Source organism: Mycoplana sp. 10N416, assembly GCF_056394765.1.
In genome coordinates, this window is sequence record NZ_JBFTIM010000006.1 from 1 (window position 1) to 55,901 (window position 55,901).

The following is a 55,901-nucleotide window of genomic DNA, read 5'->3' on the forward strand; positions in this document are numbered from 1 at the left end:
GGAGCGGCGTCGATCTGGTCATACGCCTTGAACTCGCCGAAGTACTTCGTGATCGCCGCCGTCGTCGACGTCTTGCCATGGTCGACGTGGCCGATCGTGCCGATGTTTACGTGAGGCTTGTTGCGCTCAAACTTACCTTTTGCCATTTCATTCTTCCTGTAAACGAAACTTGGGCTTAACCGGCCCTTCCGGTTTGGCAGCCGTTTAAGGCTTTCGCAAGGAATGCGCAAGCCTTAAATAGAGAGTTGTGCGGCCGCGGACGTAGCGGACGGTTGCGTAATTTAGGTTGGACCACTGGAAGATTATTCCACAACCTACATTCAGTACTTGCTGCATTTATTCATGGGCTTGCCGATTTCCTTTGATCAACCGAATGAATATCGAGACAAGTTCGATATCATAAGCCGTGGCAAGCCGTAGACCATGTCCTCAACTTAATCGGCCGCCAGTTCATGAGGTCCTGGTGATTCCCTGTAAAACCTGCTCCTCGGATCGCCGGACTGACGCGCCCGCGGGTTCAAGTTCGCCACGCTGCCTTCATCGCGCCGCCAACCCGTGCGACCCGAAAAGCCAATTCCTTGTGCGCAAAGCCCGATCTTTACTTGTCTTCCGTTGTCCCAGCGTACGCTTCTAGTGCATGCTGCGTGTAGAACAAATCCCGTTACATGCGCTTGATGACCTTGGAATTAATTTCTGGAAAAAGGGCATTGCAGCAATGATAAGCAACGCTATTTCTGCTTTCCACTGGCGTATGGCCAAGCTCTACCGGGGAAAGGCAAAGGCCAAATTCGCATACCACCTTGTGAAATCGGCCAGCAAGAGGCCGCAGGACTGCACAAAACTTCGCCGTGCCGTCGCGCTTCTTGTCAAAGAAGAGATGTATGACGATGCACTGGCCATATGTGAGCGGATTCTGGATCGCGATGTCTCGCAATACTGGGCAACCTACAAGAGTTTTGTCCAGGAAATGACCCGGAGCCGTAAAACCGAAGGCCGCATCAATGTCGCGTTGTTCAATGATACGGATTTCAGGGTCAACATTGGCTGCCGCCTGACAAGCCAGGGGCTTAAGCACACGATACGGCGGGCGCTCCCCGATGCGGCAATTACCTCAATCGGTTTTGATTTTGCCGCTTTTCGTAAGGCGTTCAGATCGAGCGTTGCCCGGACGCCCGAGGCGACGTTGCTGCAAGAACGGCTGCTGGATGCTTACGGTCAAAGCGCGTTCGACACCATCGTCGCTTCGGATTTCATCCTTCTTCAGCCCGAGGGTTCGCTTGACGACGAGACCTCACTGGAAGGGCTCGCCACGTTCTTCACGCCCGTCATGGTCGCACAGCGGCTCGCGAAACCGTATGCGGTCCTCAACGGAACGATACCCGTCTATCGGGACGAGCGGGACGACTATTTGCAGCAGTTGTTCAAATCGCTGCGGTTCGTGGCGGCCCGAGACGAGGTCTCGGCCAAGCATCACGACATAACGTTCTTGCCCGATGCCGCTTTCCTTCGGATCGCACCGGCGGATGGCAGCGACCGTGACGGATGCCTGATCACAACGGGCGCGCGAAACAACGAAGGAGACGATGTTCGGATTTTCAAGTCGGCGCTGCGCGCCTGTGATTCCCTCTCCCTGCGCCCCGTTGTCCTCACGCGCGCCGCCGATCGTTTTGCCGCTTTTGAACGTGAGGTGATTGCAAGAGGCGGGATCTTTGCCGAAACAGCCAGCATTGAAATGGCCGCCGACGTCGTGTCGCAGTGCCGCCTGCATATTGGCGGCCGCTATCACATGGCGATCTTAAGCGCGTTGTGTCGCGTGCCCAGTGTGCTATTCGATGTCAGGACCCACAAGAACCAGTGGTTGGCGCAGTACTCCCCTCTTGTTCGCCTTGCGCATCCGGAATCAGACATCACCAGCCTAGCGGAGACCTTGCTGCACGGCTGCAGCCCAGCTCGTCCTCACCAATCGCATGACTACGAAGCCTTTCTCAGGCACGCCTACAGCACGGGCACAAAATCGTAAGCACGCGGAAATAGAATGATGGAACTGGAGCGGGTAGCGGGAATCGAACCCGCGTATTCAGCTTGGAAGGCTGCTGCTCTACCATTGAGCTATACCCGCGGCGTTCGATCCATACCAACAGAATGGTGGAGGGAGCTGGATTTGAACCAGCGTAGGCATAGCCAACGGATTTACAGTCCGTCCCCTTTAACCACTCGGGCATCCCTCCATTTTTCTGTCGGGATCAAGCGACCAAGCATCTGAGATCTAAGAGCGGTTCCGGCCGAAGCAAGGCGCCTCTTCGATCTGCGCCGCGTATATGACCGGCCCGTTTCCTCCTGTCAACACGATGTTTTGGAAAAAGTTGGGAAAAACAAATTCGCAACGACGATACCAAAGCGATCATTGGATTTGCGGATTCTGCGCCGGCGGTTATAAGGCGGCATGAGCAAAGATGACGCAGGCGGCGGCCGCAGCGGCCGGGACACCCATTACGCCAATCTTCGACGCGCGCACCGCGACCAACGGCGCGAGCGCGGCGAGATCCCGACGCCGAAGGACGATCGCCGCCGCAAGCAGGCGGAAGGCTGGAAAGCGCCGGCGCTCGCCGCCGATCAGGTCTTCCTCTATGGCCTGCACACCGTGCGCGCCGCCCTCGACAATCCCGAGCGCCACATCATCAAGCTGTCGGTCACACAGAATGCCGCCCAGCGCCTTGAGCTGCCCGATCCGGCCACCCTTCCCTATCCGGTCGAATCCGTGCTGCCGTCCGATATCGACAAGGTGCTCGGCCCAGAGGCGATCCACCAGGGGGTGATGCTGGAAACCCGCCCGCTGCCCGTCCGCAGGCTGGGTGCGCTAAAGGAGAGTCCGCTGATCCTGGTGCTCGATCAGGTCACCGATCCCCACAATGTCGGCGCGATCCTGCGAACCGCCGTCGCCTTCGGCGCCGGAGCGGTGATCACCACCATGCGCCATTCGCCGACCGAATCGGGCGTGCTTGCCAAATCGGCATCAGGCGCGCTCGAACTCATCCCTTACATCCAGATCACCAATCTGGCCGAGGCGATGGAGGAACTGCACGCGCTCGGTTTCTACTCCGTCGGGCTCGATTCCGAGGGGCCGCAGCCGTTCGAGGCGACGCTTTCGGGCAACAAGATCGCGCTGGTGCTCGGCTCGGAGGGCAAAGGTTTGCGGCAAAAGACCCGGGCGACCTGCAAGGCGCTGGCCCGCCTCGATATGCCGGGCGCCATCAAATCGCTGAACGTCTCCAACGCCGCGGCGATCGCCCTCTACGCATCCCGGCAATATCTGGTGAAGTAACGGGCTGCCGGCCCTTACCGAGAGCCGCCGGTCGTCCTTGATTTGGTCGAATCTAGTTAGCCGATCACAGCGCAGCTGGAAGGCTCTGCAAAAGACGACCGCCAGCCGCGACGGGACAGCTGTCCTGCACCCTCTTCCAGTTGGGCACGTTCAGTGCCATCTCGCACCGGGCGAGATAGCGGCGTCCGTCGACATTCAGGCACACGAGCGAGCCGAGCTGGTGCCGGCTGCCGTCTCGGTTGCGGCAGGTGCAGAGGGTGCCGCCCAATCCGCCCGCCGCCGCAATGTCGATCGGCAGCGCCAACAAGGCCAACAGGATCGTCAAGAACGCAACGGGCCGCATCGGTCACCTCCGCTGCCCTCTCCAATTCCCAAGTCTATGCCCTTTTTCGCCGCTGTCGAGACGGCTCGGGTCGCCCCTCCATGGCCAAGCAGCTCAGGCGAAAATACCCGCGCGCCTCGCACGATGAAAAACCCGCCGGTAATACCGCTCCGGCGGGTCGACGGGTTTTCGACTGCGTTGCCCTAGCTCGCAAGCTTCAGACTGCCGAAGCCGGCAATGGTCCGCTCGGCCTTGGCGATGGCGGTTGCCTTGGAATCGGCGCTGAGGTTGAGGCCCTCGGCGCGGACGATCTCCACATCCGTTATTCCGATGAAGCTCAGGACCGTCCCGAGATAGCTTTCCTGGTGGTCCATGGCCGCCGCCGGACCGGTGCTGTAGAGGCCACCGCGGGTGGACGCGATGATCACCTTCTTGCCCTTCGCCAGCCCCTCCGGACCGTTTTCAGTGTACCGAAACGTCTTGCCGGAGACGGCGATGCGATCAATCCAGGCCTTCAACTGGCTCGGAAGGGCGAAATTGTACATCGGCGCGCCGATGATGACCGTGTCGGCGGCTAAAAATTCCTCGAGCACGGCAGCGCTTGCGGCCACGTCGGCGGAAATCTGGCTGTCGAGGTCTTCCGGCTTTGCGTTGGCGGCCATCAGATGCGCGCCGGTCAGGTGTGGCAGCGGATCGGCGACAAGGTCGCGATAGGTGATCGTGGCAGTTGGATGGTTGGCGACGACCTCTGCCGCGATCGCTGCGGTGAGGCGACGGGACACGGAATGGTCTCCGAGAATTCCGGAATCGATATGAAGGACATTCATGGGCGTAGCACCTTTGATTGAAGATTGGGTGCTTCTGATATGCGCCGAGCACAATCGCCAGATTAGAGGCCGGAAAACCGATTGACTGTTTCCCGGGGGAAACAATAATGAAGGCTCTAGCGTCGAACCGGACCTTTCCATGCAGGACCTCAACGATCTCGCGCTGTTTGCCGCGGTCGTGAAGCACAAGGGCTTCACGGCGGCAGCGAACGCGCTTGGCATGCCAAAATCGAAGATTAGCAAACGCGTCGCCCATCTGGAGGAGCAGCTGGGCGTGCGGCTGCTCGAGCGTTCGACCCGCAAGCTGCGCGTGACCGATATCGGCGAAGCTTTCTACGAACGCTGCGAAACGATCCTCGCCGGCGTGGAGGAGGCCGAATCCATCGTCGCCGCAGCCATGTCCGAACCGGCCGGCCCGATCCGTCTCGCCATGCCGCTCGGATTTGCGCCGATGCTGGCCGATATTCTCCCGCTGTTCCTGAAACGATATCCGCGCGTGCGGCTGTCGATCCTGACGACGAACCGGCCGATCGACCTGATCGAGGAACGGATCGACGTGGCGCTGAGGGTGCGGGCAAGCTACGAGGGTGACCAATCGATCGTCGTCCGGAAATTCGGCGACGCGCGCCAGTATCTGGCCGCCAGTCCGGCCTTCGTTGCCCGGCACGGGCCGATCACGCTCGAAAGCCTCTCCCGACTGCCGACCATCGCCATGCAGGAGCAACCGACCCGGGCGGTCTGGACGCTTGTCGACGCAGACGGCGGCTTCCGTGACATCGCGCACAATCCGGTCCTGTCGTGCGTCGATTTCGGCATTCTCGAAAGGGCGGTGATCGAAGGCATCGGCGTGGGCCTGCTTCCCGACCGGATTGCCGAGCGCGGCTTCAACAGCGGCGTCCTCGAGCCGGTGCTGCCGGAATGGGCCTCGCCGGAATCGTCGATCCATGCGGCCTTCACCTCCCGCCACGGCATGCTGCCGGCCGTGCGGGCGCTCATCGACTTCCTCGCGGAAAACCTGCCGCGTTCAATGGCGGGCTGCAAGTACGTCATCCCGCGCCCGGCCGAAACGGCCGACTGGACGATCTGACGTTTTTTTCCTTTACAGCCGGGCCAAATATGCTAACTCCCTCCCGGTGTGCCCTTATAGCTCAGTTGGTAGAGCACCTGATTTGTAATCAGGGGGTCGGGAGTTCGAGTCTCTCTGGGGGCACCATTTTTCTTCAAAAATCACTGGCGATTCAGAGAGACGATTCAGAAATCGGCAACGCGACGTTTTGACTCATTCTTTGGTATTTCCGCTGATTCTGGCTCAGTTCGCGCGCAAATTCAGGGGTCGCGGGGGCTTCTGGCATTCGTTACACACCGCTCAGATCATATTCTGCAGATGCAACCAAGCGTCATGCAGCTTCTCGACAGCTCCAGCGATCACCGCGGTGTCGGACGCGAGTTGCTTTAGCCTCTCGAAGAGGGTTGTAGCGACGATATCGCTCGGATTTTTGCTGACTGCTTGGTCCGATATTGCCTGGACCACCTCAACCATCTGCTGCCTTAACTGGGCATCAAGAACGGCGTCGTTGACGATCGCGTCGGTTAGATCCTTGAGGCGCGCTCCGAATTCCTCTGCTTCGGTCCCTTTCGAGATCGTGATCGCGGCGTCGATCCTCGCCAGGTGTCCCGTGTTCACGACACCAACATTCGAGTTCGCGATGTGAATGTTGTTATAGGTTCTGGAGCGTGAAGCTGCCCTGGCAATATCAGTCACAGGTATTCTCCCTCTCATCGGCCCAATCGGCATGTACGCGTCCATGTCGTCTTGGACTTGATTCAACATCGCAGCGCTTTGCAACCACTTTCTGAAGTGTATGTCTTCGATGATCGCCCAGCACGTCAGGCAAACTGGGAGGCCATTGTCCACCTGATAAAGCGCTGGTCGCGAGCACTGGACGCACTTCATTTTCACTCCTTCTATAACGTTGCTTCAGAAAGATGATAAATCAGGCACTTCAAAGCAATGGTTGCCTGCTGCTTGTACCCACGAATCTGTGCGCACGCCTTGGTGCTATTGAATTTCTGTCAGGGCGTCACAGCCGCACCTGATCAACGCGGCAAATTGGTCGGCCGGAAACCTGCGCGGCTTGGACGCGAACGACATGTCAGTGGTTCTGCAGAAGGCCGAGCCCCATCCAATGCGCGCGCTGATGATCCCGGGGGGATTGTCTCCAGCACACCAGGAGAGGACAATCGCCTCGCCGCTAGCCGCGGCGCTGGAGGCTTCGATGACCCACCGCGTTCTGACTGCCGCCGTTGCACTGGTCCTGTTGTCGCTTGCCGGTTGCGCGAGCGAACGGGCCAATACATACAGCACCAACCCGTCCCAAGGGCATGAGAGCGGATCCGCAGGCGGCGGTGGCGGCATGGGCGGGGGCTACTAGGCTCAGGGTCCTGTATTCGCCTGGTGCCTTGACATCGGGCGGATCGCCGGGCGAGCCGCAGCCCTTCCATTCGCCGGCACCACGAATTGACGAACCTGGCTCACCCGAAGGCGCCTTGCCCACGGCTTCCCGCCTACCGGGCACGCATGCTATCCTCAAGCAAGGGAGGAGCATGTCATGGAAAATTTTCTCGCACTGTTTGCTGTCGTTCTCGGTTCCGCCACGCTGGGTGTCCTGATCGCCTACGGGATGCGGCGCCAGCGTGAGCAGCATCGTCCGCAGCACCATGACGAAGCCTCGCCGCGCTTTTAGTGTTTTTTGTTCGGACCGCCGGATCGCATTGCAGCAGCCCGCACTCGGAGAGGATACGCTGTGGTTGACCATTGCCGTCAACCGGGCGACCCAGCCGCTGTGAAGGGGCATGGCATCGCAGCGACCCCGATCGCTCTTTCATTGGAGGCGGCATGGCTCATAGCGACGGACCGGAAGGCGAGCGCAATATCGATGTCCTCTTCCGAAACGGCAACATCACCGTTTTCGGCATCGTGCTCGCCTTCTCGCTCGGTTTCCTGAACTCCTGGACAAACAACCCCAACGAATGGAGCATCGATGATTTGCCGACGCTGGCCCTCATCTCGGCCGGCATCGTCTTTCAGGGATTGGCGCTCTGGCAATTGCTTCGTCTCAATTCGCTGAAGCGAAACGTGTTCGAGTCCGGCACCCGGAAGTTCGCAATCGGACTGGTTTTGACGGCTTCGGGCATGTTTCTGTCGATCGTCATCGATGTCGCCCGGAGCCTGGCCTGACGCTCGGTGGCGGCCGCGCCGCGATCTCCCCGGCGAAGACATGCGCTCGACAGGCTGTCGAGCCTGTGCAAGACTGCATCCATGATCGAAAGCAGCGATGTCGAACTCGAAGACGAACGCGTGAAGCTGGTGACCGAACTGGCGCGGGTCAAGCAATCAACCTCGGCCGAGCTCCTCTTCCGCAACGCGCCGGGCACCACCGGCTTCCATGAGGCGACCCATACGGCTTCGATCGTGCTCGACCTTCTGGACCAGCACCTCCTGCACCATCCCGCCATCGCCGGAAACGCGGAGTGGTTCCGCTATGCCTCGCGCGCCAGCGAAGCACTGTTCAACCTCTATCAGTCGATGGGGGCGGCGCAGGTCGAGCACCACGCCGAGGACGGCCTGCGACCTGAGGACCTGAATGCCAGCAACGACGATTGAGCGGCGCTGAGCGCAGATCCATCCGGCCGGCGTGTGAGCGGGTTGCGCAGAACAACTCACCTACTCCAGTTTTCGCCCCTGCCAAAGCCGCTTTCATTGCGTCTGCGGCTGACTGCGCTCGGTCAGTGCATCGACGACGCGTTCACGGCCGACGCGAATGACATTCTCCATTGCCCGACGGGCGCCCGTTTCGTCGCGGCGGCGGATTTCCTCGACAATACGGATATGAGAGGCGGCGACATCGTCGATCTTGCCACGATCCCTGGCCGGCGAACTGAGCCGGAAGACGCCGACGAGCGCTGCCTCGATCAGGCTGCCGATCGTGCGAAAGAAGGGATTGCGGGAAGCCTCGAGCACGCTGAGGTGAAATTTCAGGTCGGCCATGGCCAGCGTTTCCGCCGTATGCTCGGGATCGCCCATCGCCATGGCAAGGCGCATCATGTGGCTGATGTCGGCATCGGTGGCAAATCGCGCAGCGAGAGCGGCGGCGTGCGGCTCGAACGCCAGCCGGACCTCGCTGAGATCCAGCAGGAAAGCCTCGTCGACGCCTTTCGCAAGCTGCCAGGTCAGGATGTCGCTGTCGAAAAGGTTCCACTGCGCTCGCGGCGTGACACGGGTGCCGATCCGCGCCCGGGGCACGATCAGTCCCTTGGCAGCCAGCGTCTTCATCGCTTCGCGCAGCACCGTCCGCGAAACCTTGAAGCGGGCGGCAAGTTCGGCGTCTCCCGGCAACGTCGATCCAACCGGAAATTCGCCAGCGACGATGGCACGCCCCAGTTCGTTGACGACCTGCGCATGACTGGTACGCGTACTTGCCCCTGTGATGACGGTTTCGAGCAACCCCTTGCGCAATCGGTCCTATCCTCTCCCTGCCGCCAACACTCCCTCGATGCACTGGCCGCAATGTTCAAATCAGGTCAGGCAGTCCCCTTAAGACCAGAGGTCGGGTTCCACTACCCTCAGGCTAACCGCCTGCCGTTCTTCGCACGAGGGCTAAAAGCCCCGTCTACACAAGCATAGACCCGAAAAGCAGAAGGCCAATCAATATCTTCGCACATCATCCGGATGAGCAGGTCTGCCCGGCGATGCAGATGCCAATCAGCGTCCCCCACGAAGCCGGATCTGATTGTCGGAAGCGCTCCTCCAATCACCACTGCCATGCCACGATCGAACCCGTTACACCAACCGGCATCGAGCGGGCAAAACGTGTCGACGCCCAGAGCGTAAGATGATTCCCGAATGACGGGCAAGGAACCGGACAACGCTTAGATGAAATTGATCGTCCGGCCAACCTAACCTGCGCAATCGACACACTGGCGCCAAGCGCGTCGGCGTCTTCCTGAAACGGGTGCGAGGGCCCACCAGCATACCGATGAGCATGCGGCGTCGACCAGCGTGCTACGCACTCCTGCGGCTGCGTGTACCGACCGTGTAGCGCGAAGGTCGCTCAAAAGTACCGACGCAAATGACCCCGGCAGCCTGCCGGCTCCCGGGGTCATTCCAAGTCGATAGAGCGAGAACTGGCCGACCGTTGGAGCGGCCGGCCCGTTCCGCTTACTGCGGCAGCTTGTCGTCCACGCCGGCGATGTAGAAGTTCATGCCGAGCAGCGTGCCGTCGTCGGCCTTCTCGCCTTCCTTCAGCCAGTCCGAACCGTCCTGCTTCTTGATCGGGCCGGTGTAGGGATGAAGCTCACCCGACTTGATCTTGGCTTCGGTTTCCTCGGCCATCTTCTTCACGTCATCAGGCATGTTGGTGTAGGGCGCCATCGTCAGGATGCCGTCCTTCAGGCCATCCCAGATCTGCTCGGACTTCCAGGTGCCGTCCATCAGCTGCTTGGTGCGCTTGATGTAGTAGTTGCCCCAGGTGTCGACGATCGCGGTCAGCTGCGTCTCCGGACCGGCCTTGATCATGTCGGAGGCCTGACCGAAGGCCTTGATGCCGCGCTCGGCGGCGACCTGCATCGGCGCGGTGGTGTCGGTGTGCTGCGTCAGGATATCGACGCCCTGGTCGATCAGCGCCTTGGCCGCATCGGCTTCCTTGCCCGGATCGAACCAGGTGTTGGCCCAGATCACCTTGACCTTGAAGTCCGGGTTAACCGACTGCGCGCCGTGGACGAAGGCGTTGATGCCCATGACGACTTCGGGGATCGGGAACGAGGCGATGTAGCCGGCGACGCCCTTCTGCGACATCTTCGCGGCGATCTGGCCCTGGATGTAGCGGCCTTCATAGAAGCGCGAATTGTAGGTGGCGACGTTCGGAGCGGACTTGAAGCCGGTGGCGTGCTCGAACTTCACGTCCGGGAACTTCTCGGCGACCTTCATCGTGGCGTCCATGAAGCCGAACGAGGTGGTGAAGACCAGGGCACAGCCAGAACGGGCCATGCGCTCGATGGCGCGCTCGGCATCCGGGCCTTCCGGAACGTTCTCGAGGAAGGGCGTCTCGATCTTGTCGCCGAACTCGGCCTGCAGCGCCTGGCGGCCGATATCGTGTGCCTGCGTCCAGCCGCCGTCGGTCTTCGAGCCGACATAGATGAAGCAGATCTTGGTCTTGTCCTGGGCGCTGGCGCCGGCGGCAAAGCCGAGCACGGCGGCCGAGGTTGCGAGTGCGAGTAAAAGCTTTTTCATTTCGACCTCAATGGTTAGAGACTTGATGTGCGGTATTTTCTTCATCGATCCGGCACGAAGGGTTTTCCCAGCGATGCAGGTGTGTTGATCAGCGTCATCCGCCGATTGTGCGATATCAGAACGAGCACGACAACCGTCGCCGCATAGGGCAGTGCCGACAGGAACTGTGAGGGGATGCCAAGGCCGAGCGCCTGCGCGTGCAACTGGCTGATGGAGACAGCCCCGAAGAGATAGCCGCCGGCAAGCACGCGCCACGGGCGCCAGGACGCGAAGACGACGAGCGCAAGCGCGATCCAGCCCCGGCCCGCCGTCATGTTCTCCACCCATTGCGGCGTATAGACGAGCGACAGCTGCGCACCGGCGAGACCGGCGCAGGCGCCGCCAAACAGGACAGCGAGATAGCGGGTACGAATAACGCCGATGCCGAGCGCGTGCGCCGAGGCATGGTTGTCACCGATCGCCCGGATTTTTAGACCCGAACGGCTCTTGAACAGGTACCAGCTCACGCCGGCGACGAGTGCAATCGAGATGTAGAAGATCAGGTCCTGCTTGAAGAGCAGACGACCGAAAAACGGTATCTCGGAAAGCAGCGGGATGGTGATTTCGGGAAGCTTGATCCCGGACATGCCGACATAGGCTTCACCGATCTGACCGGAAACACCAAGGCCGAGAATCGTCAGTGCCAGGCCGGTCGCCACCTGGTTGGCGACGAGCGTCAGCGTCAGGAACCCGAAAAGCAGCGAGAACAACGCTCCGCCGGCAATCCCGGCAAGAATCCCGATGTAGGGAGAGCCCGTGGCGTCGGTCGCGGCAAAGGCGAGCACGGCGCCCATGATCATCATGCCCTCGACGCCGAGATTGAGGACGCCGGAGCGCTCGGCCACCAGTTCGCCGAGCGCTGCCAGCACCAGCGGCGTCGCCGCGGTGATGACGGTCAGCAGGATCGCTTCGACAATTCCCATTATTCGGTCCCGCTTTGCGCCGCCGCGGCCATCCTGCCTGAGAAGACGAGCCGGATCTTGTATCGAATGAGCGTGTCGCACGACAGCACGAAGAACAGCAACAGTCCCTGGAACACGCGGGTTACCTTGTCGGAGACGCTGAGGGTCAGTTGCACCGCTTCCCCGCCCACATAGGTCAAGGCCAGGACCAGGCCGGCGATAATGACGCCGATCGGATTGAGGCGGCCAAGGAAGGCGACGATGATCGCAGTGAAGCCATAGCCGGGCGAAATGATCGGCTGCAGCTTGTTGATATTGCCGCTGACCTCCGAGATGCCGGCGAGCCCCGCAAGCGCCCCCGACAGCAGCATCGAGAACCAGATCATCCGGCGCGACGAGAAGCCGGCGAAGCGCCCTGCCCGTTCCGACTGGCCGAGCACGGTGATCTCGAAGCCCTTCAGCGTGTAACGCATCATGAACCAGACAAGGAGGGCCGCAACGATGGCGAAGACGAAGCCGAGATTGGTGCGGCCGGAAGCGAGGATCTCCGGCAGCACGGCTTCCGGAGCGAAGTCGCGCGTGATCGGGAAGTTGTAGGCTTCCGGGCTGCGCCAGGGGCCGCGCACGATCCAGTCGAGAAAGAGCTGGGCGATATAGACCAGCATCAGGCTCGAAAGGATCTCGTTGGTGTTCAGGTTCGCCTTGAGGAAGGCTGGGATCGCGGCATAGAGCGCTCCGCCGATCATGCCGAAGATCAGCATCAGCGGCAGCACCAGCGGTGAGTGCCAGTCGTGGAAGACCACCGGGACGATCGCACCGGCGATGGCGCCCATGATGAACTGCCCCTCCGCGCCGATGTTCCAGTTGTTGGAGCGATAGCAAACGGAAAGACCGACGCCAATCAGGATCAGGGGAGCGGCCTTGATCGCGATCTCATGCAGCGACCAGACGTCGAGCAGCGGCTCGACGAAGAAGCTGTAGAGCGCGCTCATCGGATCCTTGCCAAGCAGGGCAAACATGATGCCGCCGGTGATCACCGTCAGCACCAGCGCGACGAACGGGGAAAGAACCGCGTAGAGAACCGATGGAGTGGGCCGCTTTTCGAGTTCAATGCGCATGGGCAGCCTCCGCGCCTTCTGTCTTGTCGTGCATCCCGCCCATGAGAAGGCCAATCTTTTCGCGCGTCATGTCGCGTGCCGGATAGGACGCCGACAGCCGCCCCTCGCTGATGACGGCGATTTCCGTCGCCACCTCGAAGATCTCGTCGAGGTCCTGGCTGATGACGAGCACGGCTGACCCCGCCTTGGCGAGATCGACGAGCGCCTGACGGATGCGGCTGGCGGCACCGGCATCGACGCCCCAGGTCGGCTGGTTGACGACGAGGACAGCGGGCCGGCGGTCCAGTTCACGCCCCACGATGTATTTCTGCAGGTTGCCGCCGGAAAGAGAACCGGCCAGCGGATCTTCACCGCTCTTGCGCACGTCCATCGTTTCCGAAATTCGCCGGGAGGCCAGACGGACGGCCACGGACTTGATGATGCCAAGCACGCCGCCCCCCAGGAACGCCGCGCGATCGGACTGGCTGCGGGCGAGCACAAGGTTATCGGAAAGCGACATGCCGATGACGGCCGCATGACCGTGACGTTCTTCCGGAACAAAGCTCGCTCCCATCAGGCGCCGTGGGGTGATGCCATGCCTGCCGACCGGCCGCTGGCGGATCCGGACGGCGTTAGCATCGCGGACGGGGAACTCGCCCGAGAGGGCATCGAACAGTTCGCCCTGCCCATTGCCAGCAACACCCGCGATCGCAAGCACCTCGCCGCCATGCACCTTCAGCGAGATGTCCTTCAGTGCGACAGCGAAGGGCGTGCGGGCCCCGACGCTGAGATGAGCAACCTCGAGCAGCACGTCGCCCTTGGTGTTCGTGCCTTCCGCCGTAACGGTTGCCACGTCGCTTCCGACCATCATGCGGGCGAGCGAGGCCGGCGTTTCCTTCCGCGGGTCGCAATCGCCGGTCACCTTGCCATGGCGAAGAACGGTGGCGCGGTCGCAAATGCGCTGCACCTCCTCCAGCCGGTGGCTGATGTAGAGAACCGAACGTCCCTCCGCCTTCAGCTTGGCAAGCGTTTCGAAAAGCCGGTCGGCCTCCTGCGGCGTCAGCACCGAGGTCGGTTCGTCGAGGATGATCAGTTGCGGGTTCTGTAGCAGCGCGCGGACAATCTCGATGCGCTGGCGTTCGCCGACGGAGAGGTCGGCCACGTGCGCGTTCGGGTCGAGCGGCAGGCCATAGTCGCGCGACAGACGCGCAGCCTCCTCGGCGACCTTGGCCAGCGAGATTTTTGGGGGCAGCGACAGCGCGATGTTCTCGGCGACCGTCAACGCCTCGAACAGCGAGAAGTGCTGGAAGACCATGCCGACGCCGAGGTTGCGCGCCGCACTCGGACTTCCGATCGAGACCGCCTCGCCCTTCCAGAAGATCTGCCCGTCCGTCGGCTCGAGCACGCCGAACAGCATCTTCACCAGCGTCGACTTGCCGGCGCCGTTCTCACCGAGAAGCGCATGAATCTCGCCCGGCTGAATTTCCAGATCGATCCCGTTGCAGGCGGCAAACGTGCCGAAAAGCTTCGTCAGGTTGCGCACGGCCAGCAACGGCCTGTCCGCGGACGCTCCAGCGACTGACACTATGCCCCTCTTTCCTCGCAACTCTTCCCGTCCGCTGCAGCGTCAGGGAACAAGCAGCGTCGTTCCACTTGTTTTTCTTGTTTCCAGATCCGAGTGGGCGCGCCCCGCTTCCGCCAACGGATAAGTCTGATTGATATTGATACGCACTTTGTTACTGCGCACAACATCAAAGAGGGAATTTGCACATGCGTCTAGCTCGGGGCGGGTCGCGACGTAGTGGAAGAGCGTCGGTCGGGTGGCAAACAGCGAGCCCTTCTGCGCCAGCAAACCGATGCTGAAGGCGTCCACCGGGCCGGAGGAGTTTCCGAAACTGACCCACATGCCGCGCGGCTTCAGGCAGTCCAAGGACTTCGGGAAGGTGTCCTTTCCAACGGAATCATAGACCACGTCGCACTTCTCGCCGCCGGTCAGGTCCAGCACGCGCGCGGCGAAGTCTTCCCTGGTGTAGTCGATGACATGGTCGTAACCGTGCGCGAGCGCGAGATCGATCTTCGCCTTCGATCCGGCCGTACCGATGACGGTCGCTCCCAGCGCCTTCGCCCATTGGCCGGCGATCAGGCCGACACCGCCGGCCGCCGCATGGAACAGGATCACATGGCCGGGCTTTATCGGAAAGGTTTGCAGCAGCAGGTATTGCGCCGTCATGCCCTTCAGCATCATCGCAGCCGCCGTCTCCAGCGAGATCTCGTCCGGGACCTTGACCAGATGCTTCGTCGCAACATTACGCTCGACCGCGTAGGCGCCATCGGCCGAGGCATAGGCGACGCGGTCTCCGATCGCAAAATCGCTCACGCCCTCGCCAAGGGCGGTGACGGTTCCCGCCCCCTCCTTGCCCGGGATGAACGGCAGATCGGTCTTGTAGAGGCCGGTTCGGAAATAGACGTCGATAAAGTTCAGCCCGATTGCCGCCTGCCGGATACGGACCTCGCCCGGGCCGGGCGCCGACAACTCGACCTCTTCGACCTTCAGCACCTCGGGGCCGCCGAGCGACCGGATGACGATAGCCTGTGTCACCTGACTTCTCCCCAGGGATCAGTGTTTTCCGAGACGCGGGAACAACTGCAGCACCGCGCCGATAATGTAAAGATAGAGCCCGGTTCCAACAACGCCGAGCACCACCCATTGCGGCGTTTCGAAATGCAGCAGCAGCGCGTAGCCGCCAAACGCCGCCCAGGCGAAGAAGACGATCAGATTGAGCGGCCGCAGGCGTTGCACCCGCACCGGATGCAGGAAGTTGATGGGCATGAAGGTGAGGAAGACGGACACGAAGACGATGATCGATGCCGTCACCTCGCTCGCCTTGATGACGAACAGCGTGAAGACGATCATGTTCCAGACGACCGGAAAACCGGAGAAGAAGTTCTCATCCGTTTTCATGCCCATGTCGGCATAGTAGATGGCGCTGGAAACGACGATCGCGCCGGCGGCGACGAACGACCATGGTTCACCGATCATCCCGCTCTGGTAGAGCGCGAAGGCGGGCAACAGCACGTAGGTCACGTAGTCGATGACGTTGTCGAGCGTGTCGCCCGACCAGTTCGGCAGGACTTCCTTCACCCGCACCTTGCGGGCAATCGGTCCATCGATGCCGTCGACCAGAAGCGCAAGGCCCAGCCACCAGAACATGTCGACGAAGCGATGCTCGGCGGCGGCGACGACACCAAGAAAGGCCAGAAAGGAGCCTGATGCCGTAAGGATATGCACGGAAAAGGCCCGGATCTCGGCATAGGGAACGCGTCGGTAATTGAAAAACTTCATCGCCTGCCTTGTTTGCCCCGTCGGGCGCCCCGCCTTCTGAATTGTGCGGCCTTACCTGCTGACAGCCCACTTTTCGTCCGTAATATGCACTGATTGACCGCGGCTTCCAGCGAAAATCGGGCGGCAGGCCGGCACGTCGCAGACGCGCGGCACACCTGCGCCGTTTCAACCCATGGATTTTGCCAGATTTCGGGCTTAGTTTGCCAAAAAAGACCTGCAGGCATTTCTGTGGGTAAGAATGACTTGAAAGAAGTACAGCGCATGAAAGCCTTTGATATCGCCATCGTCGGCGCCGGCCTGGCCGGCAATCTCGCGGCATTGGCCCTTTCCGATTCGGGCCGAAGCGTGGCGCTGATCGCCCCCGCCGCACGCCCGCACGACGGACGTACGACGGCGCTGATGGCGCATTCGATCGAGTTCGTCCGGGAACTCGGGCTCTGGGACGAAATCGAGAACGTCGCAGCACCCCTCGAGACGATGCGCATCCTCGACGGCACGTCGCGGCTCTTCCGTGCGCCGCCGGTCAGCTTCCGGTCAAGCGAAGTCGATCTCCCAGCCTTCGGCTACAACATCCCCAACGCTCCGTTCCTGGAGAATCTCGAACGCCGGATCGCCGAGCGCGAAACGATCACCCGCTTCGATACGACGCTCGAGCGCCTCGGTTTTACCGGGAACGCGGTTGAACTGCATCTCGCCGATGGCCGTTCACTTGTGGCAAACTTGGTGGTCGGCGCGGACGGCCGCCAATCCGAGGTCCGGCGCCAGAGCGGCATATCCGCACGCACCTGGACCTATCCGCAGACGGCGCTTGTGCTGAACTTCACGCATGAATTGCCGCACGCAAACATCTCGACCGAGTTCCACACCGAAAGCGGGCCGTTCACGCAGGTGCCATTGCCCGGCCGCCGCTCCAGCCTTGTCTGGGTGCTGTCGCCGGCGGAGGCGGAAGCGAAGCGCGCGCTGCCGCTTGATCAACTGAGCCGTGCCGTCGAAGAGCGCATGCAATCGATACTTGGCGCCGTCTCCATCGAAGGCTCGCCGCAAACCTTCCCGCTCTCCGGCATGCAGGCGGACCGCTTCGGCAAGGGTAAGGTGGTGCTGCTCGGCGAGGCCGCCCACGCCTTTCCTCCGATCGGCGCCCAGGGCCTCAACCTCAGCCTGCGCGACGTGATGGCGCTGCGCGACCTCCTGAATGATCCTGGCCAGCCGCTCACGACGATCGGCGAAGCCTTCGACCGCCATCGGCGCGCCGATATCCAGAGCCGCACCGCCAGCGTCGACCTGCTCAACCGCTCACTGCTATCAGGCTTCCTGCCCGTCCAGATCCTGCGCACGGCCGGCCTGCATATGCTTTCCGCGCTCGGGCCGTTGCGCAGTGTGGTGATGCGCGAAGGCGTCGAGCCCGGCGGCTCGCTCAAGGCCTTCCGCTACTCCTTAAGGGAACGGGTTACCCGGAAGCAGGCCTGACTTGACCAGATAGAGCAGGATGGTGACGGTCGCGACCGACAGAACGGTCGTGATCAGGATCGTCGCCGACGCACGCTCCTGCCAGACGCCGTATTGGTGGCCGATGACGAAGACGTTCGTCGCGGTCGGAAGTGCCGCAAGCAGGATGGCGGTATAGACCCAGACCGGATCGAAGCTGCCGGCAGCGCCCAGCACCAGATACATCATCAGCGGCAGGAGCAAGAGCTTTGCCGGAACGATGTAGATGATTTCCGCCGGTACGCGCTTCAACGGCCGCAGCGCCAGCGTCACGCCCATGGCAAACAGCGCGCAGGGTGCGGCGGCCTGTGCCAGGTAATCGATCAATCGCTGCAAAGGTGTCGGCGCCTCGAAGGAGAAAAAGGCTGCAACGAAACCCGCAGCCGTCGCCAGGATGAACGGATGAGTGACGATCCGCCGGATGACATCACCTGCGACCGCAGCGGCCGGCCGCTTGTCGCCGCCGGAGAACGACATCAGCGCCGGCGCCACCGTAAAGTGCAGCATGTTCTCGAAGCAGAAGACCAGCGCAACCGGCACCGCCGCCCGCTCGCCGAATGCCAGTAGCGCCAGGCCCGGCCCCATGTAGCCGATGTTGCCGTAGGCTGCGGCAAGCCCCTGGACCGTGGCCTCGGCGACGGTGGCGCGCCTGAGATACAAGCCGACGATGAAGATCAGCCCGAACACCAGATAGGTTGCGCCGACATTGGCGACAATGAAATCGGCGCGCGTCAACTGCTCGATCGGCGTCTTCGAAACGAGCTTGAAGAACAGCGCCGGCAGCGCGATGTAGATGATGAAGGTGTTGAGCCAGCCGAGCGCCTCGGCGGGCTGGCAGGTGATTTTTGCGGCCAGATAGCCCAGCAGGATCATGCCGAAGAACGGCAGCACCAGTCCCGTTATTTCCGCCATGCGACCCGCGAATCCCCGACGCCTTCCCTCAGCTCAGCCGTCGGCTCTATCCCAAGTCGGCGGGAAGCGAAACCGCTCGATTGGAAATCGCAGGGTCGATGTTCAGCCGATTTGCGACAGGATCGGGAAGGTCTGCTGGAACCAGATCGCCACCGAACTGATGTAACCGAACATGAAGGCAAGGCCGGTCAGGACGAGCAGTACGCCCATGACGCGCTCCACCGTGCCCAGGTGCTTTCGGAAGCGCATCAGGAACCGCATGAACGAACCGGAGAACGCGGCGGCGATCCAGAAGGGAACGGCGAGGCCCAACGAGTAGATGGCGAGCAGGATGGCCCCCTCTCCCACCGTGTCGCGTGCGGCCGCAACGCCAAGAATTGCCCCCAGCACCGGCCCGATGCAGGGCGTCCACCCGAAGGCAAACGCAAGGCCCATGATATAGGCGCCCGAAAGCGTGGTCGGCTTGCCGCCCCCCTGGAAGCGGGCTTCCCGCGAAAAAAAACCGATCCGCAGGATGCCGAGGAAGTGGAGCCCCATCAGCACGATGATGACGCCACCGACCTGGGCGAGCACGTCCAGGTGGCGCCGCAGCACCATGCCGATTGTCGAGGCACCGGCGCCGAGGGCGACGAACACAGTCGCAAAGCCGAGGGTGAAGAACAGCGCCGACAGAAGGACCGCCTTGCGCGCCCGGCCATCGTCGGAGGCGACGGTTCCGCCGCGAAACTGCTCGACCGAAATGCCGGCCATGTAGCACAGATAAGGTGGCACCAGCGGCAGCACGCAGGGCGAGAGGAACGACAGCGTTCCGGCAAGAAGCGCACTCAGCAGCGATATTTCAGCAATAGACAAGCAGTCACCCCGCAAACGACACGGCGCGCACGCCGTCAGGCACTCCGCGATATCCGCCGCGGCAAGTCACCGACATCGCCCCGGACCCCGATCCGCAGCCGGACATCCGCTGCTTCCATAGCCGGCCAAGTGGTTGTGAGCCAATCACCTTTTGGCGACCGCGGCGAAATGCAGCAAAAGCCGCGGGCGAAGCGATTTTACGGGTTGACCGAAAAGAGACGCCTGTTATATGTCCGCCCACTTCCGCGGGCCTTCCCGCCTGGGAGCGCGTAGCTCAGCCGGTAGAGCAACTGACTTTTAATCAGTAGGTCCAGGGTTCGAATCCCTGCGCGCTCACCACAAGCAGTTGAAAACTTCAGAAAAGTTTTTTCATCCGACTTTTATCGACCGCTGCAACTAAACTTCGATCCGTATTGTGCATGTCTTACGCCCTCGAGTTTGCTGGCCGCCACCCAAGCGCGGCGATGCCGCCGAAGTTACAAGGTCGGGTGCGAACGCTTCGGAACTGACTTTCCGTGGTTCCCCCCCCTTGTCGAGGAAATAGCCGGCGTCTCTAAGGAAGGCGCCCTCGTGCCAAAGGCACACAGCGGCTGCCGGTAGGCAAATTTGCCTGGGCTGCATGGGAAAGAATGCGCCGATGCCGGGGTCATCGCGGAGCGTGTTGAAGATCCGCCGCTTTGACGTTCATCGCGTCGATACGTTCGACGACGTTCCGGGAACTCTCTAATCGCGTCTGTCAGGCTGGACGTTGGGATATCGCCGGTCAGGCTCAAGGTTCCATGTCAGGTCGGCGCCGTGTTTGCCTCGTCATGGCGCGGCAACGCACTGCCCTGATATCCGGCGTCCTCAAAACCTGCATCCGCGGCATGCCGACAGTTGCCGACGGGCGCTCCCGCAATGCGCGGGACCGGTTCGTGTGCGGTAGGTACCGACGGTGATCCCTGTCGCTCAAGGCCGTTCGAAAAGCTTGCCCCCGGCGCGTTTGGCGCCGGGGGCAAGTGTCGCTTAGATGATGAAGAAGTCGTCCGCCGTCAGCGCGAGGTTCTTCGTCAGGGTGGCGAAGTGGACCGCCTTGCCCTTGCCGTTGCCGTCCGCATCGTAGAACAGCTTTCCGGTGTCCGTCTCGTAGATGATCCGGTCATCCTTGTCGGCCGCAAGCCCGCTGGTGTTCTTGGCGAACGCTGCCGCCGAAAGCTTGCCCACCTTCGTCAACCCCGTGAACACCCCATTCTCCAGGTGGATCGTGTCATCCTTGGCGGAGAAGTCGGTGATGGTGTCGATGTTGGTCGACGCCGGCTTCGTGTTGAACACGAACACATCCTTGCCGGTACCGCCGGTGAGGATGTCCTTGCCAAGACCGCCATTGAGCGTGTCGTTGCCGGCATCGCCCTTGAGCGTGTCATTGCCCGCACCGCCGTCCAGCTTGTTGGCGCCGCGGTTGCCGGTGATGACGTTGGCGAGCCCGTTGCCCGTCCCATTCAGCGCACTGCCGGTAAGGATCAGGTTTTCGAGGTTCGCGCCGAGCGTCAGCGAGACGCTGGACTGGACGGTATCGATACCTCCGTTGGCCGCTTCGACGATCGTGTCGCCGCCGTCGGTTATGTAGGTGTCGTTGCCGCCGAGGCCGACGAGCGTATCCGCCCCGCCGCCACCGTTCAGCACGTTGGCAGCGTTGTTGCCGGTGATGACGTTGGCGAGCGCGTTGCCGGTGGCATTAATCACAGCCGAACCCACAAGGGTCAGGTTTTCGATCCCGGCGTAGCTGGCGAGGCTGCGGCTGATGGTCGAGGTGATCGTGTCGATTCCAGCCGTGTCGACGACCACGTCGTTCTCCGCACCCAGCACAAAGGTGTCGTTGCCAGCACCACCGAAGAGGATGTCGAGACCGGCGCCTCCATCCAGCGTGTCGTTGCCGTCCCCCCCCTTGAGGATGTCGTCACCGTCGCCGCCATTGAGAGTGTCGTTCCCGCCTTTGGCATCGATGATGTCATCGCCCTTGCCGCCCGAGAAGGTCTCGTTGGCATTGGTGCCACGCAGGAGATCGTCGCCGTCGGTGCCGTTGTTCGTGCCGTTGACGGTGATCGTGAGCGTTGCGGTGGCGGCGGCGCCCGCCTCGTCTACGACCGTGTAGGTGAACACGTCGACACCGCTTTGGCCGGCAGCTAGTGTTTCGGCGTTATCCGCCTTGTAGGTATAGCTGCCGTTGGCCAGCAATGTCAGCGTGCCATAGCGGCCGGCGATGGCGGTGCCGACGGCAACGGTGCCGGAGGCGCCGGAGACACTGGTGACATTGAGCGGCTCATCGTCGACGTCGGTGTCGTTGGCCGTAACGTTACCCAAAACGGTGGCGTATTCGACGACCCCCGCCGTATCGTTCACTGCGACGGGACTATCGTTGACGTTGTCGATCAACGCTGTCTTGGCGCTGGCTATGCGTTCCTCCGTGCCGCCCTCGTCTTCATAGATCGCGACGACCGAGATCTCCTTGCCAACGTCTGCTTGGGTCAGAACATAGGTGCTGCCCACCGCACCCGCGATGACCTCGCCGTTGCGCATCCACTGGTAGGTGACATCATTTGGACCACCGTCCGGATCGACGAGATCGTTGGAGGCCGTCAGCGTCTCGCCCTGGGTCAGGTTCCCGGTGATCGTCACTGTCCCCGTCGGGTCGTCGTTGTCGGCGGCAAACTCGATCGTCTGCGTCACCTCATGCKTGCCGCCGTTGCCGTCGCTGACGGTGTAGCTCAGCGTCACCGTGCCGTTGAAGTTCGCCGCCGGCGTCACCGTGTAGCCGTTGCCGGCTACGTTGAGGGTGACCGTCGCGCCCTTGTCGGCCACGATCGCCGAGATCGACAGCTCGTCGCCGTCCACATCGCTGAGCCCCGACAGCAGGTCCGCCGTGCTGACCGCGAAATCGGTGTCCTCGACGCCGCCTTCCAGCTCCACGTCCGGCGTTCCCGTCGGCGCGAAATTGTTGACCGCATCCGCGATGGCACGAATGTCCGATGCATAGAAGAAATCCAACTTCTCCACGTTGGTGATTTCGTCGGTGCCATCCGGCGAGTCCGAACGATTGTCCTTTACCCGGTAAACGCCCGGACGGATCTCGGTGATGCTGTAGTCAGTCCAATCCCCTCCATAATACGCAGTATCCTCCCCCGCGCCGCCGTCGATTATGTCGTCGCCCGCGAGGCCGTACAGAGAATCGTCACCGTCATCGCCATAAAGTGTGTCATTTCCATTGTCGCCTAAGACGTTGTCATTGCCGTCACCGCCATGAAGCGTGTCGTTGCCGTCGCCGCCGTTGATTGTATCGATGCCAGCCAGGCCATCGATGGTGTCGTCGCCGTCCGTGCCGGTGATATAGTCATCACCGTTGCTTGGTACACTGCTCATTTCAGATCTCCCGTTCTATGTCTTGATTGCTGCCGTGCGGAGGCCCGGCGAGCCAGGTTGGCTTGCCGTTGCCCTCCGGGGGCGCGTGAATGTTTTTTGGTTGAATTGGCGCTGCCCGGCGCGGAGTCGGTCCGCGCGGGTCCGCCGTTTGTCGATCGCTATTCCGCCGCTTGCTCCCCTGCCTTCGCACAGACGATCGCCGCCCGCGGTGCCCGGACCGACCCCTGCCGGCCGGGACATCCGCCCGCGGCGCTGCGAAATCCTCCCCGCCATTCCAAAGCGCTTAATGAAGTGTTAACGGCGGGAAGGTGGCTCCGCCTCCCCCATTTGGGTGAGGCTGGTGAATTTATTTCGTGAATTGTACCGCTTTCGCATTATCCGCCTGGTCGTCGCTATCTGCTGCGGCGCGGCCGGCTGTGGTGCGCAGGCCCGATCCGGACCCGCGAACGGATGCGCTCGCCGGCTGCGGGCAGACGATCGCGGATCGGTGCGCGGAGCGTCGCGAATGGCGCGCATAGCAATCGGCGGATGATGGCTGGGGAACGGGCTGATGCGACCATCGCCGCTGCGGAGTTTGAGCCTGGGTCGCCGACGCGCCCGCTGCAATCGGTTGCGCGTGGGAAAGCCGTTCGGCGCGGAGACGGGTATTTTGGAGTTATTCGGACGGAAAGCCGTCCAACGGCTGCAACCGCGCCCGGCACTGCCGCATCCGCCGTGGCGGTTCGGTGGCTGGACGCACGGGACCTCTCGGTGGGATTTGCGCCGAACAGGCGTATTCCCGGTCGCGCACCAGGACGATGCGGCCGCGGCTTTTACCTATCCTTGGCTGAAAACGGCTGCTCTTTCGGGCGACCGGTCTTTGGCCGTCAGCGCACCTGGTCCAGCAGGCGCTTGCACTCCAGGAGATCGTAGAGGGCTTCCTGCAACAGCGCCCGGTCTTCCTTGCCGACGCTGCTCTTGCCGATCGAGACCTCCGGCGCGTCGTCGCTGCCGCCGACGAAGGAGAAGAAGCGGCGGCTGGCGGGCGCCTTGGCGCGGCCGACGATCTGGTCGTCGTCAGCGGTCTTCGGCGCGGCCGGCTCGTCCTGGCTTGCGGCGGCCAGCGCCTCGACGGTCGCCAGATCGCCGCTGGCGATCGCCGCGACGAACTTGTTGCCGTTGTTTTTCAGAAGCTTCTGGACGCCCTTGATCGTGTAGCCGTGATCGTAGAGCAGATGGCGGATGCCCTTGAGCAACTCGACGTCGTCGGGGCGATAGTAGCGCCGTCCGCCGCCGCGCTTCATCGGCTTGATCTGCGAAAACCGCGTCTCCCAGAAACGAAGCACATGCTGCGGCAGGTCGAGGTCGTCGGCCACTTCGCTGATGGTGCGGAAGGCGTCGGGGCTCTTTTCCATCGGTACACCTCACCGAATGACGGGTTCGACTCGGGAGCCGGGATTCCGGCCAGCGAATCGTTGCATTTCAGCGGGTTGTGTCAGCTTTTTCAAGCGAAGATTTCGCAGCATCCAAGGCCGCGAACGGTCATGGCGCCGTCGATTGCTGCTTCTGCTTGGCCTTGCGTGCCGTGTGGGCCTTGAGAACCCGCTGCTTGAGCACGTTCGACGCCTTGAAGGTCATGACGCGCCGGGGCGAGATCGGAACCTCCTCGCCAGTTTTGGGGTTGCGGCCGATGCGCTCGTTCTTGTCGCGCACCTGGAAGGTCGCAAAGGAGGACAGCTTCACGCTTTCGCCACGCACGATAGCGTTGCAAATCTCGTCGATGACGGTCTCGACGAGTTCCGCCGATTCGGTTCTGGAAAGGCCGACCTTACGAAAAACTGACTCGGCCAAATCTGCGCGTGTCACGGTTTTGCCGCTCATCTTCTCCCACCGTTTCTTATTGAAAGCGTTCGCTTATCAGGCAAGACTATTTCTCTTGCCCGCGCCGGTCAAGCGCCGTTGAAATCCGGTGTGAGCCCATTTCGGCTACCAGCGCAAGAGCACCGCGCCCCAGGTGAAGCCGCCGCCCATCGCTTCCAGCAGCACCAGGTCGCCGCGCTTGATGCGACCATCGCTTGCAGCCGCAGCCAGCGCGAGCGGGATCGACGCGGCAGAGGTGTTGCCGTGCAGATCGACCGTGACGACCACCTTTTCCAGCGGAATGCCGAGTTTCTTCGCCGAGCCGTCGATGATGCGGCGATTCGCCTGGTGCGGCACCATCCAGTCGAGATCATCGACCGAAAGCCCCGTCGCATCAAAGGAGGCGACGATCACGTCGGTGATCATGCCGACGGCATGCTTGAAGACCTCGCGACCCTCCATCCGCAGGTGGCCCACCGTGCCGGTGGTGGAAGGCCCGCCGTCGACATAGAGCTTGTCCTTGTGGGTGCCGTCGGAGCGTAGTTGCGCCGTCAGCACGCCGCGGTCGGCGACCGTCCCCTCGCCCTGCTGCCCTTCGAGCACGATCGCGCCGGCGCCGTCGCCGAACAGCACGCAGGTCGTGCGATCGGTCCAGTCGAGGATGCGCGAGAAGGTCTCGGCGCCGATGACCAGCACGCGCCGCGCCAGCCCGCCACGGATATAGGCGTCCGCCGTGGTCACGGCATAGACGAAGCCGGAGCAGACGGCCTGCATGTCGAACGCGAATCCGTGCTGCATGCCGAGCCGGTTCTGGATGTTGACAGCCGTGGCCGGAAAAGTGTTGTCGGGCGTCGACGTCGCGACGATGATCAGGTCGATGTCGGCGACGGTCAGGCCGGCGTTGTCCAACGCGGCACGCGAGGCCGCTTCGCCGAGCGAAGCCGTCGTTTCCCCTTCGCCGGCGATATAGCGCTGGCGGATGCCGGTCCGTTGCACGATCCATTCGTCGGACGTGTCGACCATGCTTTCCAGCTCACGATTTGTGAGCACCCGCTTCGGGAGCGCCGTCCCGAAGCCGCGAACCACTGAACGGATCATCTGTCTTCCTATATCCCGTCGCTCATGCTGCTGGCCGCGCCTTCGACGGGTCGGTCCGCATGATATCTCTTGAGGTCGTTTTCGATCTTTTCCTTCAGGCCGTTACGAGCCATGTCGTAGCCGACATCGACCGCCGCAGCAAAGCCCTCCGCGTCCGTCCCGCCGTGGCTCTTGATGACGATGCCGTTCAGACCGAGAAACACCCCGCCGTTGACCTTGCGCGGATCCATCTTCTCCCGCAGCCGGTCGAAGGCACTCTTGGCCAGGATGTAGCCGAGCTTTGCCATCCACGTGCGCGACATGGCCGCGCGCAGGTATTCCGCGATCTGTCGCGCGGTGCCTTCGGCCGCCTTCAGCGCGATGTTGCCGGCAAAGCCTTCCGTCACGACCACGTCGACGGTGCCGCGGCCGATGTCGTCGCCTTCGACGAAGCCATAGTAGTCGATCGTGTCAAAATTGGCCTCACGGATCAGCTGGCCGGCGGCCTTGACCTCTTCCTGGCCCTTGATTTCCTCGACGCCGACATTGAGAAGGCCGAGCGTCGGGCGATCGACCTCGAACAGCGCGCGCGCCATGGCACCGCCCATGAGTGCGAAGTCGAACAACTGATTGGCGTCCGCGCCGATCGTCGCGCCGATGTCGAGCACGATGCTCTCGCCCCGGAGCGTCGGCCAGATGCCGGCGATGGCCGGGCGTTCGATGTTGGCCATCATGCGCAGGCAAAACTTCGCCATGGCCATCAGCGCGCCGGTATTGCCGGCCGAGACGGCGACGTCCGCCTCCCCCTTTGCAACCGCGTCCAGCGCCTTCCACATGGAGGACTTGTTGCGGCCACGGCGCAGCGCCTGACTCGGCTTCTCATCCATTCCGACGGCGAGTTCGCAGTGGGTGAACGTGCTGGCGTCCTTGACCTTGGGGTACTGCTCAAGCAACGGCCGGCATTGCTCTTCGATGCCGAACAGGTGAAAACGAATGTCGGGATGACGTTCGAGTGCCTTGGCTATGCCAGGGATAACGACCTGTGGGCCGATATCGCCACCCATGACATCAACGGAAATTCTGACCACGCGAGTCTTGTCCTTTTCTCCAGCCCCCAGGGCGGAATTTCGGTCAAAATACCGCTTTTCGTCCGGGTGACAACCGAATTATCCAGGCCATGGAGGCCCATTCAGTCCTTTTTCCAGTCTTTCAATACAGCAAATGGAGATGGCTTTCTGCCGCCCTCGTCGGTGTGCTCGATGTGACCGGAAAATACGACGCCCGCCTTGCGTGGATAGGGATCGATCGCCAACGCCGCGTATTCGGCAGCGGCGACACCGACGTCGATCGTGTCCCCTTGAAAGAGCTCCGGACTGTCCGGCCCGTCCGGATCGAGCAGCATTTCGCCGCCCTCCACGTCAGGGTGTAGGGCAAGCTTGGAGCCCTCGGGAACGAATACGGCGTCGACCGGCTCGTCGATTTGCGACTCCACCGGATCCATCGTCACGACGCAGGACTGGACGATGTCGGCCTTCACCCTGCCCTTCACCCGGACGCCGTCCTTCTTCCAGCGCTGGACTTGCAGTTCGGCGGAAAAGGACCGCACCTCCCGAATGTCCCACTGGCGCGCGAGTGCGCGGCACTCGTCCGCGTCGGCGGCGATCTTCACCTCGACCGGATTAACGGAAATGTGTCCGACCTTCACGGAATAGGAAAATGGTGTCTCTTCGTCGTGCTTCATAATGTTTCCTCGGTGACGTGCACCGGTCAGTCTGTCGGGTCCGCGGCTGGCAATTGTGCGGTTCCGGTCTCGATGGTCAGTTCGTCCAGTGCCGCCAGGTGCGCTTCGGCGGCAAAGAAATAGCGTGCGAGTTCCTGCATATCGGGGGCCTCTTCCCCTGCATCAGGGTGAATATTGCGTCGCAACGCCTGCGCAAGGGCGTCACGATCCCCAGCATCGAGAGCGGCCGCGTAGGACTCGAGCCGGCCGTAGAAGCGGCCGGCGAGCTTCTTCATCCGTTTCGGCACGCCGACGTCACTGATGCCCAGTTCGCGGATCGAGTGATCCACATCCTGGAAGAACGCGTCGATGATCTGCTGGGCGATCTCCTGTCCCGATGCGGCGGACGCGCGCGTACGGCGGAAATAAAGGATCAACACCCCCGACAGCATCTCGAAGCGCCCCATCACCGTGTCGGGCACCCCTAGCGCCTCGTAGAGAAACGGCTGGCGGGCTGCCGCCGTCAGAAGCGCGTATTGGCGTTCGACGATCCGCTGGTTGGCGTTTTTTTTCCTGAACAGGCCGAAAATCATCATAACGCCTAGTTTTGGCTGATTGAAGGAGAGCGAGCCGCCGGTGTCGTGTTGCATGACAGCCGAAGCTGGTTTACCGAAGCATGCACGAATTGCAATGGCTCGCCGGCCATCTTAGCCTCAAGGGGATTGTCGTTGAAGAGATGCTATTTCAGGACTGATATGATTTTTCTGCGCAACGCCACGATTGCCCTCGCCCTTTCCACCAGCGTCCTCGCCGGCTGCCAGACAGGTGAAGTCCTCAACCAGGGCTACATCGTTGACGAACAGACCCTGGCGCTTGCGCCTGTGGGTTCGTCCCGGGAACAGGTGCTGCTCTCACTCGGAACACCTTCGACGACAGCCACCTTTGACACCGAGGTCTTCTATTACATCTCGCAGAAGCGCTCGCGCCCGGCCGCCTTCATGAAACCGAAGATCATCGAGCAGAGCATCCTCGCCGTCTATTTCAACAAAGACGGCAACGTGGATCGGCTGGCGAACTACGCGCTGCAAGACGGGGTGCCGTTCGACATGGTCTCGCGCACGACGCCGACCGGCGGCGTGGAAACCACCTTCCTCGGCCAGTTGCTGAAGGGCGGCGGCGACCCGAACGCGGCAATCCGCAACGCGCTCGCCAACAACCCGCAATAACGGGACGATTGCAGAGCAAAAAAGCCGCGGGACCTTCGCCCCGCGGCTTTCCATTTGATGTGCCGGTGCCTCAAGCCAGAACGGCCAGCAGCAGCAACGCCACGATGTTGGTGATCTTGATCGCCGGGTTGACGGCCGGGCCAGCGGTGTCCTTGTAGGGATCGCCGACGGTATCACCGGTGACAGAGGCCTTGTGGGCCTCTGAGCCCTTCATGTGACGCTGCCCGTCCTTGTCGACGAAGCCGTCCTCGAAGCTCTTCTTCGCATTGTCCCAGGCGCCGCCGCCAGAGGTCATCGAAATTGCGACGAACAGCCCGTTGACGATGACGCCGAGCAGCGATGCGCCGAGCGCCGCAAAGGCCGAGGCCTTCGAGCCGGAGATCAGCAGCACGCCGAAGTACACGACGAGCGGCGCCAGCACCGGCAGCAGCGATGGCACGATCATTTCCCGGATCGCCGCCTTGGTCAGCAGGTCCACGGCACGGCCGTAGTTCGGCTTGTCCGTGCCGGCCATGATGCCCGGCTTCTCCTTGAACTGCTTGCGCACCTCCTCGACGATCGCGCCGGCGGCACGGCCGACGGCCGTCATCGCGATGCCGCCGAACAGATACGGGATCAGCCCGCCGAACAGCAGTCCCGCCACGACATAGGGATTGGAGAGATCGAAGGAGATCTCACCGATGCCGGCGAAGTAGGGATACTTGTCGCCGTTGGCGGCAAAGTAGGACAGGTCGTTGGAGTAAGCGGCGAACAGCACCAGCGCGCCGAGACCCGCAGAACCAATCGCATACCCCTTGGTGACGGCCTTGGTGGTGTTGCCGACGGCATCGAGCGCATCGGTGGACTTGCGCACCTCCGGCGGCAGGTGGGACATTTCGGCAATGCCGCCGGCATTGTCGGTGACCGGTCCGAAGGCGTCGAGCGCGACGATCATGCCGGCTAGTCCCAGCATGGCGGTTACGGCGATGCCCGTGCCGAAGAGGCCGGCCAGCTGGTAGGTGGAGATGATGCCGCCGACGATGACGATCGCCGGCAGCGCCGTCGATTCCAGCGAGACGGCGAGCCCCTGGATGACGTTCGTGCCGTGGCCGGTGACGGAGGCCTGCGCGATCGAGTTGACCGGGCGCTTGTTCGTCCCGGTGTAGTACTCGGTGATGACGACGATCAGCGCCGTGACCACGAGGCCCAGCAGGCCGCAGATGAACAGGCTCGTGCCGGTGACTTCGACGCCGCCGGCCGTGCCGAGCGAACCCCAGCCGACCGTCAGCGACGTTGCGGCGGCAAGCCCCAGGATCGACAGCAGGCCGGTCACGATCAGCCCCTTGTAGAGCGCCCCCATGATCGAGTTGTTCGTGCCCAGTTTGACGAAGAACGTTCCGATGATCGAGGTGATGACGCAGGCCGCGCAGATGGCGAGCGGATAGATCATCGCGGTGGCAAGGATCGGCGTGCCGCCGAAGAAGATCGCCGCGAGCACCATCGTCGCCACCACCGACACCGCATAGGTCTCGAACAGGTCGGCGGCCATGCCGGCGCAGTCACCGACGTTGTCGCCGACGTTGTCGGCGATCGTGGCCGGGTTGCGCGGATCGTCCTCGGGAATACCCGCTTCAACCTTGCCGACGAGATCGCCGCCGACATCCGCACCCTTGGTGAAGATACCGCCGCCGAGACGGGCGAAGATCGAGATGAGCGATGCACCGAAGCCGAGTGACACGAGCGAATCGATGACCTCGCGCGAGGCGGGATCGTGGCCGAGCACCGACGTCAGGATCCAGTAGTAGATGGAGACGCCGAGCAGCGCGAGCCCCGCTACCAGCATGCCGGTGATCGCACCCGACTTGAAGGCAATCTCGAGGCCGGAGGCCAGGCTGACCGAAGCGGCCTGGGCCGTGCGGACGTTGGCGCGAACGGAGACGTGCATGCCGATGAAGCCGGCAGCACCGGACAGAACGGCGCCAATCAGAAAGCCGAAGGCAGCTGTGGCCGACAGAAGAAGCCAGGCGGCAATGAAGACAACAACCCCGACGACTGCAATAGCCTTGTACTGGCGGGTCAGGTAGGCCTGCGCCCCTTCCCGGATATAGCCTGCAATTTCCTGCATGCGGGCGTTCCCCTGATCGGCGGCAAGCACCGACCGCGTCGCCCAGATGGCATAAGCCACCGAGAGCAACCCGCATGCGATAACGCCCAATAAAATGGTCATTTCGCTATTTCCTCCTGTGAAGCCGCGTTCCGTTCCGCTGCGGCCATAAAAAACGCCAGCGGCCCGCTTGCCTCCTCACATGCGGGCAGTTGACGACGTGCAGAGAGTGCAAGTGCGAATCGCTTGCGTCAAGCCGCCTGCCGCAAATGGCTGGAAGAGTGTGTTTTGCAGTATAGGCGGCTCAACGCCGCCGGGTGCGCTCGCGGTAGGCCAATGCCAGGACGAGGCAAAGGCTGAAGCCCGCGACGGGCCAGAAGACGAGGTTGATCGTCTGCCACCCATAGGCGCTGAACACCTTCCCGGACGAGAACGAGGCAAGGGCGACGGTGCCGAAGAGCACGATGTCATGAAAACCCTGGACCTTGTCGGCCTCGTGCGGCCGATAGCTCGAAGCGACGATCGCCGTGGAGCCGATGAAACCGAAGTTCCAGCCGACGCCCAGAAGGATAAGCGCGCCCCAGAAGTTCCAAAGCTCGATGCCGGCATGGGCGATGACGGCACAGCCCATCAGCACCAGCAGCCCGGCGGCGACCACCTTCTCCGTACCGAAGCGCTGGATCAGCATGCCGGTGAAGAAACTCGGTCCGAACATCGCCAGCACATGCCACTGGATACCAAGGGTGGCGAGCTCTTGCGAAAAGCCGCAGCCGATCACCATGGCGAGCGGCGCGCCCGTCATCATGAAGGTCATCAGCGCATAGCTCGATATGCCGCAGATCATGCCCGTCAGGAACCGCTGGGTCAGAACGATTTCGGCAAGCGGGCGTGCCGGCTCGGCATGCCCGGCTTTTGCCGCCGAGGCGTCCGGCAATCGCAGCAGCAGGAACAGTACGATCGCCGTGAGCGACAACGGCAGCATCGCAACGAAGGCGCCGGCGAAGAGGACGGGCTCGAACAGGTCCTTGGTCAGGATCACGAGTTGCGGGCCGAGCACGGCGGAAATCACGCCGCCGGCAAGGATCCAGGAAATCGCGCGCGGCTTGTAGAACGAAGGCGAGGCATCGGCGGCAGCGAAACGGATCTTCTGGGCGAACCCCGAGGATATGCCGATCAGCAGGAAGCCCACCGCCATCATCCAGAAATCGGCGCGGAAAAGCGCAATCGCCGCTGTCAGTCCGCCGATGGCCGAAATCACGGCGCCGGCGACGAAACCATAAGCGCGGCCCAGCAGACGGGCCAGGATGGCGACCAGGATGGCGCCGAGCGAGACGCCGATATTGAAACCGGTCAGCGGTGCGGTGGCCAGCGACTTGTCCTCGCCAAGCAACTCGTAGCCGGCAATGCCGCCGATGGAAAAGACGATCGGGCCGGCGGAGGCAAGGATTGCCTGCGCCATGGTCAGCAGAAAGACGTTGCGACGTGCGGACGAGAGTTCGCGTTCCAGGCCGTCTGCCACCACCGTCATTCCGTCACCCTATCCCCTTGCTTCGCCGCGCACCTGGCGGGCGATGCGGTCCAGGACGGCGTTGACGAGCTTCGGCTCCTCGTCCTCGAAGAAGGCCTTGGCGATCTCGACATATTCCGTGACGATGACGGCAACCGGAACATCCTTGCGCTCCAGCATCTCGAAAGTGCCGGCGCGCAGGATGGCGCGGACGGTGGTGTCCAGGCGCGACAACGCCCAGTCGTCCTGTAGCGCGGCGCCAATCAACGGGTCGAGCTTGCGCTGATCGCGCACGACGCCGGAAACGACCGAGCGGAACCAGGAGGCGTCCGCCTTGAGATAGGTGTCGCCGTCCAGTTCCTGGCCGAGACGATGCGCCTCGTATTCGGCGACGATCTCGAGCACGCCGGCGCCACCGACATCCATCTGGTAAAGTGCCTGCACGGCGGCAAGACGGGCCGCGCCGCGCTGGTTTGCCTGCTTTACCGGCTGATCCGATTTACCCTTGGTCACGATTCGCCGCCCAGCTTCTTCTTGAGCTTGATCATGGTCAGCGCCGCGCGTGCGGCAAAACCGCCCTTGTCGCCTTCCGAGCGGCGCGCGCGCGCCCAGGCCTGCTCCTCGTTTTCCACCGTCAGGATGCCATTGCCGATCGGCAGCCCCTCGCTGACGGTCAGATCCATGATGGCGCGGCAGGATTCGTTGGCGACGATGTCAAAATGGTACGTCTCGCCGCGGATCACCATGCCGAGCGCAACGAAACCATCATACTCCGTTCCACCATAGTCCATGCCGTCGAGCGCCATCGAGATCGCCGCCGGGATTTCGAGGGCACCGGGAACCGTCACGACATCGTAGGTCGCGCCCGCTTCGTCAAGCGCGGTCTTGGCGCCATCGAGCAGCGCGTCGGCCATGTCGTCATAGAAGCGCGCCTCGACGACGAGGAGATGAGGGGTTTCAGCATTTGCCATGGGTCACCCGAACGTTGTGAGAGGAGGCACGCGGATCGTCGCGGCAGAGGCCGCGGTAAAACCACGACGGGGCGACGAAGGCAAGGAAATTCGGACATTTTCGTTCAATTCCGGCACGTCGCCCGCATTACGCCGCGGTTGGCATGCTGGATATCTGCGCCGCTCTCTGCATACTTGCCGCCGAAGGGAATCCACAACCGCGCGAAGGATCCGAGGCCATGGCCGAAACTCGAAAGCCAGTCGTCAATCCGAAATCGCTGCAACTCGACCACTGGACGCAGGGAGACTTCTTCGAGTCGCGCGACGCCTCCTTCGGCGCTCTGTTGGGTCTGAAGAACCTCGGCATCGGCTATGGCGAGGTTCCGCCGGGCAAGTCCGGCTGCCCGTTCCACAATCATCACGTGGAAGAGGAACTTTTCATCATCCTCGAAGGAACCGGCACCTATCGGTTCGGCAAGGACCGGTATCCGGTCGGCCCCGGCGACGTGCTCGGCGCCCCGGCCGGTGGCCCGGAAACCGCGCACCACCTGATCAACACCGGCGACGTGCCGCTCAAGTATCTCTCGATCTCGACGATGGCGGCGACGGAGATCTGCGAATACCCGGACTCCGGCAAGTTCCTGGCCAAGACGCGCCCGGACGCCGGCGGCCCCGCGCAATTCCGCTTTGTCGGACGGGCTGAAAGCGCAGTGGACTATTGGGAGGGCGAACCGGGCGCCTAGAGCCATTGATTTGCCAGAATCCGAACCTTCCCGATCGTCGGTCGGCTCCTTCTGATCCGTCCTTTGCAATTACCGGCAGCATCTGACAAAGGTGGTGGACAATACTTTGCCCACTGGAATGCCCCGTGATCGACCTTGCACTCCACGTTCTGCTTTTCCTGTTCATCGCCGCCTTTATTGCCGGATTCATCGATTCGATCGCCGGCGGCGGCGGCATGATCACCATTCCGGCCATGCTGCTTGCCGGCATACCGCCGCTACAGACGCTCGGGACCAACAAGTTGCAGGCGCTGTTCGGTTCCGGTTCCGCGACGCTGGCCTATGCGCGTGCGGGACAGGTGAACCTGCGCCGGCAATTGCCGATGGCGGCTTTGTCGGCCATCGGCGCGGCCCTCGGCGCCGCTGTTGCGACGGTGCTGCCGGGAGAAGTGCTGAAGGCGATCCTGCCGCTCCTGCTGCTCGGCATTGCCCTCTACTTCGCGCTCAAGCCGAACATCGGTGACGTCGACCAGCATTGGCGGCTGGCGGAACTGGCATTCGCCCTCACTGTCATACCGCTGATCGGCTTCTACGACGGCGTGTTCGGGCCGGGCACCGGATCGTTCTTCATGCTCGCCTTCGTGACGCTCGCGGGCTTCGGCGTGCTGAAGGCGACGGCGCATACGAAACTGTTGAACTTCGGCTCCAACATCGGCGCATTCGCCGTCTTCCTCGCCTATGGCGCCATGTTGTGGAAGGTCGGTTTCGTCATGGGCGCCGGCCAGTTCTTCGGCGCACAGGTGGGCTCGCGCTTTGCCATGAAACGGGGCGCGAAGATCATCAAGCCGATCCTGGTGGTCACGAGCACGGTGCTGGCGATCCGCCTCATGGCAGATCCCACGAACCCGCTGCGGCTGTGGCTCGGTTGGTAGGCTGCGGCTGATATTTCCACGCCTACCAAAGACGACTTACTCCTTTGAATTGAAAGAGAAAATTCAGGCCAGATTCCGTGGTGGATATCAGCACTACGGCAACAGTGCGCCAACTCTTTCGAGTAAAATCACGCACGAAGGCGGTTTAAGGTAGCAACTGCAAGAGAAGCGACGGTGAACTGAGGAAACCGCCAGCTACGAGGCCAACAAACCCTAGTGCCAACGCTCCGACGAACCCGTGGCTTTCCCAACCGATGTAGGCCCCCACAGCGGTTGCTGTCGTGATAATCGAAACCGTCCATAGGATTTTGACCAGCCCGACCACACGACGAAAAGCTGTTGGGTTGTCTTCGGTCATGCGAAATTCAACCTTTTGAAGCGCCTATGTCTTAGACGATAGTGTGGAAGATTCATTCCACCAGAGGTGAGGATGATCATCCGTTGCAGCGGATCATTTCCCAATTCTGCACTGCCTAATGCCGGATATTTCTGTCCCTCACCTGCCTGCCGGCATCCTCTCCCCGCAAGCGGGGCGAGGAGCATGGGAGCGCCGCTTTGCTCTGCTTCGCGACGGGCGCCGTTTTGCCCCTTCTCCCCCGGGGAGAAGGTCCCGGCAGGGGGATGAGGGGCATTACACGCTAAACGGATCTCAGAACTCGACGCCGATCTGCGCCTTGATCCCGGAGCGGAACGGGTGCTTCACCAGTTCCATCTCGGTGACGAGGTCGGCGACCTCAATCAACTCGTCCTTGGCGTTGCGGCCGGTCAGAACGACATGCGTCATGTACGGCTTCTCCGTCGACAGGAACTCGACGACCTCGGCGACGTCGATGTAGTCGTAGCGCAGCGCGATGTTGATTTCGTCGAGCAGCACCATCGAGTTGCGCTCGTCGCGGATCAGTTCCTTGGCCTTCTCCCAGGCCTTCTGGGCCATCGCGATGTCGCGGGCGCGGTCCTGGGTTTCCCAGGTGAAGCCCTCGCCGAGCGTGTAGAACTGGCAAAGATCGGAGAAATGCTTCTCGATCAGCTCGCGCTCGCCCGTCACCATCGCGCCCTTGATGAACTGCACGACGGCGCAGGGCTTTGCGTGGGCGATGTGGCGGAAGATCATGCCGAAGCCGGCCGTCGACTTGCCCTTGCCCTTGCCGGTGTGGACGATGACCAGGCCCTTCTCGTCGGTCTTCGTCGCCATGATCTTCTCGCGCGCCTGCTTCTTCTTCGCCATCTTTTCGGAGTGGCGGGCGAGTTCGGCCTCAGTCATACCGGTTTCGGTTTCCATTTCGCTCATCGAATGCTCCTCAATCATGCTTTGGCAGGTCGTCGTCGCAGGCAAGCCACGCGACCCGCTCGCTCCAGAACCAGTGCTGGTTGATCGTCAGACCTGATGCGTCATCGAGCGCACCGACATACAGGTCGATATCGTCGGGCCGGTCGTCGGTCTCATAGCTGATCGGCGAGCCGCACGCGCCGCAGAACCCGCGCGACACCCCAGGCGAGGAGGCGTAGTGGCGCAGCGTCTCGCCCTCGAAAACGACGCTCTCCCGAGCAACGCAAAAGAAGCTCGTCACCGGCGACGAGGTCGCCCGCCGGCAACTCTCGCAATGGCAATGCCCGGTGCGGATGACCGGTCCGGAAACCCGAAAGCGAACCGATTTGCACAGGCAACGTCCGGAAAGCTCGGTCATGACGCCCTCTTCTTGTCGGCGATCGCTTCAAGCTCGAATCTCGCAGAGTTCGAGCGCGGCGACCAGAGGCCACGGTCGACCGCCTCGATCAGCCGGTCGGATATCTCCTTCAAGGCCGACGGATTCTTTTCCGCCATGAAATCGCGCACACGATCATCCAGAACATAGGCCTGATAGACGGCCTCGAAATGGTGATCCTTCACCGCTCCGGTCGTCGCGGCGAAGGCGAACATGAAATCGACCGTCGCGGCCAATTCAAACGCGCCCTTGTAGCCGTGGCGCATGACCCCGTCGATCCACTTCGGATTGACGACGCGGGCCCGCACCACCCGGCCGATCTCGTCCTCCAGCGTCCGCACGACCGGCTTTTCCGGCCGCGACAGGTCGTTGTGGTAGACGGTCGGCTGGGCGCCGGTCAGGTGCGCGACCGCCGCGGCCATGCCGCCTTCGAACTGGTAGTATTCGTCGCTGTCGAGAAGATCGTGCTCGCGGTTATCCTGGTTCTGGACGATCGCCTGCAGGCTCTTCATCCGCGCCTCCAGCTGGTCGCGGCTGGAAACGTCCTCGCCCTCGCCGGCATAGGCATGCGCCCCCCAGGCCAGCCATGCCTCGGCGAGGTCGCCACGATCCTTCCACAGCCCCTCGTCCATCATCGTCTGCAGGCCGGCGCCATAACTGCCCGGCTTGGCACCGAAGACGCGATAGCCGGCCTGCGCCCGCGCCTCGCCCTCGCTGGCGCCTTCGGCTGCAAGGCTCGCGGCCTCGGCACGCATCCGCGCGGCGATCGGATTGTCCTCGCCGTCCTCGTCGAGCGCGCCGATCGCGCGCACGGCCCGGTCGAACAGCGCGATCTGCTCCGGGAAGGCATCGCGGAAGAAGCCGGAAATCCGCAGCGTGACGTCGACGCGCGGGTGGCGCAACATGGCGGGCGGGATGATCTCGTAGCCGGTGACGCGACGCGAGACGGTATCCCAGACCGGCTTGGCGCCGATCAGCGCCAGCGCTTGGGCGATGTCGTCGCCGCCGGTGCGCATGTTCGAGGTTCCCCAGGCGGTGATGCCGAATGACGTCGGCCACTCGCCGTGGTCCTGCGCGTAGCGGGTCACGAGCAATTCGGCCGATTTCTTGCCAAGCTCCCAGGCGGCCGGCGTCGGCACGGCGCGGCTGTCGACGGAATAGAAGTTGCGCCCGGTCGGCAGTACATCCGGCCGGCCGCGGGTCGGCGCGCCGGACGGGCCCGGCTCGACGAAACGCCCGTCAAGCCCGCGCAAAAGCGCGGCCATCTCGGCTGCGCCACATGCCTCGATCGACGGCCGGATCGAGTCGTCCACCTGGTCGAGCACGGCGCGCGTGGCCGTCCAGCCCTCCGGGGAGAGCCTTTCGCCCGAGACCAGCTTGCTCGCCAAAAGCTCGATGCGCTCGACCGTGTCGCCGGCGGTTCGCCAGGGTGCGTCGGTTTGTTCCCCGAGGATTGCGGGCCGTGGTCCGCTCCAGGGATCGGAGGGGACGCAATCGAGCGGGTCGAAAGTGAAAACTGCCGTGGCAGAGGCGCGCGCTTCCCGCACCTCGTCACCGCCACCCAAGGCATCCACCGCAATCGCCCGCTGCAGGCTGGTGTCGCCGCCCTCGCCCAACCCCCGCGGCACGCGCGCCAGCGCCAGCGTCAGGTCGGTCAGCAGCCGCCCCGACGGCGAGACGCCGAAGACGTGCAGGCCGTCGCGGATCTGCATTTCCTTCAGGTCGCAAAGATAGGCGTCGAGCTTCTGCAGCGCCGCCTCCTCGCCGTCCGACTTGGCGATGCCGGCGTCCTGGTCGAGACCGATGTCGCGGACGAGGTCGAGGATCTGCTTGCTGAGAAGTTTGATGCGGCGGGGATCGCCGCCGGAGGCGTCGTAGTACTCGTCGACCAGTGCCTCCAGGTCCTTCAGCGGCCCGTAGGTTTCGGCGCGCGTCAACGGTGGGGTCAGGTGGTCGATGATGACGGCGGCGGAACGGCGCTTGGCCTGCGTGCCCTCGCCCGGATCGTTGACGATGAAGGGATAGAGATGCGGGAGCGGCCCGAAGACCGCCTCCGGATAGCAGGTCTCCGACAGCGCCAGCGCCTTGCCCGGCAGCCATTCGAGGTTGCCATGCTTGCCGACATGGACGATCGCGTGCACGCCGCAGACCTCGCGCAGGTAGGCGTAGAAGGCGAAATAGCCGTGCGGCGGCACGAGGTCCGGCGAGTGATAGGTGTCCTTCGGGTCGATGTTGTAACCGCGCGCCGGCTGGATGCCGACAAGCGTCTCGCCGCTACGGGTCAGCGGCAGGGCGAAGACGTCGCCCTTGATGAAGGGATCGTCCTCCGGTTCACCCCAGCGGGCGATCACATCGTCCTGCATCGACTTCGGAAGAGACGCGAAGAAGCGCCTGTATTGATTCAACGAAATCGTCTCGCGGATTTCGCGATCTTCACCGGCCGAGTTCGTCGGACCGGCCATCAGGTGGCCCATCAACGCATCGCCGTCGGCCGGCAGATCACCGACCGCATAGCCATGCGCCTTCATCGCACGAAGGATTTCGAGCGTTCCAGCCGGCGTATCGAGACCGACACCATTGCCGAGCCGGCCGTCGCGGTTGGGGTAGTTCGCCATGACGAGTGCGATGCGGCGCTCGTCCGTGCTGGCCCGACGCAGACGCGCCCAATTGGCGGCAAGCTTCGCCGAGAAGCGGATGCGATCCTCGACCGGCTCCAGGCTGACGATGTTCGTCTCGACGGCAGCGTCCCAGCGCGCGGCGGCCTTGAAGGAGACAGCCCGGGCAAGCACCCGACCGTCCACCTCCGGCAAGGAGACGTTCATGCCGAGGTCGCGGGCCGTCAGCCCCTGCGCGGAGGCCTGCCAGGCCTCATGCGAGGAACTGGAAAAGATGACCTGCAGCACCTGCGCACCCGTCTCGTCCAGCACGGTCGGCTTGCGGCTGCCGCCGGGTGCGGAGACGGCAAAGCTGGTGGCGTTCAGCACCACGTCAGGCCGGGCGGCGGCAAAGGCGGCGGTCACGACTTCGATGGAGGCGGGGTCCTTCAGGCTGGAGACGAATAGCGGCAGCGCCCTCACGCCCTCGGCCGCGAGCGCCTCGATCATCAGCTCGACCGGCCCGGTCTCGCCGCTTTGCACATAGGCGCGATAGAAGCTGATGGCGACGGTCGGGGGTTCGAATCCCTCCCCCTCGGATGCATGCCCGTCGGCCGGACGCTGCCCCTCATCCGCCCTTCGGGCACCTTCTCCCCGCAAGCGGGGAGAAGGGAGAGCGGCGTCCGCGGCGGCCGCGGCACCCCCCTCTCCCCGTTCACGGGGAGAGGGCTGGGGTGAGGGGCAAGATTCGCCGGGTGCGGCTTGGAGCGAGTGGCCGCGCGGAAAGGGCACGGCCTCGGCGCAAAGCGCGGCCCAAGTCTCGACATCGATGACACCCCGACCGGGCCACCAGATGCCGGCCTTTTCCAGCGGCTCCGCCGGAGAAGGCTTCCCCCCCCCGAACACCAACGCATCGGCATAGTCGAGGAAGCGGGCGGCGTTTTCCGCCCCGCCCTCCGTCAGGTAGGCCCACAGCCGAAGCCGGTCCTCCTCGGTCACGCGGTTGAATTGCACCAGCCCGTCGTCGGGCCGGTCGTCACCGGGCAGGGCCACCAGCACGATGTCGTTCGCTACCGCGGTCGCATGCAGCGCTTCGAGTACGTAACGGAAATAGCTGGCACCGCCGAGCGCGCGGATGACGATCAGCTTCGCATGCTGCGCCGTGCGCTCGACATAGGTATCGACCGACATGGGGTGGGCAAGCGCGGCAAGGCTGGCAAGCCGCAATCGCGTCGGCTCGTCGCGGCCGCGATGGGCCGCCGCGATCGAGGCAAGCTCGGTATCGGCCGCCGAGAGGAACAGGATGTCGCCCTGTGACTGGCCGAGATCGATCGCCTCCTTGCCGTCGGCGATCGTACCCTTTTGCGCTAGAAGGAGATGCAAACCCGCCTCCCTTCTGCCGAACGCATAGGCATCGCCCGCCCCCTCAGGCCGCCGCGGCCGCAATCGCCGCGCGCACGGCGGCTTCGTCCATGTCGTGCAGGCCGATGACGACGAGACGTGTGCCGCGCGTTTCGCCCGTCTTCCAGGCGCGCTCGAAATACTGATCGATCCGGCTGCCAACGGCCTGAATCAAGAGGCGCATCGGCTTGCCGGGTACGTCGGCGAACCCCTTCAGCCGCAGGATGTCGTGCGCGGCAATCACGCCCTTCAGACGCTCGACGAAGCCGGCCGGATCGGCGACGGCGCCGACTTCGACGACGAAGCTTTCGAACTCGTCATGGTCGTGGTCGTGCTCTTCGCCGTTCTCGTGCTCCAGGTCATGGTGCGACTTGCGGTTGGCGATGTCGTCCTCGGTGCCGATGCCGAGCCCGAGGAGCACCGCTGCCGCGACCTCGCCGTTCCGCGCCTCGATCATCGCCGGCTTGCGGGTGATTCTGGAGGCGACCTCTTCACGCACGGCCTTCAGGCCGACGGCGTCGATCAGGTCGGTCTTGTTGAGGACGATCAGGTCGGCGGCGGTCAGTTGGTCCTCGAACAGTTCCTCCAGCGGGCTTTCGTGGTCGAGGTTCTCGTCCTGGGTGCGCAACGCGTCCACCTTGTCGTGGTCATCGGCAAAGCGGCCGGCGGCGACCGCAGCACTGTCTACGACTGTGATGACACCGTCCACCGTCACCTGCGTCTTGATCTCCGGCCAGTTGAAGGCGGCGACGAGCGGCTGCGGCAGCGCCAGGCCGGACGTCTCGATGACGATGTGATCGGGGCGGTTTTCGCGCTCGAGCAGCTTCGACATGGTCGGGATGAAGTCATCGGCAACGGTGCAGCAGATGCAGCCGTTGGTCAGCTCGATGATGTCGTCCTCGCTGCAGGCCTCGGCGCCGCAGCCCTTCAGCACGTCGCCGTCCACGCCGAGATCGCCGAACTCGTTGATGATCAGCGCGATCCGCTTGCCATTCGCATTCTGGAGGAGGTTGCGGATCATCGTCGTCTTGCCGGCGCCGAGGAAGCCGGTGATGACGGTGGCGGGAATCTTCTGCTGGAGCATGGCTCAACCCTTCATTTTCAGCGGCAAACCTGCCGCGACAAAATAGACTTCGGTGGCGACTGTCGCCACCTGCTGATGCAATCGCCCGGCGTGGTCGCGGAATTCGCGCGCCATCTTGTTGTCCGGCACGATGCCAAGGCCGACCTCGTTCGAGACGAACACCACACGGCCAGGCGCGGTGACGATCGCGGCGGCAAGATCGTCAAAAGCCGCCTTCATGTCGTGCCCTTCGAGCATAAGGTTCGTCACCCAGAGCGTCAGGCAGTCGACGAGCAGGACCCGATCCTTGCGTGCCGTGTCATTGATGCGCTCCGGCAGCGCCAGCGGCTCCTCGTGCGTAACCCAGCCGTGGCTGCCCCGCTGCGCACGGTGCTGCTCAATGCGCTCGCGCATTTCATCGTCCCAGGCCCTGCCCGTCGCGATGTAATGCTTCGAGAGGCCGGTTTCCGCAGCCAGGCTTTCCGCGAATGCGGATTTTCCGGAACGGGCACCGCCCAGAACCAGGACGGCTCCGGGCGATACGGTTTTCATCAGGCTGCCTTGACGATCTTCTCGTTGGCAAAGCCGAGCGAGAGGCCGAGTACGATCCAGAAGAACAACGTCGTGGCAAGCGCCGCGACGGCGAACTCCGCGCCGAGGACGGCCGGCACGTTGCTGGCAAGATCCGTCGGCTGCGGCGCGCCGTAGACGTGCGGGGCCGCGATCAGGGCGATACCCGCAACCTTGGCACCCAGACCATCCTTCAGGATCAGCAGGTAGAGCCCGCCCGCAGACAGTGCGACGGTCGACAGCCACCAGACCTGTCTCTCGGCAAGGTCGGCTGCAGGGAAGCCCGGAAGCTCCGGCGGCAGGCCGATGGCCGGTAGCAGATGCACGGCAAGCCAGCCGGCTGCACCCCAGAGAGCACCGTTTGCGACCGTGATCGGGTTGCCGGTCACGAGGCTGACGCCTGCGAGAAGCAGGGCAAAGCCCGCCCCCGCCACCAGATTGGCAAGCAGCGTGCCGGAAAAGCGGCTCATGCCGAACATGATGCCGCCCTCGTCCTCATGTGCCTCGCCGCCATGGGCGTAGGCGACCGAAACCGGCGAGAGATAGCCAGCGATTTCGGACAGAACCGCGCCGACGCCGAGCGCGGAATGCTCTTGCGTTGCCTGAGGCTGGGTCTCGGTGCCAGTGCCCGCCGGAGCCGGTTCGGTCCCGCCACCTTCATACTCTTCGGCATGAAGAATGAGCGGAATAACCCGCGCCTCCTGGGCGGCCGTCATCAGGGCACCGGAGAACAACCCGGCCACCAGGGCGGCCAGGAGATATTTGACGATCATGTCACCCCCCTTAGTGGCAGGGGAAGCCGTAGGAGTGGCGCGTGTCGTGCGCGGTATCGTGCAGGACCGACGAATTGGCGAGGCCTGCGCCGAACACCAGGAATCCGCCGAGCAAAAGCGCAACGAGACCGGCATAGAGACGATCGTTGAGAGACAGGGAAACAGAAGAAGAAACGTGAGCAGCCATGACAACCTCCGTGCTGGCAACGGGGAACATCCCCAGGGCGGGCAGTATGCCCTTCATTGGAGGCAGGTCTCCTGGCTCGTGGCGTCAGGCGCAGTTGCGCCGGCGGCTATCCTCGCCTTCCCGGGAAAAAGCGGCATGAAAGGCGGACGATTCGTAGAGATAGAGGCGTCCAGACCCCGGTTCATCATGCCGCCACCCAGTGGCTTTGCCGGTCGTTTCCGATCGGCTGGATAGGCCTCGCCACTCTACAGTCGCGGGGTCGGCCGTGATTGGAGCGCCCTGATTGGGTCCACCCCGTCACATTCCCATTTACGCGCCCGTCCGTTTCCGGACCGGCGCGCCATCCAATAGGCGATGAATATGCCTGACAGTTGCCGAAGTCAATCGACCGTCCGCGTCATCCATCTTCCGAATACCGGCGTCAGGACGGGCGTCCGGGGCCTCAGTATCCGGGGCCGCCCCAGCCACGACGCGGGCGGCCGTAATAGCCGTCCACCGGCCCTTCATAGTATCCATCGACCGGCCCCTCGTAGTAGCCGCCGACAGGCCCTTCCAGATAGCCGTCCACCGGCCCGTCGTACACGCCATAGCCGTCGCTGGAATAGCGATCCGTCTGGTAGCGCTGCCGCGCGACGCGCTGGCGACTGCGTTGCTCGGCGAACTGGCCCGATTCGCGCAACTGTCGGAACTGCTTGCGGGTCAGATAGCCGTCTGCGCGTTGGCCGAGCGAGCGCTGCCATGCCGCAATCGCCGAACGGGTACGCGGGCCGAACACGCCGTCCGCACCGCCCGTATCGTAGCCCAGCACATTCAGCCAACGCTGAGACTGGATACGGGTGCCCGGCTCCAGGTAAGCCTCCCGGACATCGGGCGAGGTTTCAAAAACTGTCGTTTTCGACTGTAACTGCTGCTTTGCGACAGGCTTCTCGGTGACGTCGTCCTTAACGCTTGCATCACCTGCCGCTGTCGCGCCGTCGTTCGTCTGCTTTCCGAGAGCCGCCAATCGCTTGCGTGCCTCCGCCGCAAAGCGGCCGTTCGGAAACTCGTCGAGATACTTTTCGATTGCGCTGGCCGTACCATTGAGAACGGCCCGGCTCCAGCTGTTGTCCTCGCGACGGGCAAGGCGCTCGACCTCATCGGCCTCAGCCTTGGTCGCCGTGGCCGCAGTCGAACTGTCCGGCTCAGTGGAAGGTGCCTTGGTTTCCATTGTGCCGGCAGGCGAATCGGGGGGCACGGGCGCCGTCGACCCGGTGTTGGCGTCCGCAGCTTGGCCTGCTTTCTGTCGCGCGGCCGCTGCGGCCTCTTCGGCCTTGGCCCGTTCGGCTTCGGCTGCATCCCGCGCCGCCTCCGCCCTTGCCCTTTCCGCCTCTGCGGCATCCGCCTTGGCCCGGGCCTCGGTTTCTGCCTGGACGGCTTGTTCGGCCTTGATCCGCGCGGCTTCCGCCGCCGCCTCGATGCGCTTGCGCTCGGCCTCGGCGGCCGCCTGCTCCGCTTCTGCCTTCGCCCTTGCTTCCTCGGCGACCTTGGCCTCCTGTTCAGCCTTCAGGCGCGCGGCTTCGGCCCGCGCCTGCTGCTCCGCCTTCAATCGCTCGGCCTGGGCGGCCTCCTCGGCCGCCTTGCGCTCGATCTCGGCCTGCGCCTCTGCGGCGCGCTTGGCTTCCGCCTCCGCGCGCGCCTGCTCTTCCTTGCGCAATTGCTCAGCTTCTTCCAGGCGCTTGCGCTCTGCCTCGACGGCAAGCTTTTCTTGCTCGACCTTTGCCTTCTCGGCGGCAATCCTGGCCTCTTCCTCGGTTTTCAGACGCGCAGCTTCGGCTTCGGCGGCGCGCTTTTCCTCCTCGGCCTTGGCCTTTTCGGCCGCGACCTTCGCCTCTTCCTCGGCTTTCAGTCGTGCAGCCTCGGCGGCCTTCTGGTCGGCTTGGGCCTTTTCCTTCGTGGAAGGAGCGGCTGACCCTTGCGCGGATCCCTCCGCCTCCTTGGCAGGTTTGGCGACGCCGGCGGCGTTCAGTTCGGCAAGGCGAATCCGGGCCATCGAGGCGAACGTGCCGTTCGGATACTGCTTCAGGTAGCTTTCATATCCCGCCGGATCGCTGCTGGCCGAAATCTTCTGCCACAGCGAAAATTCCGATTCCCACTTTTTGGACGCGCTGGCAGGCGGTTGCGTTTCAGCCCCCTGCACCGCTGGTCCGCCGGCGACGGCGAGCCCCAGCAAGCAGGCCAATCCGAGTTTCGCAAAACGCGCGCTCGTCATCAATTTCCCTTTCGATCGCTGCGGAAGCACCCTCCGCAAGCTAGCCCCAACTGGACGCCAATCAAGGCCATGGCATCGGATTCCGGCACAACTTTGATCCCGCCGCACTGCCGGCCAATCGCCGGCAGTGCGTGGATATCTGCAGTTACTGACGTTTGGCGAAAGTCGCTTAATCGGGAAAACTCAATCACATTGCAAAAGCTGAGCCAGCCATCGCGGGTCCAGCGCGGCCTCGAGTTCGGCCGCCACTCCATCCAGAGCCTCATCGACCGCCCTGCGATAGTCGAAGCCGCCACCCGCAATCCCGAATTCCGCCAGAAGGCGAGCCCGGAAGGCATCGCTCGACAAAAGCCCGTGCAGATAGGTGCCGAAAACGCGCCCGTCAGGAGACGTCGCCCCATCCGGTCGGCCGTCGATCTCCACGGCGGGCCGGGCACAGTCCGGACCGGTGGTCCGGCCGAGATGGATCTCGTAGCCCTCGAGCGGCACGTCGTAGCGAAGCGACCGCGCCGCGCTGTTGCGCACCGTCTTTTCCGGCGCCATTACGGTCTCCACGTCCAGAAGACCAAGGCCTTCGATCTCTCGCCCGCTGCCCTCGATGCCGAGCGGATCGCTCACACGCCGGCCCAGCATCTGGTAGCCGCCGCATATTCCGATGATACGTCCGCCGCGGCGGTGGTGTTGCTCTAGGTCGCGATCCCAGCCCTGCGCCCGCAAGTCCTTCAGGTCTGCGATCGTGGATTTGGAACCGGGAAGGACGACGAGACCGGCATCGGAGGGTATGCGCTCGCCCGGCCGGACGAAGACGAGATCAACGTCGGGCTCCAGACGCAGCGGATCGAGATCATCGAAATTGGCGATGCGGGACAACACCGGCACGGCCGCCCGCAGCGCCTGCGCCCGGCCCGTCGCCAGCCGCTCCAGCACCACCGAGTCCTCCGCCGGCAGTTGGCGGGCATGTTTCAGCCACGGCACCACCCCGAAGCAGGGCCAGCCGGTATGCGCCTCGACCGCCCGGATTCCGTCATCGAACAGCGTCACGTCGCCACGGAACTTGTTGATGAGGTAGCCCGTCACCATCGAACGGTCCTCTTCGGGCAGAATCGCATGCGTTCCGACCAGCGCGGCGATGACGCCACCGCGATCGATGTCGCCGACGAGTACCACCGGCACACCGGCCCGGGTCGCAAACCCCATGTTGGCGATATCTCCGGCCCTGAGATTGACTTCTGCGGGCGAGCCGGCCCCCTCCACGACGACTAGGTCAGCACCCTCGCTGATCGCCTCGAAACTCTCCATCACCGCGCCGAGCAGCTTGGGCTTCAGCGCCTGGTAATCCCGGCCCTTCGCCTGCCCGAACACCTTGCCCTGAACGACGATCTGACTGCCAGTGTCGGACTGCGGCTTGAGCAGAACCGGATTCATGTGCACCGTCGACGGCACGCGTGCCGCCATCGCCTGCAACCACTGTGCCCGGCCTATCTCGCCACCGTCGGACGAAACGGCGGCGTTGTTCGACATGTTTTGCGGCTTGAACGGCCTGACCTTAAGCCCACGGTTCGAGGCGATCCGGCACAGGCCCGCGACCAGCACCGTCTTGCCGACATCGGAGCCGGTTCCCTGCAACATGATCTTGCGTGTCATGCGCCTTCACTAGCATCGTGTCCATTGAGCGCAAAGTCCTGAAAACGGCGCCTCACGACCGCGATCCGCCACCGCGGACCAGCTTCGTCGGCACGCAACGGGCACGACCGCGTCGACGATAGTCGATTTACGACATGCGACGCCGGAAACGGTTGCGATTTCAGCAATTCTCCAGCGTATATCACCGCCTGAATGCGACTCTGATGCGCCGACGGTGAGAAGGACCAAGACCATGCTGTACATCTTCAGCAAACCGAATTTCGTTCAGATCGCATGGAATGGCCGCATGCCGGAAAGCCAGTCGCGCGTGCGCAATGTCGTCGCCGACGCACCGTTTGGCCCGCTACGCCTCATCCGCACAGGCAATGTCGGCTGACACGGAAGCGATTGCACCGAGGCGCCCTTGCCCGGTCGGGAGGGCGCTTTTCCTTGCGCAAGAATCAAAGAAAAAGCCGCAGTGCAGTTTTGCCCGCGGCTGGTCCGAAACACGGACAACGCCGGATACGCACCGGCGATACTCGCCCCCGGTACGCACTACCTGAACCGGGGACAGGCAGTAGCTTGGCTGCCGTGACGACACAATTAGCCGCACATCGTTACCGGAACGTTATTGAAAGCTTAAGCAAAGATGAATTGCTCACTTTTGTTGGCGGATGAGGTCATTTTCGCCGCCACCGCCGCTATGCCGCGAACATAACCGCGCCGGATCGACGTCCCAGCGGCAGCGAGGTTGATTTCTATGCTGGAATCCTTACGCTGACGACTGCGATAAGGACACGATCGGCCGGTGACAGGTTCGATTTCGCCGAACGGCATAAGATGGGTGTCGCCGCAAGCAGGGTATCGACCTGCCTGACGCGCTTATCGGCCCCCGGCCTGACGCTTGTGACGACCGGGCAGCACAGGAAATGCAGAGCCCTGTGCTCCAGATGGTTTGCTGCATCGAAACTGGGAGGTCTTGTGACCATGAGGAAGCTGCTCGCTTCAACCATCCTAGCCGCCGGGCTCTATGCCGGCGCCGGGTCCGCACAGGCTGCCGATTGCGGCAGCGTTTCCATTGCAGAAATGAACTGGGCATCGGCGGGTGTCGCCGCCCAGGTCGACAAGATCATTCTCGAGAACGGCTACGGCTGCACGGTCACCCTCGTGACCGGCGACACGATGCCGACCTTTGCATCGATGAACGAGAAGTCCGAGCCGGACATGGCCCCGGAATTCTGGGTGGATTCGGTGCGAACCGCGCTCGACGCCGCGCTCGCCGAAGGCCGCCTTATCCAGGCCGCGCCGCTGCTGTCCGAGGGCGGCGTACAGGGCTGGTGGATTCCCAAGTTCCTCGCCGACGCGCATCCGGACATCAAGACGGTCCAGGACGCCCTGGCGCATCCGGAACTGTTCCCCGCACCGGAAGACCCCGCACGCGCCGCCGTCTACAACTGTCCTGCAGGCTGGAACTGCCAGGTTTCCACCGCCAATCTCTACAAGGCGCTCGGCGCCGAACAGAAGGGGTTCGACCTAGTCGACACCGGCTCGGCCGCCGGGCTGGATGGATCGATCGCCAATGCCTTCGAGAAGAAGATCGGCTGGCTCGGCTACTATTGGGCGCCGACGGCAATCCTGGGCAAGTACGAGATGATCAAGCTGCCCTTCGGCGTCGAGCATGACAAAAAGGAGTGGGATTCGTGCACCGCCATTCCGGATTGCCCGAACCCGAAGGTGAACGGCTATCCCGTCGCCAGCGTCTATACGATCGTGACCAAGCAGTTCGCGGAAAAAGCAAGCGTTGCCATGGATTACGTCAAAACGCGCAAGTGGGACAACCAGACGGTCAGCAAGGTCCTCGCCTGGATGGGCGATAACCAGGGAACAAACGAGGACGCAGCGAAGTATTTCCTGAAAACCTATCCGGAACTCTGGACGACCTGGGTCGCCCCGGAGGTCGCCGAAAAGGTCAAATCCACCCTCTGAGCCGGTTGCGCAACGACGGAAACGGGGAGAGAAAAATCAAAGTCGCAAACAGCACATGAAAGGAATCGGCTTCATGTGACAAGATTGCGGCAAGCCGGAATGAACGACAACAAACGCAGCGTCCATGACGCATCCGGCACTGCGGCGGGGCAGGCGCGACGGCGGTGCCCGGCAGGACAAGGGGATCGAGATGGCATTGTGCGACGACATGCCAGCGTTGCTTTGCAGGTTTCCCGCCCTGAGCGATTCCACGATTCGCGAGGGACGCAAGGCAATTGACGACGGCTTCAAGGGACTCGTGCGCTCCTACGCCTCTGTCATCGATACGGCCGTGCAACCGCTGCAGGTCTTTCTCAACTTCCTCGAGCGCCTGTTCGTAAGCTCGCCATGGCCCCTCATCCTGGTTGTGATGCTGGCAATCGTCTACGTCGGCAGCCGGAACCTGAAGGTGATGCTCGGCGCCGCTGTCGCCATGGTTCTCATCGGCCTTTTCGGCCTTTGGAACGATGCGATGGTCACGCTTGCGATGACGACCGTATGCACGATCTTCGCCGTTCTGCTCGGCATCCCGATCGGCATTCTCATGGCGCGTTTCGACCGGGTCCAGTCATTCGTCAATCCCATCCTCGACGTGATGCAGACGATGCCGAGTTTCGTCTACCTCATCCCGGTGGTGATGATTTTCGGTATCGGCAAGGTGCCCGGCATGATCGCGGTGGTCATTTATGCGATCCCGCCGATGATCCGGCTGACCAATCTCGGCATCCGGCTTGTCGACAAGGAGGTCCTGGAGGCAGCCGACGCTTTCGGCTCCTCCAGTTGGCAGAAGCTGAAGAACGTGCAGTTTCCGCTTGCGCTTCCGACGATCATGGCGGGCATCAACCAGACGATCATGATGTCGCTGGCCATGGTCGTCGTCGCCTCGATGGTGGGCGTCGGCGGTCTGGGCAAGAACGTGCTGGGCGCCATCAACAACCAGTTCTTCACCGTCGGTTTTCTCAACGGCTTCGCGCTCGTCGCGATCGCCATTATTTTCGATCGAACCAGCCAGGCCTACGGCAAGCGGCTGCAAAAGCATTCGGAGGTCGTCCATGGCTAGTCGTGCAATCGAAGTGAAAAATCTCTACAAGATTTTCGGCCCTCGCGGGGCGGACTATATCGAGATGGTGAAGAACGGCCTCGGCAAGGCCGAATTGAACGAGAAATACGGGCATGTTCTCGGCCTGCAGGACATCAACATATCCATGCCGGCCGGCGGCGTCATGGTGGTGATGGGCCTGTCGGGCTCCGGCAAATCGACCCTGATCCGCCACATCAATCGCCTGATCGAGCCGACAGCCGGCGAAGTGCTTTATGACGGCGTCGACATCTGTCGGATGAACGAAAGCGACCTGCGCGCCTTCCGCCGCCACAAGACGGCGATGGTCTTCCAGAAGTTTGCGCTGCTGCCGCACCGGACCGTGATTGAAAACACCGTCTATGGCCTTGAGATTCAAGGGGTACCGACAGCGGAGAGCCAAAAGCGCGCCCGCTACTGGATCGATCGGGTCGGCCTTTCCGGTTTCGAAAACCACTATCCCAACCAGCTCTCCGGCGGCATGCAGCAGCGCGTCGGCCTCGCCCGCGCGCTGACCAACGATGCCGAAATCCTGCTGATGGACGAGGCCTATTCCGCACTCGACCCACTCATTCGCGTCGATATGCAGTCGGTCCTTCTCGACTTGCAGAAGGAATTGAAGAAGACCGTCGTCTTCATCACCCACGACCTGGATGAGGCGCTGCGCCTCGGCGACAAGATCGCCATCCTGCGCGACGGCAAGGTGGTGCAGCAGGGAACCGGCCAGGATATCGTGCTGCAGCCCGCCGACGACTACATCACCGCCTTCGTCAAGGAGGTGAACCGCGGCCGCGTCATCAACGTCGAGACGATCATGGCACCGCTGTCGGGCAACCCGGAAGGCGCCCCCATCGCCAAGGGCACCGTGCTCGAAGCGGCGGCCCGCAGCATGACCGTCACCAACCAGGACGTTGCCCACGTGGTCGACGAAACGGGCCGTCCGATCGGCGCGATAACGCTGGGCGCGATCATCGCCGCCATGGTCACGCCGACCAGCCACGAGGCGCATGCGCAAGCCGCCGCATAGACTGCATCGCTTGGACAGGAATGAAAGGGCGCGCGCTAACGCAGCGCCCTTTTTCCGTTGTTCATTCGCATCCGCGCTTGCGGCGACATAAAGAAATCTTTATATCGTTAACTCATCTCGAGATGACCGAATTCGGGCTGCAAACGGCCTCTGCCGGCACGACAAGGAAGACCTGATGACAACTGAAACGAACGCACTGGCGGCCCTGCTTGCGGAAAAGCCGTTCCTCCTTGCCGATGGCGCAACCGGTACCTCGCTTTTCGCCATGGGGCTGGAGGCCGGCGAGGCACCCGAACTGTGGAACGAGGCAAAGCCGGAGAACATCACCAAGCTGCACCAGGACTTCGTCGAAGCGGGTGCCGATATCATCCTGACCAACACCTTCGGCGGTACGCGCCACCGCTTAAAGCTGCACAAGGCGCAGGACCGCGTCTTCGACCTGAACAAGCGCGCCGCTGAAATCGCCCGCGCGGTTGCTGATGCGGCGCCGCGTACGGTCATCGTCGCCGGCTCCGTCGGCCCGACGGGCGAGCTGCTCATCCCGCTCGGGGCGCTGACCTACGAGGACGCAGTCACCGCATTTGCCGAACAGATCGAGGGCCTCAAGGCCGGCGGCGCCGACGTCGCCTGGATCGAAACCATGTCCTCGCCGGAGGAGATCCGCGCCGCGGCCGAAGCGGCGGTGAAGGTCGGCCTGCCCTTCGTCTATACCGGCTCGTTCGACACCGCCGGCAAGACGATGATGGGCCTGCATCCGAAGGACATTCACGATGTCGCCAGTGACATCGGCTCGGGTCCGCTCGCTGTTGGCGCCAATTGCGGCGTCGGCGCCTCCGACATTCTCTCCTCCCTGCTCGACATGACCGGCGCCGATCCGTCAGCGACGATCGTCGTCAAGGGCAACTGCGGCATCCCAGAGTATCGCGGCGCCGTGATCCACTATTCCGGCACCCCGCCGCTGATGGCCGAGTATGCGCGCCTCGCCCGCGACGCCGGCGCCCGTATCATCGGCGGCTGCTGCGGCACGTCCTGTGAGCACCTTGCGGCAATGCGCCAGGCGCTCGACGCCCATGAGCCGCGCGAACGGCCGACGCTCGAGATGATTGTCGAGGCCATCGGCCCGCTTCGGAACAAGTCGGCGAACGAGAGCGCATCTGCGCCTGCACGCGAACGCGGCCGGCGCGCACGGGCCTGAAACCGACTTCCACGCCAAAAATCAGCCGCCCTGCCGAAATGGCGGGCGGCTTTTTCGATCGGATCCAAAGTGATACTGGTGCGGCGCGCCTTTAGCAGCGCGTCACTGGATGAGATCTACCGATGCCGGATGCTTCGACGTTCCTGACCTTTCTTGTTGCACTGGCAGTCCTCGAAATCACGCCGGGGCCGGACATGATGCTGATCGTGGCTCGCGGCGTCGGCCAGGGACGCAAGGTCGCCATACTGACCGTTGTCGGGATGATATTCGTGTCCGGCGTGGTTCAGGTGGGGTTGCTGGTCCTCGGCCTGGCATCCCTGCTGCGCGCCTATCCGGCAGCGCTTCTCCTCCTCCAGTGGGCCGGCGCCTTCTACCTGGTCTATCTTGGCGGCAGGATGATCTGGGCAAGTTTAGCACACCGGTCCGACGGAAAGATTGCCGTCAGGGCGGTCTCCGGCTGGTCCGCCGTTCGCGAGGGCGCGATCAACAATCTCACCAACCCCAAGTCCCTGCTGTTCATGTTCGCCTTCCTGCCGCAGTTCCTCGACCCGGCAGCCGGTCCCGTCTGGGTGCAGCTTCTGGTTCTAGGGTCGATACAGAAGTTGGCCGGGATCTTCTCGCTGGGATCCGTCGCCGTGACTGCGGGGTCGGTCGGCCAGTTGCTTTATCGGTGGCCGCGGCTTCTGGCATGGCAGGAGCGTTTCACCGGGCTGGTGATGGTCGGTCTCGGCATTCGGCTTCTGCTGACGGACAATTCCGGCCCGGCACCCGCCGTCGCCCGCTAGCCAAGGCGGGCGGCCTCGACTCGCCTTCCATCGAAATTGCTGCCAAGCCGCAGGCAAGCTGCCCCTCACCCTGGCCCTCTCCCCGCAAGCGGGGAGAGGGAAGTGGAACGCCGCGATTTCCGTCCTTCTCCCCGCGCGCGGGGAGAAGGTGCCGGCAGGCGGATGAGGGGCGAAGCGGACGAAACTTGCTGCCCCTACGCCGTTTCCAGGAACCGGCGCCAGGCTTCGAGCCCCGCCTGCATATCCTGTCGCCCGAATCCGACACGGAATCGGTCTTGCGGTACTGGCAGAAGTTCGGAGACGAAGAGGCTGGAGGGCAGGAGCAGCACGCCTGCCTCCTCCACCAGCCGCCGGCAATGCTCCTCCACCCCATCGCGGCCGAGATAGCGCACGAACGCGACGCAAGCGTCGGGGGCACTCCATTCGTAGCGATCGGCGTGATCGCCGAAGAAAGCTGTCAGCGTCTGAGCGTTGGCAGCGCTGATGCCGCGCGTACGGGCGAGAATCGTCTCGCGCGCCTTCAGGGCGATCCGCGCCAGCACTTCGGAAGGGCGCGCGTTGCAGATCGACAGGTAATGCTTCATCCGCTCCATGCGCTGCAACAGCGCGTGGTCGCGGCTGCCGATCCAGCCGATGCGCAGTCCCGCCAGGCCATAGGCCTTCGACATCACATTGAGCGACACGCCTTTCTCGTAGACCTCGGCCGCCTGCGGCAGGCGGCGCGCCTCGTCGCGCTCGAGACCGTAGTAGACCTCGTCGCTGAAGAGATGGATGCCGCGCTCGCGGCAGAGTTCGACAAGCCCGGCAAAGACCGAACCGTCGAGGACGACGCCGGTCGGATTGTTCGGGAAGTTCACGGCGATCAGCTTCGTCTCCGGCCGCAGTGCGGCGCGGACGTCGTCGAGGTCGAGCTGCCAGCCGTTCTCGGGCCGCAGGGCTACGCCGGTGACAGAGCCGGCGATCGTGACCGGCAGTGTCTCCATCGACTGGTAGTTCGGCACCGTGACAATCGCATGATCGCCAGGCCCGAGCAGCGCGAGCATGGCGCAGTAGAGCCCCTCCTCCGCGCCGGCGAAGGTCAGGATGTCGGCGCCGGACAACCCTCCATAGGTCGATGCGATGGTCTCCCGCAGGTCCGGCGCGCCCCAGGTCGGCGTGTAGCCGAGCGTCAGATCCTCCCAGGCGGCACGGTCATCCTCGTCGGCCAGCGCCAGCAGGTCGCGCAGCGTCAGCGTCTCGCAATCGCTGGCGGCCATGTTGAAGCGGGCGGTGAACTCCCAGCGGGAGAAGTGGGTTTCCAGGCGGAAATCGGGAAGCATGGTCACGTCAGGTATCCTTCTCTGCGCTCATCCGGCGTGCGTCGGCGAGGTAGTTATAGATCGAGGCGCGGGAGGTGCCGGTCAGGCCGGCGAGGTGTTCGGCCGCGTTGCGCGTCTTGAACAGGCCGCGTGCCTCGAGTGCGGCGACCAGGTCGACGCGATCAGGCCGCTTCAGCGCGGACAGCGACAGCCCGCGCTTCCGGAGCCAATCGTGCAGCGCGACATTCATCGCCTCGCGCCAGTCGCTCGCAAACAGCGATGCCGGTTGCGGCTGCGGCGTTCCTGCGAATGCCGAAAGCAACCGCACGGCTTCATCGATCCGCGAGACGTCCATGTTGATGCAAAGCAATCCGATCGCCCGGCCCTCGCCGTCCGGCAGCACCGCCGTCACCGATTTCAGCCTGCGGCCATCCGTGCCGATCTTCTCGTACGGCCCGAGCAGTGTGGTCTCGCCGTCGTCGACGAACTCGTCCTCGACAAGCGAATCCATACCCGGCCGGCGACCGGAAAAGGCATTCCAGATTCCCGCGATCCTCCGCGTTGCAAGGTCATGGAGAACAACCTCAGCATGGGGATAGAGCAGCGCGCTGATGGCCGCAGCCGCCGAGCCGTGAAGAGTTTTCAATTTTAGGTGGGAGGGATGTTCGAGCATGCGCCGCATATCATGCGAATTAGACATTTTGTCAATATTGTATTTCTTGTTTAGAAATTGACACTCACCGAACTTGGACGCCTTGCACGCTTCCAACCCCTGAACTATCCAGATGACCCGAGAGAGATTCGCCAGGAGATCGGGCCAATGAACGCAGGATTTGCCGCCTTGCCGGACAGGGAAACGATCGCAGACAAGCTGTCCGAGCTCGGCGAGACCGAACAGGATTTCCTGCGCCTGCTGATGGAACACACCCATCAGGACGAAAACCTGCTTGAAGGGTTGGCCCTGCATCTCGATCGCGCAGCCGCAGCGCATTTTCTGAATTCGCTGAAGCTGGAAAGGCTTGGCGGGTGGATGGGCCAACAGGCCCCGGCGCGGCTCCAAGCGCGCCTCATGGAGGCGGCAAGGTCCAGCCAGCATGCCGCCTACAATGCCTTCCGCAGCGGCCTCACCCGCTCCGGCGGCTTGGCGAATGCCTTTCCAAAGGCGTGATGCCCGCAAAAGCGTGCTGCACCGCCGATCAAGACTGAACGTCGATCAATACGGCAAGCCTCCAACGACCGTCACGATCAGCCCCATCCTCGCAGACCGATCGTTGCGCAACACTTCCGGTGCGTAAAGGCTGGAAATGCTGCCGTCGAGATAGAGCGCGCTTTGACAGCCGAGGCGATCGCGGAACAGCGTCGCGAAGTCGAAGAACCGCACCGGCCGATGCGAAATCGCAAATGCGACGCGACCGTCCGGCTGGATACCGACGCCGTTTCGGATGTTCAGGCTGTCGCTCTGCGGCAGGAAACGCGGATGGATGCTGCC

At 63.0% G+C, this 55,901-nt stretch carries 55 protein-coding genes, 4 tRNA genes and 1 riboswitch (1 of these 60 running past the window's edge); of the genes, 20 read left to right on the forward strand and 39 right to left on the reverse strand.

Going from position 1 to position 55,901, the window contains the following annotated elements; genetic code table 11:
- The coding region (locus tag AC1DDS_RS13345; protein WP_477477730.1) for a GTP-binding protein at positions 1-146 on the reverse strand (146 nt) is incomplete at its 3' end.
- Positions 147-715: 569 nt separating this feature from the next.
- On the opposite strand from AC1DDS_RS13345, the gene AC1DDS_RS13350 reads away from it, so the two are divergent.
- On the forward strand, positions 716-2,020 hold the full coding sequence (locus AC1DDS_RS13350) for a polysaccharide pyruvyl transferase family protein (protein WP_477479658.1): 1,305 nt from the start codon (positions 716-718) through the stop codon (positions 2,018-2,020).
- A gap of 25 nt (positions 2,021-2,045) precedes the next feature.
- Here AC1DDS_RS13350 and AC1DDS_RS13355 read toward each other — a convergent pair.
- Together AC1DDS_RS13355 and AC1DDS_RS13360 are read right to left on the reverse strand one after the other, a co-directional pair.
- A tRNA-Gly gene (locus tag AC1DDS_RS13355) sits at positions 2,046-2,119 on the reverse strand.
- Positions 2,120-2,143: 24 nt separating this feature from the next.
- A tRNA-Tyr gene (locus tag AC1DDS_RS13360) sits at positions 2,144-2,228 on the reverse strand.
- A 215-nt stretch (positions 2,229-2,443) separates the two neighbouring features.
- On the opposite strand from AC1DDS_RS13360, the gene AC1DDS_RS13365 reads away from it, so the two are divergent.
- On the forward strand, positions 2,444-3,322 hold the full coding sequence (locus AC1DDS_RS13365; RefSeq protein ID WP_477479351.1) for a TrmH family RNA methyltransferase: 879 nt from the start codon (positions 2,444-2,446) through the stop codon (positions 3,320-3,322).
- Between the two features lie 64 nt (positions 3,323-3,386).
- Here AC1DDS_RS13365 and AC1DDS_RS13370 read toward each other — a convergent pair whose 3' ends face one another.
- On the reverse strand, positions 3,387-3,665 hold the full coding sequence (locus AC1DDS_RS13370) for a hypothetical protein (RefSeq protein ID WP_477479352.1): 279 nt from the start codon (positions 3,663-3,665) through the stop codon (positions 3,387-3,389).
- A gap of 182 nt (positions 3,666-3,847) precedes the next feature.
- Positions 3,848-4,471, reverse strand: a complete 624-nt coding sequence (locus AC1DDS_RS13375) for an FMN-dependent NADH-azoreductase (RefSeq protein WP_477479353.1) — start codon at positions 4,469-4,471, stop codon at positions 3,848-3,850.
- Between the two features lie 139 nt (positions 4,472-4,610).
- On the opposite strand from AC1DDS_RS13375, the gene AC1DDS_RS13380 reads away from it, so the two are divergent.
- Both AC1DDS_RS13380 and AC1DDS_RS13385 read left to right on the forward strand, forming a co-directional pair.
- Positions 4,611-5,558, forward strand: a complete 948-nt coding sequence (locus AC1DDS_RS13380) for a LysR family transcriptional regulator (RefSeq protein ID WP_477479354.1) — start codon at positions 4,611-4,613, stop codon at positions 5,556-5,558.
- Between the two features lie 50 nt (positions 5,559-5,608).
- A tRNA-Thr gene (locus AC1DDS_RS13385) sits at positions 5,609-5,684 on the forward strand.
- A gap of 153 nt (positions 5,685-5,837) precedes the next feature.
- Here the strand turns inward: AC1DDS_RS13385 and AC1DDS_RS13390 are convergent.
- Positions 5,838-6,233: a hypothetical protein gene (locus AC1DDS_RS13390; protein ID WP_477479355.1), complete on the reverse strand. Its 396-nt coding sequence runs from the start codon at positions 6,231-6,233 to the stop codon at positions 5,838-5,840.
- A gap of 388 nt (positions 6,234-6,621) precedes the next feature.
- Between AC1DDS_RS13390 and AC1DDS_RS13395 the strand changes: the two genes are divergently transcribed.
- The 4 genes from AC1DDS_RS13395 to AC1DDS_RS13410 all read left to right on the forward strand — a co-directional run bounded on the left by AC1DDS_RS13395 (position 6,622) and on the right by AC1DDS_RS13410 (position 8,135).
- Positions 6,622-6,903 carry a hypothetical protein gene (locus tag AC1DDS_RS13395; protein WP_477479356.1) on the forward strand — a complete coding sequence of 94 codons (282 nt, stop codon included), beginning with the start codon at positions 6,622-6,624 and terminating at the stop codon, positions 6,901-6,903.
- A gap of 177 nt (positions 6,904-7,080) precedes the next feature.
- A complete protein-coding gene (locus tag AC1DDS_RS13400) occupies positions 7,081-7,215 on the forward strand; it encodes a hypothetical protein (RefSeq protein WP_477479357.1) in 135 nt (44 codons plus the stop codon).
- A 152-nt stretch (positions 7,216-7,367) separates the two neighbouring features.
- On the forward strand, positions 7,368-7,709 hold the full coding sequence (locus tag AC1DDS_RS13405; protein ID WP_310424352.1) for a hypothetical protein: 342 nt from the start codon (positions 7,368-7,370) through the stop codon (positions 7,707-7,709).
- Positions 7,710-7,790: 81 nt separating this feature from the next.
- A complete protein-coding gene (locus tag AC1DDS_RS13410) occupies positions 7,791-8,135 on the forward strand; it encodes a hypothetical protein (RefSeq protein ID WP_310424355.1) in 345 nt (114 codons plus the stop codon).
- Between the two features lie 93 nt (positions 8,136-8,228).
- Here AC1DDS_RS13410 and AC1DDS_RS13415 read toward each other — a convergent pair whose 3' ends face one another.
- The 7 genes from AC1DDS_RS13415 to pcsA form a co-directional block, all read right to left on the reverse strand.
- A complete protein-coding gene (locus AC1DDS_RS13415; protein WP_310424358.1) occupies positions 8,229-8,987 on the reverse strand; it encodes a FadR/GntR family transcriptional regulator in 759 nt (252 codons plus the stop codon).
- Positions 8,988-9,689: 702 nt separating this feature from the next.
- The gene (locus AC1DDS_RS13420; protein WP_310424360.1) at positions 9,690-10,760 is read right to left on the reverse strand and encodes a BMP family ABC transporter substrate-binding protein; all 1,071 of its coding nucleotides are present in this window, start codon (positions 10,758-10,760) and stop codon (positions 9,690-9,692) included.
- Between the two features lie 41 nt (positions 10,761-10,801).
- Positions 10,802-11,722: an ABC transporter permease gene (locus AC1DDS_RS13425; protein ID WP_477479358.1), complete on the reverse strand. Its 921-nt coding sequence runs from the start codon at positions 11,720-11,722 to the stop codon at positions 10,802-10,804.
- Complete coding sequence (locus tag AC1DDS_RS13430) at positions 11,722-12,819, reverse strand: ABC transporter permease (RefSeq protein WP_477479359.1); 1,098 nt, start codon at positions 12,817-12,819, stop codon at positions 11,722-11,724. The genes AC1DDS_RS13425 and AC1DDS_RS13430 overlap by 1 nt, the downstream gene beginning before the upstream one ends.
- Positions 12,809-14,383: an ABC transporter ATP-binding protein gene (locus tag AC1DDS_RS13435; protein WP_477479360.1), complete on the reverse strand. Its 1,575-nt coding sequence runs from the start codon at positions 14,381-14,383 to the stop codon at positions 12,809-12,811. Before AC1DDS_RS13435 ends, AC1DDS_RS13430 begins: the two co-directional genes overlap by 11 nt.
- Before the next feature lie 42 nt (positions 14,384-14,425).
- Positions 14,426-15,397, reverse strand: a complete 972-nt coding sequence (locus AC1DDS_RS13440; RefSeq protein WP_477479361.1) for a quinone oxidoreductase family protein — start codon at positions 15,395-15,397, stop codon at positions 14,426-14,428.
- Between the two features lie 18 nt (positions 15,398-15,415).
- Positions 15,416-16,141, reverse strand: a complete 726-nt coding sequence (gene pcsA, locus AC1DDS_RS13445; RefSeq protein ID WP_477479362.1) for a phosphatidylcholine synthase — start codon at positions 16,139-16,141, stop codon at positions 15,416-15,418.
- A 261-nt stretch (positions 16,142-16,402) separates the two neighbouring features.
- Here pcsA and AC1DDS_RS13450 point away from each other — a divergent pair, with 261 nt between their 5' ends.
- Positions 16,403-17,608 (forward strand): UbiH/UbiF family hydroxylase, encoded by a 1,206-nt coding sequence (locus AC1DDS_RS13450; protein ID WP_477479363.1) that lies wholly within the window; start codon positions 16,403-16,405, stop codon positions 17,606-17,608.
- On the opposite strand, the gene AC1DDS_RS13455 is transcribed toward AC1DDS_RS13450, so the two are convergent.
- Positions 17,576-18,538: an AEC family transporter gene (locus AC1DDS_RS13455; RefSeq protein ID WP_477479364.1), complete on the reverse strand. Its 963-nt coding sequence runs from the start codon at positions 18,536-18,538 to the stop codon at positions 17,576-17,578. The two genes, AC1DDS_RS13450 and AC1DDS_RS13455, sit on opposite strands and share 33 nt — an antisense overlap.
- A 102-nt stretch (positions 18,539-18,640) precedes the next feature.
- Positions 18,641-19,390 carry a cytochrome c biogenesis CcdA family protein gene (locus AC1DDS_RS13460; protein ID WP_477479365.1) on the reverse strand — a complete coding sequence of 250 codons (750 nt, stop codon included), beginning with the start codon at positions 19,388-19,390 and terminating at the stop codon, positions 18,641-18,643.
- Positions 19,391-19,653: 263 nt separating this feature from the next.
- On the opposite strand from AC1DDS_RS13460, the gene AC1DDS_RS13465 reads away from it, so the two are divergent.
- Positions 19,654-19,729: transfer RNA gene (locus AC1DDS_RS13465), tRNA-Lys, on the forward strand.
- Between the two features lie 666 nt (positions 19,730-20,395).
- On the opposite strand, the gene AC1DDS_RS13470 is transcribed toward AC1DDS_RS13465, so the two are convergent.
- The 7 genes from AC1DDS_RS13470 to AC1DDS_RS13500 form a co-directional block, all read right to left on the reverse strand.
- The gene (locus AC1DDS_RS13470; RefSeq protein WP_477479366.1) at positions 20,396-22,786 is read right to left on the reverse strand and encodes a cadherin-like domain-containing protein; all 2,391 of its coding nucleotides are present in this window, start codon (positions 22,784-22,786) and stop codon (positions 20,396-20,398) included.
- A gap of 866 nt (positions 22,787-23,652) precedes the next feature.
- Positions 23,653-24,180, reverse strand: a complete 528-nt coding sequence (locus AC1DDS_RS13475) for a MerR family transcriptional regulator (protein WP_310415759.1) — start codon at positions 24,178-24,180, stop codon at positions 23,653-23,655.
- A 127-nt stretch (positions 24,181-24,307) separates the two neighbouring features.
- Complete coding sequence (locus tag AC1DDS_RS13480; RefSeq protein WP_477479367.1) at positions 24,308-24,646, reverse strand: integration host factor subunit alpha; 339 nt, start codon at positions 24,644-24,646, stop codon at positions 24,308-24,310.
- 105 nt (positions 24,647-24,751) lie between these two features.
- A complete protein-coding gene (locus AC1DDS_RS13485; protein ID WP_477479368.1) occupies positions 24,752-25,723 on the reverse strand; it encodes a beta-ketoacyl-ACP synthase III in 972 nt (323 codons plus the stop codon).
- A gap of 8 nt (positions 25,724-25,731) precedes the next feature.
- Positions 25,732-26,790: a phosphate acyltransferase PlsX gene (gene plsX / locus AC1DDS_RS13490; RefSeq protein ID WP_477479369.1), complete on the reverse strand. Its 1,059-nt coding sequence runs from the start codon at positions 26,788-26,790 to the stop codon at positions 25,732-25,734.
- A gap of 101 nt (positions 26,791-26,891) precedes the next feature.
- Positions 26,892-27,443, reverse strand: a complete 552-nt coding sequence (locus AC1DDS_RS13495) for a YceD family protein (RefSeq protein ID WP_477479370.1) — start codon at positions 27,441-27,443, stop codon at positions 26,892-26,894.
- A gap of 26 nt (positions 27,444-27,469) precedes the next feature.
- Positions 27,470-28,015 carry a ubiquinol-cytochrome C chaperone family protein gene (locus AC1DDS_RS13500; protein WP_477479371.1) on the reverse strand — a complete coding sequence of 182 codons (546 nt, stop codon included), beginning with the start codon at positions 28,013-28,015 and terminating at the stop codon, positions 27,470-27,472.
- Positions 28,016-28,144: 129 nt separating this feature from the next.
- Between AC1DDS_RS13500 and AC1DDS_RS13505 the strand changes: the two genes are divergently transcribed.
- On the forward strand, positions 28,145-28,648 hold the full coding sequence (locus tag AC1DDS_RS13505) for an outer membrane protein assembly factor BamE (protein WP_310416770.1): 504 nt from the start codon (positions 28,145-28,147) through the stop codon (positions 28,646-28,648).
- 70 nt (positions 28,649-28,718) lie between these two features.
- Here AC1DDS_RS13505 and AC1DDS_RS13510 read toward each other — a convergent pair whose 3' ends face one another.
- The 4 genes from AC1DDS_RS13510 to ribH all read right to left on the reverse strand — a co-directional run bounded on the left by AC1DDS_RS13510 (position 28,719) and on the right by ribH (position 33,209).
- Complete coding sequence (locus AC1DDS_RS13510) at positions 28,719-30,854, reverse strand: sodium-translocating pyrophosphatase (protein WP_477479372.1); 2,136 nt, start codon at positions 30,852-30,854, stop codon at positions 28,719-28,721.
- Positions 30,855-31,035: 181 nt separating this feature from the next.
- Positions 31,036-32,259: an MFS transporter gene (locus AC1DDS_RS13515; RefSeq protein ID WP_477479373.1), complete on the reverse strand. Its 1,224-nt coding sequence runs from the start codon at positions 32,257-32,259 to the stop codon at positions 31,036-31,038.
- Positions 32,260-32,268: 9 nt separating this feature from the next.
- The gene (nusB, locus tag AC1DDS_RS13520) at positions 32,269-32,751 is read right to left on the reverse strand and encodes a transcription antitermination factor NusB (RefSeq protein WP_310415780.1); all 483 of its coding nucleotides are present in this window, start codon (positions 32,749-32,751) and stop codon (positions 32,269-32,271) included.
- Entirely contained in the window at positions 32,748-33,209 is a 462-nt protein-coding gene (gene ribH / locus AC1DDS_RS13525) for a 6,7-dimethyl-8-ribityllumazine synthase (RefSeq protein ID WP_477479374.1), read from the reverse strand. The genes nusB and ribH overlap by 4 nt, the downstream gene beginning before the upstream one ends.
- 218 nt (positions 33,210-33,427) lie before the next feature.
- Between ribH and AC1DDS_RS13530 the strand changes: the two genes are divergently transcribed.
- Both AC1DDS_RS13530 and AC1DDS_RS13535 read left to right on the forward strand, forming a co-directional pair.
- Positions 33,428-33,931, forward strand: coding sequence for a cupin domain-containing protein (locus AC1DDS_RS13530; protein ID WP_477479375.1), 504 nt, complete (start codon positions 33,428-33,430; stop codon positions 33,929-33,931).
- Between the two features lie 125 nt (positions 33,932-34,056).
- Complete coding sequence (locus tag AC1DDS_RS13535; protein ID WP_477479376.1) at positions 34,057-34,842, forward strand: TSUP family transporter; 786 nt, start codon at positions 34,057-34,059, stop codon at positions 34,840-34,842.
- 145 nt (positions 34,843-34,987) lie between these two features.
- Here AC1DDS_RS13535 and AC1DDS_RS13540 read toward each other — a convergent pair whose 3' ends face one another.
- The 10 genes from AC1DDS_RS13540 to AC1DDS_RS13585 form a co-directional block, all read right to left on the reverse strand.
- Complete coding sequence (locus AC1DDS_RS13540) at positions 34,988-35,200, reverse strand: hypothetical protein (protein ID WP_477479377.1); 213 nt, start codon at positions 35,198-35,200, stop codon at positions 34,988-34,990.
- A gap of 291 nt (positions 35,201-35,491) precedes the next feature.
- Positions 35,492-36,130, reverse strand: a complete 639-nt coding sequence (cobO, locus tag AC1DDS_RS13545; protein ID WP_477479378.1) for a cob(I)yrinic acid a,c-diamide adenosyltransferase — start codon at positions 36,128-36,130, stop codon at positions 35,492-35,494.
- A 10-nt stretch (positions 36,131-36,140) separates the two neighbouring features.
- Positions 36,141-36,527: a GFA family protein gene (locus AC1DDS_RS13550; RefSeq protein WP_477479379.1), complete on the reverse strand. Its 387-nt coding sequence runs from the start codon at positions 36,525-36,527 to the stop codon at positions 36,141-36,143.
- Positions 36,524-40,522 (reverse strand): cobaltochelatase subunit CobN, encoded by a 3,999-nt coding sequence (cobN, locus tag AC1DDS_RS13555; protein ID WP_477479380.1) that lies wholly within the window; start codon positions 40,520-40,522, stop codon positions 36,524-36,526. Before cobN ends, AC1DDS_RS13550 begins: the two co-directional genes overlap by 4 nt.
- A 43-nt stretch (positions 40,523-40,565) precedes the next feature.
- Positions 40,566-41,624: a cobalamin biosynthesis protein CobW gene (cobW, locus tag AC1DDS_RS13560; RefSeq protein WP_477479381.1), complete on the reverse strand. Its 1,059-nt coding sequence runs from the start codon at positions 41,622-41,624 to the stop codon at positions 40,566-40,568.
- Positions 41,625-41,627: 3 nt separating this feature from the next.
- Entirely contained in the window at positions 41,628-42,155 is a 528-nt protein-coding gene (gene cobU / locus AC1DDS_RS13565) for a bifunctional adenosylcobinamide kinase/adenosylcobinamide-phosphate guanylyltransferase (RefSeq protein WP_477479382.1), read from the reverse strand.
- Positions 42,155-42,946 (reverse strand): CbtA family protein, encoded by a 792-nt coding sequence (locus AC1DDS_RS13570; RefSeq protein WP_477479383.1) that lies wholly within the window; start codon positions 42,944-42,946, stop codon positions 42,155-42,157. Before AC1DDS_RS13570 ends, cobU begins: the two co-directional genes overlap by 1 nt.
- Positions 42,947-42,956: 10 nt before the next feature.
- Entirely contained in the window at positions 42,957-43,133 is a 177-nt protein-coding gene (locus AC1DDS_RS13575; protein ID WP_310415810.1) for a CbtB domain-containing protein, read from the reverse strand.
- Positions 43,134-43,177: 44 nt separating this feature from the next.
- Positions 43,178-43,493: riboswitch (cobalamin riboswitch) on the reverse strand.
- Positions 43,494-43,575: 82 nt separating this feature from the next.
- Positions 43,576-45,381 (reverse strand): peptidoglycan-binding domain-containing protein, encoded by a 1,806-nt coding sequence (locus AC1DDS_RS13580; protein WP_477479384.1) that lies wholly within the window; start codon positions 45,379-45,381, stop codon positions 43,576-43,578.
- Between the two features lie 183 nt (positions 45,382-45,564).
- A complete protein-coding gene (locus AC1DDS_RS13585) occupies positions 45,565-47,025 on the reverse strand; it encodes a cobyric acid synthase (RefSeq protein ID WP_477479385.1) in 1,461 nt (486 codons plus the stop codon).
- A gap of 232 nt (positions 47,026-47,257) precedes the next feature.
- On the opposite strand from AC1DDS_RS13585, the gene AC1DDS_RS13590 reads away from it, so the two are divergent.
- The 6 genes from AC1DDS_RS13590 (at position 47,258) to AC1DDS_RS13615 (ending at position 53,114) form a co-directional block, all read left to right on the forward strand.
- Positions 47,258-47,401, forward strand: coding sequence for a hypothetical protein (locus AC1DDS_RS13590; RefSeq protein WP_477479386.1), 144 nt, complete (start codon positions 47,258-47,260; stop codon positions 47,399-47,401).
- A 590-nt stretch (positions 47,402-47,991) separates the two neighbouring features.
- Positions 47,992-48,990, forward strand: coding sequence for an ABC transporter substrate-binding protein (locus AC1DDS_RS13595; RefSeq protein ID WP_477479387.1), 999 nt, complete (start codon positions 47,992-47,994; stop codon positions 48,988-48,990).
- 190 nt (positions 48,991-49,180) lie between these two features.
- Positions 49,181-50,089 (forward strand): ABC transporter permease, encoded by a 909-nt coding sequence (locus tag AC1DDS_RS13600; RefSeq protein WP_477479659.1) that lies wholly within the window; start codon positions 49,181-49,183, stop codon positions 50,087-50,089.
- A complete protein-coding gene (locus AC1DDS_RS13605) occupies positions 50,082-51,134 on the forward strand; it encodes a quaternary amine ABC transporter ATP-binding protein (RefSeq protein ID WP_477479388.1) in 1,053 nt (350 codons plus the stop codon). The genes AC1DDS_RS13600 and AC1DDS_RS13605 overlap by 8 nt, the downstream gene beginning before the upstream one ends.
- Positions 51,135-51,309: 175 nt before the next feature.
- Positions 51,310-52,329: a betaine--homocysteine S-methyltransferase gene (gene bmt / locus AC1DDS_RS13610; RefSeq protein ID WP_477479389.1), complete on the forward strand. Its 1,020-nt coding sequence runs from the start codon at positions 51,310-51,312 to the stop codon at positions 52,327-52,329.
- A gap of 122 nt (positions 52,330-52,451) precedes the next feature.
- Positions 52,452-53,114 carry a LysE family translocator gene (locus AC1DDS_RS13615; protein ID WP_477479390.1) on the forward strand — a complete coding sequence of 221 codons (663 nt, stop codon included), beginning with the start codon at positions 52,452-52,454 and terminating at the stop codon, positions 53,112-53,114.
- A 194-nt stretch (positions 53,115-53,308) separates the two neighbouring features.
- On the opposite strand, the gene AC1DDS_RS13620 is transcribed toward AC1DDS_RS13615, so the two are convergent.
- Together AC1DDS_RS13620 and AC1DDS_RS13625 are read right to left on the reverse strand one after the other, a co-directional pair.
- The gene (locus AC1DDS_RS13620; RefSeq protein WP_477479391.1) at positions 53,309-54,439 is read right to left on the reverse strand and encodes an aminotransferase class I/II-fold pyridoxal phosphate-dependent enzyme; all 1,131 of its coding nucleotides are present in this window, start codon (positions 54,437-54,439) and stop codon (positions 53,309-53,311) included.
- Position 54,440: 1 nt separating this feature from the next.
- Entirely contained in the window at positions 54,441-55,085 is a 645-nt protein-coding gene (locus AC1DDS_RS13625; RefSeq protein WP_477479392.1) for a helix-turn-helix transcriptional regulator, read from the reverse strand.
- A 147-nt stretch (positions 55,086-55,232) separates the two neighbouring features.
- Here AC1DDS_RS13625 and AC1DDS_RS13630 point away from each other — a divergent pair, with 147 nt between their 5' ends.
- Positions 55,233-55,580, forward strand: a complete 348-nt coding sequence (locus tag AC1DDS_RS13630) for a hypothetical protein (protein ID WP_477479393.1) — start codon at positions 55,233-55,235, stop codon at positions 55,578-55,580.
- Positions 55,581-55,625: 45 nt separating this feature from the next.
- On the opposite strand, the gene AC1DDS_RS13635 is transcribed toward AC1DDS_RS13630, so the two are convergent.
- A protein-coding gene (locus tag AC1DDS_RS13635; protein WP_477479394.1) for a phosphodiester glycosidase family protein crosses the window boundary here: on the reverse strand, positions 55,626-55,901 show its 3' portion. 474 nt of this gene lie beyond the right edge of the window; only the last 276 of its 750 coding nucleotides appear in the window; its start codon lies beyond the right edge, outside the window — the gene reads right to left on this strand; its stop codon occupies positions 55,626-55,628.

Bases quoted from the DNA above. Each gene is read 5' to 3' on its own strand.
- AC1DDS_RS13350 (WP_477479658.1), top strand. From the start codon at position 716: ATGATAAGCAACGCTATTTCTGCTTTCCACTGGCGTATGGCCAAGCTC.
- AC1DDS_RS13365 (WP_477479351.1), top strand. From the start codon at position 2,444: ATGAGCAAAGATGACGCAGGCGGCGGCCGCAGCGGCCGGGACACCCAT.
- AC1DDS_RS13370 (WP_477479352.1), bottom strand. From the start codon at position 3,665: ATGCGGCCCGTTGCGTTCTTGACGATCCTGTTGGCCTTGTTGGCGCTG.
- AC1DDS_RS13375 (WP_477479353.1), bottom strand. From the start codon at position 4,471: ATGAATGTCCTTCATATCGATTCCGGAATTCTCGGAGACCATTCCGTG.
- AC1DDS_RS13380 (WP_477479354.1), top strand. From the start codon at position 4,611: ATGCAGGACCTCAACGATCTCGCGCTGTTTGCCGCGGTCGTGAAGCAC.
- AC1DDS_RS13395 (WP_477479356.1), top strand. From the start codon at position 6,622: ATGTCAGTGGTTCTGCAGAAGGCCGAGCCCCATCCAATGCGCGCGCTG.
- AC1DDS_RS13400 (WP_477479357.1), top strand. From the start codon at position 7,081: ATGGAAAATTTTCTCGCACTGTTTGCTGTCGTTCTCGGTTCCGCCACG.
- AC1DDS_RS13405 (WP_310424352.1), top strand. From the start codon at position 7,368: ATGGCTCATAGCGACGGACCGGAAGGCGAGCGCAATATCGATGTCCTC.
- AC1DDS_RS13410 (WP_310424355.1), top strand. From the start codon at position 7,791: ATGATCGAAAGCAGCGATGTCGAACTCGAAGACGAACGCGTGAAGCTG.
- AC1DDS_RS13420 (WP_310424360.1), bottom strand. From the start codon at position 10,760: ATGAAAAAGCTTTTACTCGCACTCGCAACCTCGGCCGCCGTGCTCGGC.
- AC1DDS_RS13425 (WP_477479358.1), bottom strand. From the start codon at position 11,722: ATGGGAATTGTCGAAGCGATCCTGCTGACCGTCATCACCGCGGCGACG.
- AC1DDS_RS13430 (WP_477479359.1), bottom strand. From the start codon at position 12,819: ATGCGCATTGAACTCGAAAAGCGGCCCACTCCATCGGTTCTCTACGCG.
- pcsA (WP_477479362.1), bottom strand. From the start codon at position 16,141: ATGAAGTTTTTCAATTACCGACGCGTTCCCTATGCCGAGATCCGGGCC.
- AC1DDS_RS13450 (WP_477479363.1), top strand. From the start codon at position 16,403: ATGAAAGCCTTTGATATCGCCATCGTCGGCGCCGGCCTGGCCGGCAAT.
- AC1DDS_RS13455 (WP_477479364.1), bottom strand. From the start codon at position 18,538: ATGGCGGAAATAACGGGACTGGTGCTGCCGTTCTTCGGCATGATCCTG.
- AC1DDS_RS13475 (WP_310415759.1), bottom strand. From the start codon at position 24,180: ATGGAAAAGAGCCCCGACGCCTTCCGCACCATCAGCGAAGTGGCCGAC.
- AC1DDS_RS13480 (WP_477479367.1), bottom strand. From the start codon at position 24,646: ATGAGCGGCAAAACCGTGACACGCGCAGATTTGGCCGAGTCAGTTTTT.
- AC1DDS_RS13485 (WP_477479368.1), bottom strand. From the start codon at position 25,723: ATGATCCGTTCAGTGGTTCGCGGCTTCGGGACGGCGCTCCCGAAGCGG.
- AC1DDS_RS13495 (WP_477479370.1), bottom strand. From the start codon at position 27,443: ATGAAGCACGACGAAGAGACACCATTTTCCTATTCCGTGAAGGTCGGA.
- AC1DDS_RS13500 (WP_477479371.1), bottom strand. From the start codon at position 28,015: ATGATTTTCGGCCTGTTCAGGAAAAAAAACGCCAACCAGCGGATCGTC.
- AC1DDS_RS13510 (WP_477479372.1), bottom strand. From the start codon at position 30,854: ATGACCATTTTATTGGGCGTTATCGCATGCGGGTTGCTCTCGGTGGCT.
- AC1DDS_RS13515 (WP_477479373.1), bottom strand. From the start codon at position 32,259: ATGACGGTGGTGGCAGACGGCCTGGAACGCGAACTCTCGTCCGCACGT.
- ribH (WP_477479374.1), bottom strand. From the start codon at position 33,209: ATGGCAAATGCTGAAACCCCTCATCTCCTCGTCGTCGAGGCGCGCTTC.
- AC1DDS_RS13530 (WP_477479375.1), top strand. From the start codon at position 33,428: ATGGCCGAAACTCGAAAGCCAGTCGTCAATCCGAAATCGCTGCAACTC.
- AC1DDS_RS13540 (WP_477479377.1), bottom strand. From the start codon at position 35,200: ATGACCGAAGACAACCCAACAGCTTTTCGTCGTGTGGTCGGGCTGGTC.
- cobO (WP_477479378.1), bottom strand. From the start codon at position 36,130: ATGAGCGAAATGGAAACCGAAACCGGTATGACTGAGGCCGAACTCGCC.
- AC1DDS_RS13550 (WP_477479379.1), bottom strand. From the start codon at position 36,527: ATGACCGAGCTTTCCGGACGTTGCCTGTGCAAATCGGTTCGCTTTCGG.
- cobW (WP_477479381.1), bottom strand. From the start codon at position 41,624: ATGCTCCAGCAGAAGATTCCCGCCACCGTCATCACCGGCTTCCTCGGC.
- cobU (WP_477479382.1), bottom strand. From the start codon at position 42,155: ATGAAAACCGTATCGCCCGGAGCCGTCCTGGTTCTGGGCGGTGCCCGT.
- AC1DDS_RS13570 (WP_477479383.1), bottom strand. From the start codon at position 42,946: ATGATCGTCAAATATCTCCTGGCCGCCCTGGTGGCCGGGTTGTTCTCC.
- AC1DDS_RS13575 (WP_310415810.1), bottom strand. From the start codon at position 43,133: ATGGCTGCTCACGTTTCTTCTTCTGTTTCCCTGTCTCTCAACGATCGT.
- AC1DDS_RS13580 (WP_477479384.1), bottom strand. From the start codon at position 45,381: ATGACGAGCGCGCGTTTTGCGAAACTCGGATTGGCCTGCTTGCTGGGG.
- AC1DDS_RS13585 (WP_477479385.1), bottom strand. From the start codon at position 47,025: ATGACACGCAAGATCATGTTGCAGGGAACCGGCTCCGATGTCGGCAAG.
- AC1DDS_RS13590 (WP_477479386.1), top strand. From the start codon at position 47,258: ATGCTGTACATCTTCAGCAAACCGAATTTCGTTCAGATCGCATGGAAT.
- AC1DDS_RS13595 (WP_477479387.1), top strand. From the start codon at position 47,992: ATGAGGAAGCTGCTCGCTTCAACCATCCTAGCCGCCGGGCTCTATGCC.
- AC1DDS_RS13600 (WP_477479659.1), top strand. From the start codon at position 49,181: ATGGCATTGTGCGACGACATGCCAGCGTTGCTTTGCAGGTTTCCCGCC.
- AC1DDS_RS13605 (WP_477479388.1), top strand. From the start codon at position 50,082: ATGGCTAGTCGTGCAATCGAAGTGAAAAATCTCTACAAGATTTTCGGC.
- bmt (WP_477479389.1), top strand. From the start codon at position 51,310: ATGACAACTGAAACGAACGCACTGGCGGCCCTGCTTGCGGAAAAGCCG.
- AC1DDS_RS13615 (WP_477479390.1), top strand. From the start codon at position 52,452: ATGCCGGATGCTTCGACGTTCCTGACCTTTCTTGTTGCACTGGCAGTC.
- AC1DDS_RS13625 (WP_477479392.1), bottom strand. From the start codon at position 55,085: ATGCTCGAACATCCCTCCCACCTAAAATTGAAAACTCTTCACGGCTCG.
- AC1DDS_RS13630 (WP_477479393.1), top strand. From the start codon at position 55,233: ATGAACGCAGGATTTGCCGCCTTGCCGGACAGGGAAACGATCGCAGAC.